We start from the raw sequence: 55360 nt of genomic DNA on the forward strand, positions 1-55360 counted from the left end.
ACCCCCCCCCCCCCCCCCCCGCCCGCCCCCCCCCCCCCCCCCCCCCCCCCCCCCCCCCCCCCCCCCCCCCCCCCCCCCCCCCCGCCTCTGCACTGAACCAGGTGTACTGAAACAGGTGTGCTGCGCTGAAATACTCGCGCGCCGAACAGTCGTTCAACGTGCTGCTTCAATCAGCAGCGCGTCAGGGCGGATCGTTCCGGATCAGACCGTTCCGGCGTGCACCAGACGATCCAGGGCCGGAACGGTCCAGGGCTGCTAGAAGCCGCCCATACCGCCCATGCCGCCCATTTCGTCGCCGCCGCCCATTGCCGGTGCAGCCTTTTCGGGCTTGTCGGCAACCACTGCTTCGGTGGTCAGGAACAGACCGGCGATGGAGGCCGCGTTCTGCAGGGCAGAGCGGGTCACCTTTACCGGGTCATTGACGCCGGCAGCCAGCAGGTCTTCGTACTCGCCGGTTGCAGCGTTCAGGCCCCAGCCTTCGGGCAGGCCGCGAACCTTGTCGACAACAACGCCCGGCTCCATGCCTGCGTTGAAGGCGATCTGCTTCAGCGGAGCATCGATGGCTACGCGCACGATGTTCGCGCCCGTTGCTTCGTCACCCTCAAGGTTGAGGTTGGCGAAGGCCTTCAGGCCGGCCTGGATGAGGGCAACGCCGCCACCGGCGACGATGCCTTCTTCAACCGCAGCCTTGGCGTTGCGGACAGCGTCCTCAATGCGGTGCTTACGCTCCTTCAGCTCAACCTCAGTGGCTGCGCCGGCCTTGATGACTGCAACGCCGCCGGCCAGCTTGGCCAGGCGTTCCTGCAGCTTCTCGCGGTCGTAATCGGAATCGGAGTTCTCGATCTCGGCACGGATCTGGTTGACGCGGCCCGCGATTTCCTCGGGGTCACCGGCGCCTTCCACGATCGTGGTCTCGTCCTTGGTGACAACGACCTTGCGAGCCTTGCCCAGCAGGTCCAGCGTGGCGTTTTCCAGCTTCAGGCCGACTTCCTCGGCGATGACCTGGCCACCGGTGAGGATGGCGATGTCTGCGAGCTGGGCCTTGCGGCGGTCGCCGAAGCCCGGAGCCTTGACGGCAACCGACTTGAACGTGCCGCGGATCTTGTTGACAACCAGCGTCGCCAGGGCTTCGCCCTCAACGTCTTCGGCGATGATCAGCAGCGGCTTGCCGGACTGCATGATCTTCTCGAGGACCGCAACGAGATCCTTGACGTTGGAGATCTTCGAGTTGACGATCAGGATGTACGGGTCTTCCAGAACCGTTTCCTGGCGCTCAGCGTCAGTCACGAAGTATCCGGAGATGTAACCCTTGTCGAAGCGCATACCTTCCGTGAGCTCAAGCTCAAGGCCGAAGGTGTTGGACTCTTCGACGGTGATGACGCCTTCCTTGCCAACCTTGTCCAGAGCTTCGGCGATCAGGTCGCCGATCTGCTGGTCACCGGCGGAGATGGAAGCCGTGGCAGCAATCTGCTCCTTGGTTTCGATTTCCTTGGCAGAGGACAGCAGCTCGGCCGTGACGGCCTCGACAGCCTTCTCGATGCCGCGCTTCAGGCTCAGCGGGTCGGCGCCGGCGGCAACGTTGCGCAGGCCTTCCTTGACCAGGGCCTGGGCCAGGACGGTTGCCGTGGTGGTGCCGTCACCGGCAACATCGTCAGTCTTCTTGGCAACTTCCTTGACCAGCTCGGCGCCGATCTTTTCGTAGGGATCGTCGAGCTCGATCTCCTTGGCGATGGAAACGCCGTCGTTCGTGATGGTGGGTGCGCCCCACTTCTTTTCGAGGACCACGTTGCGGCCGCGCGGGCCCAGCGTGACCTTCACGGCGTCGGCGAGGATGTTCAGTCCGCGCTCAAGGCCGCGGCGGGCCTCTTCGTCAAATGCAATGATCTTGGCCATAACGGCTTTCGTCCTTTCGGAACAGTCATGCTTGCTGCAGGATGTTGCATTCCAGACTGCGGTGCCCGCGACGGACGGACCTTGAGGGGCGATCTCTTTACGCTCCCGCAGGTCCTCACCTCAGTGGCTTGCTTTTTCACTCAACGCCGACCGCATTTAGCAGTCATACGGCAAGAGTGCTAAGTCAATAATTAGCACTCCCACACACTGAGTGCAAGCGATCACGGCTCATCGCTGCCGTCGTCACATTCATCAACACAGGTGCGCCGCGGGTCCGGCGCGATCTCCCGGCGCACGAAAACGGCGGCAGCCCCGGACCGGGGCCGCCGCCTCGGCTGCGGCGGTCCGCCGCTAAACGGTGCGCACGTCTTCCGCCTGCGGACCTTTCTGGCCTTCTCCAATTTCAAACTCCACGCGCTGGCCTTCTTCCAGCGTGCGGTACCCCGACGCCTGGATCGCAGACCAATGCACGAAAACATCCGTCTGGGCCTCGTCCAGCGTGATGAACCCGTACCCTTTTTCCCCGTTGAACCATTTGACGATCCCCTGCGCCATTGCGTTTCTCCAACCTTGTTTCGCTCGTTCGTTCCGCCGGATGCCGTGGCGGAACGGTCCGGCGGACAGGCGGCCTGGGTTGGGCGGATATCCTTGCCTGGTCCCGGGCCGGCGTCGCACGGCTGGCACTCACTTTAGCCAGCGTGATCCGGGCCACAAACGTGGATGCAGGATCGTTATGGAGTTTTTACGGTCGGGGGCTCTTTCGGCCGGTTACTGAAACCCGGGGCCGGGCGCGACGGTCACCAAAGTAAACTCCGGGGACTCGCGGAGGTTGGGGATGCCCAGTACCCTCGACAGCTCCTGCGCGTTCGGCAGCTGCTCGGCGTTGCCGTAGAAAATGACTGACGTTTGCAGGGGCGTTCCGCCCCAGTTGGCGACCTGTGCGGTGGTCCAGCCGTCGGCCGCAATCAGTGCCGAGACGTTGGCTCCGAGTCCCCCGATGCCGCTTGCGTTCAGCACCACCACAGGCTGGGACCGGTCCACGACGGCTGCTGGGGTCGGCGACGGCGTGGGGCTCGGCGAGGCGCTCGGCGTGGGGCTGGCAGACGGTGCGGGCTCCGCCGTTTCCGTCCCAGCGGGCCGCGATTCCGGGCTTTCCGCGGGGGTGGACGAATTCGAGGCGGGCGCCGAAGCGCCTTCACCCTGTCCGATACCCAGGCGCGGCAGGACGAAATAAGCAGCGAGTCCAAGAACCAGGGCCAGCACTCCGACGGTAATGATCAGGGCGAGACTGCCCGACCGCGAGGGGATCAGCCGTTCCCGGTGGACACCCTGCCGCGACGACGTCTCGGGAACCTTGTCAAACTCATCCCGGGGATATTTGCTCATGGTTGGGTATCTGTCCTTGGTCTCAGGTGGCGCCGGTTAGACGTCAGAGCCTGAACGACGGGCGGTACGCGCGCGCTGACGGGTGGTACGTAGTCTACGCAGTCTCTTGACCAGCATCGGGTCGTGAGCCAGAGCGTCCTCGGTATCGATCAACGCGTTGAGGACCTGGTAATAACGGGTGGCGGACATGCCGAACAGCTCGCGGATGGCCTGTTCCTTCGCCCCGGCGTATTTCCACCAGGCCCGCTCCAGCGCGAGCATCTGCTGTTCCTGTTCCCCGAGCGGACTGTCGGGGTCAACCGTGCCGTCCATTGAGAAGGCTTCGGTTGTTTCGGCCACAGGATGCTCCCAGATCGGTTGTCGGTTTCCCATCCATGCTAGTTCGGAAATAACAGCCTTGTCATTCGGGGTGGTTCCGCCGGCGTCACAACTTCCGGTCCGACGGCGTGCGAGCACCGCAGAACCGCGCCGGGCCTAGGCTGGAAGGGTGAGTTCCAATGATCCGACCCTCTTTTCGCTGCCGCCCACCCCGCCCCTCCCGGCCAATGATCCAGAGCACAACAGTCCAGGACACAACGGCCCAGGGCACGACGGCGCTGCGGCGTCGCGAGCCGGCGCCGAGGCGGCAGGACCGTTCCCCTTTGCGGCCCCGGCGCGCCTGGCCGACGTCATGGCACCGGATTGGGCTCGGGCGTTGGCTCCGGCCGCCCCGGAACTGCATCGGCTCGCCGGCCTGTTGGAGGAGGAGCGCCGCTCCGGCTCCGCCGTGCTGCCGTCCCCGGGAAACATCCTTCGGGCGTTTTCCCGCCCCCTCGCGGACGTCAAGGTCCTGCTGATCGGCCAGGACCCGTACCCGACCCCGGGCCACGCGGTTGGGCTGTCGTTCTCGGTGGACCGCGGCGTACGTCCGTTGCCGCGGAGCCTGAACAACATCTATAAGGAACTCGCGGCGGATGTGGGAATTCCCCCGAGCCCGCACGGGGACCTCAGTGCCTGGGCCGATCAGGGCGTCCTGCTGCTGAACCGGGTCCTGACGGTCCGGGCGGGCAGCGCCGGATCGCACCGCAGGCGCGGCTGGGAACAGATCACCGAGCAGGCCGTCCGCGCCGTCGTCGCCCGCCGGACCCCGGACGGCAGCCCCGCTCCGCTGGTTGCGGTGCTCTGGGGCAATGACGCCCGTTCCATCGTTCCCCTGTTGGAGGGGGTTCCCCGGATTGAATCCGCCCATCCCAGCCCGCTCTCGGCGTCGCGCGGGTTCTTCGGTTCGCGCCCCTTCAGCCGGACCAACGAGCTGCTGCTGCAGCACGGAGCGGAGCCGGTGGACTGGCGGTTGGACGCGATACGGTAGGGGAAACCCGTTGATCGAGGAGAACCGCATGCCTGACCGTTCCGTGCCCGCCGCGATGCCCGCGCAGGATGCTCCCCGGCGGTCCCGCCCGCTGCTGACCCTTGAGGTTTTGCGGCGGGAGCAGCTGACGCCGCACATGGTGCGCATCATCGCCGGTGGCCCCAACTTTGAGCGTTTTGTCGAGAACGGCTGCGCCGATGCCTACTGCAAAATCTGGTTTGGCCCGGATGGCAAGCCGCTGGACGGGAAGTCCGAGCTCGAGTCCCTGCGGCAGGATTTTCCCCGTGAGGAGTGGCCGGTGTCGCGCACCTACACGATCCGCAGCGTCAATTCAGCGGCCCGCGAGCTGGCCATCGATTTTGTGGTTCACGGCGACGAAGGCCTTGCCGGACCCTGGGCTGCCCAGGCCACAGCGGGTGAGGCCTTAACGTTCGCCGGCCCGGCCGGAGCCTTCAGCCCCGATCCCGACGCCGGATGGTACCTTTTCGCCGCTGACGAGTCCGCTCTGCCCGCCACTGCCGCCGTGCTGGAAGCCCTGCCGGCCTCCGCCGTCGGACAGGTGTTTCTGGAAGTGGGCGGTCCGGAGGACCGGCAGCCGCTGACGGCGCCCGCGGGGGTCACCGTGTCCTGGTTGTACCGCGGTGATCTGCCGGCCGGAAACACCGGCCTGCTGGCTGCAGCCGTTGCTGCCGCACCGTGGCCGAACAATGATGTGCAGGTCTTCGCGCACGGCGAGCGGGAGGCTATGAAGGCGCTGCGCGATATTTTCTTCGCCGGTCACGGGCTCGAGCGCCGGCAGGTGTCCCTGTCCGGATACTGGGCCGCCGGACGCACCGAGGATGCCTTCCAAGCAGAAAAAAAGACCCCGGTCGGCAAGATCCTCTAGATCCTGCGTTCCGGGGCCCCTCTTTCCAGCTAAGGCCGGCCCTGCTGTGTGGCCGCAGAACCGCGGCCGGTCGTTCCGCAGACTACCGGCGGCGGTTCCGGCGGTCGTTGCCGGAAAGGCTCCGCGTCAGCGGCCGGGCGAGGTTGTCTCCCATCACCACGCCGCCGGCGATTGCCAGGATCACCGTCAGCGCATTGAAGATCCCCACGGCACCGGCGGTGAAGTCGTCCGAGCCGACGCTCAGGCCGTACATGGCACGGAAAATGCTCAGCCCCGGGAAGAGGAAGAGCACCGCCGGAACCGCAACAATCAGCTGCGGCGCGCCCATCCGCAGGGCAATCATGCGGGCCAGCATGCCGATGAAGACGGCCGCCACAGCCGGCGTGAGCCGGGGCCCCAGGCCCACCAGCTCGCACAGCTCGAACACCAGGTAACCCGCGGCTCCGGTCAGGACCGTAGGCAGCACCAGATTCATCGGTGACTGCTCCACCACACAGATCGTGGCCAGCGCCACGGCCAGCAGCAGCATCGTCACCACAAACGGATACTGGGATCCGGTAACGCTGGTCACGTCCAGCCGCGGCATGCCGGCCAGGGCACCCACAACCAGCGCGACGGCGATGCCCGCGACCAGCGCGCCGAACGTCAGGAACGCGGACAGGAAACGGCCGGAGGCGGTGACCGGGAAGCCGTTGATCGCATCCTGCACTGCCGAGACCAATCGCCCGGTGGGCAGGAGCAGCAGGATGCCGCCGGCCACCACGATGCCCGGCGAAATCGGCACGTTGAAGGACCAGAAGATCATGGCGATGGCAGTGACCACGAACCCCGCGGCGGCGGTGCTGAAAAAGTCCGGCACCCGCCAGCGGCCCAGCAGGCGCTGCAGCAGGCTGACCAGGACCGTACTGAGGAAGGCCACCAGGGAAGCCAGCGGCCCGCCGCCGATAAAGCCAACGATCGCGGCGGAAAACACTCCGGTTGACGCCGTCACCCCCCACCGCGGAAACGGCTTCGTCTGGTGGGTGATTTCGTTGAGCCGGTTGGCGGCCTCGGCACGGGAAAGTCCGCCGTCGATGATGTCCGTCACGAGCTGGTGAACCAGGCCCAGACCTGCATAGTTGTTTGTCCAGGAACGGACCACCCGCATGACGGTGATGGGTGTCTGGTCCTTGGGCGAGTGGTTCAGCAGCACCGACTGGTTGGTGATGTCCACCTCGATGCTTTCCAAGCCGAAGGCTGCAGTGACTGCGATAATCGCCGTCTCCACCTCCAGGGCACCCGCACCGTACCGGAACATGGTCTCCGCCAGGCTGAGGGCGAGGTCCAGCGTCTTCCGGGCCGAGGCATCGGGACCGGCGGTGCGCACCAGGGGATTTGCGTACGGGGAACCGGCCAACCGCTCCACGATGGACATGGCCTGGGTGGGAGGAGTCTCCCCCTGGACCAGCCTGCGCAGCATCCGCCGGGCGGCTGCCGATGAACGGTCCTGCTGCCGGGCAGCGCTGCCGGCGCTGGTGTGCTGCTGACCCGGCACCGTCTTGCGGGAGCGGGGCTTCCGCGGCGGCTGGGTTGTGCCAGCGGGCTTTCCGGGTTTGCCGCTGCCAAACCCGGACCCCGGGATGCGTCCGGAGCCCAGTCCGCCCGAGGTGCCTTTGGAGGGCGTCAGCATCACCGAGGTGGTGGGGGGAGGCGGCTTGGGTTTGGTGCTCCTCAGCCCGAAGCCCCCCGGACCGGTGGGGAGCCCCATGGTGCTCTTGGAAGCCGATCCCTTCGGTGCCTTGCCGGGCGCAGCGGGACGCCGCGCCTTGGCACCCGCGGGTGCCTTTTTAACCCCTGATGCCCGGGGCTGCTGCTCTGTCCTGGGGTGCCCGGTCCTGGGCTGCCCTGCCGCGGACTCCTGCCCGGCAGACTCCTGCCCGGCGGACTCCTGCCCGGCGGACTCCTGCCCGGGACGCCGGATGACCGGTATCAGTCCCACCATCGGATCGGGGTTCTGTGCAGGCTTTTGGCGGTCTGCATCGGACGTGTTTTCCAAAGGACTCACCCTTTCGCCTCTGTTGCCTGAAATCCGTTCAGGCGCACTTGCTGTTAGTAGAACGGCTGCTGGTGCCGGCGCCAGTAAATCTGCCGCGCGACGCGTTCACCGATGGCGTTCCAGATCTTGTACCGCAGCGGGTCCAGGACCAAGTCGTAGCAGCCCACGAAGTCCGTGACGGTCTTCGAGAAGCTGGTCTTGAACAGCCCCAGCCCATGGTGGGGATGTTCCTTGTTTTTCAGCTGGTCACTCGGAGGCGTTCCGCAGAAGTCGTACTGCTCAATGCCGAAGTCTTCCTTCAGTTCGGTGATGGCCGTCCACTGAACCAGGTGCGAGTCTCCGTACTGGTTGCGGCGGGGCTTGGAGCCGCCGTCCTTGTACGTACCCTTCTTGCCGTAGGCGATGACGAAGGCACCCACCGTGGGTTCTCCGTTTTCGAAGGCAAAGTAGAACCGGCCCTGACCCGCAGCCACGAAGTTGGACCAGAAGCGGTGGTAGTACTCGTAGGAGCGCATCCGCGCCGCGGAACGGTCCTCGATATGGCTCATGAGTTTGTACATGGTGCGCATATTCTCTTCGGTGGGCTCCACCCGGCGCACGTCGGCGCCTTCACGGATTGCCCGGCGGACGGCGTTGCGGCCGCGCGAAGAGATGTTCTTCAGGACCTGCTCGATGTCCGGTGTGGTGTCCAGCAGCGCCGTGGAGTCATTGGGCTGCAGGTTGAAGGTCTTGACCAGGCCGGCGCCCTCGAACTGGGCCCGCACCTCGGCGCTGTCAACGATGTCCGGTTCCACCTTCACGGCGAACACGTTTCGCTTGGTCTCCTTGATGAACCGGCGCAGCGCATCCAGGACCTCGGGCACGTGGGACGGCTCAGCGACGTCCGGTCCCTTAATCAGGTACCAGAGGCTGCCCAGGCCGGGAACCTTCTTTTCGATCGCCAGGTTGTACGTCGTGTAGCCGCGGCCTGTGAACACCAAGTGGATGGGATTCCATCCGTGGTGGGACTTGACCTCCGCGTACGAAGCGGACTGCAGCACGTTGCCGCCGCACGGGTTGGACTGCACGTGGCTGTCCCATTTGTCTCTCTCGTCGGCGGTGGCCAGACGTGCACTAAAGTCTCGCAAAATACCTCAACTAATCATTTGATCGCTTGATCGCTTGCACCATCTGCGGCTGATCCAAAAGTGACCCCGGAAAACGCCCGGCGGCCGTCCCCAAGTCTATCCGGTGGGACGATCACTCAATGAAATCCCGGGAGCCTCGGGCGGTGTGAGTTCGCACCGAAGGCCGCGGCTAGACTAGATGCAAATTCATGAACTTTGCGCGGACAGGGAGCACCATGGGACAGCGGCTGGAACTCGGGTTGGACACCTTCGGCGACGTAACGTCGGACCCGGCCGGTGAACGGCTTCCGCAGCACCAGGTTCTGCGCAACGTCGTGGCCGAGGCGGTGTTGGCGGACTCGGTCGGCGTCGACTTCATCGGCGTCGGAGAACACCACCGGGAGGATTTCGCGGTATCGGCACCGGAGGTGGTCCTCGCCGCGATCGCCGGGCAAACCACCAGGATCCGGCTCGGGTCGGCGGTCACCGTCCTGAGCTCCGATGATCCGATCCGGGTCTTTCAGCGCTTTTCGACGCTGGATGCCGTTTCCAACGGCCGCGCCGAAGTGATCTTGGGCCGCGGCTCCTTCACTGAGTCCTTTCCGCTGTTCGGGCTGGATCTGGCCCAGTACGACGAACTCTTCGAGGAAAAGCTGGAGCTCTTCACCGAGCTGCGCCGCGAAACCCCGGTGACGTGGAGCGGCAGCACCCGGGCACCGCTGCAGAACCAGCGGGTATATCCGCCCACCGCCGGCGGGAAGCTTCCGGCGTGGATCGCCGTCGGCGGCACTCCGCAGTCCGTGGTCCGGGCCGCCCACTACGGCCTGCCCCTGATGCTGGCGATCATCGGCGGGGAACCGGCACGCTTCGCACCGTTCGTGGACCTGTACAAGCGGGCGCTGGCCCAGTTTGGCCAGCCTCTGCTCCCGGTGGGTGCCCACTCCCCCGGCTACATTGCCGCCACTGATGAGCAGGCGCTCGAGGAGGCCTGGCCGCATTTCGAGCGGATGCAGAACCGGATCGGCCGCGAGCGCGGCTGGAGCCCGACCACGCACAGCGACTACCTTGCCTCAGCCGGCCCCGAGGGCGCCCTGTTTATTGGCTCGCCCGCAACCGTCGCCGCCAAGATCGTCAGGGTGGCCCGGGAACTGGAGCTGAGCCGCTTTGACCTGAAATACAGCCTGGGCACCCTCCCTCACGAGCTGATGATGAACTGCATCCGCCTGTACGGCACCGAGGTTGCCCCGCTGGTGCGCGAACAGCTGGCCTAGCCCGGAGGCTGGCCCGGCATCAGGCCGACGCCGGAAGGAACCACCGGATGCGCGGTTCCGTCTCGGCCAGCCCGGCTGCCTGGTCGATCAGCTTCCGGTCCTCCCCCGTGGTGCGCTCCTGTTCCTGACGCAGGTACTCGCGCCAGGTGGCGACGTCGTAAATCTCGCGGAACTGGCTGGAGTCAGTCACTGAGTGCACCAGCTCCCAGTCCCGCGCTCCGGTCCGCATCCGGGAAAGGCGCACCTCGTGCATCAGGTGCACGAAGTCCGCTGCCTTGTCCGGAGCAAGCTCGTAAGCGATAAGGATGGTGACCGGGCCGGCGTCGGGCGCCGGCTCCTGCGTCGGCTCGATCCCCAGGTCCGCTTCAGCCACGCTGCGGTCCAGCCGGCCGGTGCGGGGCAGCAGCGGCAGCACCGACACGCTCACGCCCGCCGCGGCCAGGACGAGTCCCGCCGCCGCCAGCACCGGACCATAGCCGTACACGGTTGCCAGCGAGCCCCAGACGACGGCGCCCAGCGCCTGCGCACCGGTGGTCACCATGAGGTAGACGGAGAGCCCGCGGGCACGCACCCACTCCGGCAGCGTGAGCTGCATGGCGCTGTTGAGGATGGAGAAGGTGGCAATCCAGGCGATCCCCGCGAACACCAGCAGGACGGCCAGCACTGCGGCGGGAAAGGACCCGGCGGCAAATGTCCCCGCTCCGAAGACGGCAGCGGCGAGGCCCAGCATCACGCTGTCGTTGAACCGGTCCTGGACGCGGGGCAGCAGTACGACACCGACAATGGCACCTGCGCCCAGCGCCCCCAATAGCAGTCCGTATCCGGTGGACCCGAGACGGAGGTGGCCGTTTACGGCGACGGGCAGCAGCGCATAGAGCGCGCTGGCAGGCACCATGAAGAGCGCCGTCCGGAGCAGGATGCGGCGGATCCGCGGAGCCGCCCGGATGTAGCGCATGCCGGCGGCAAGGGCCTCTCCCATCCGCTCGGGATCCTCCGGCTCGGCAGGTGAGCGCCACGCATAAACGGCGGCGGCCGTGCCCAGAAAGGAAACGGCGTTGAGCCCGAAGACGAAGGACGGGCCCAGGAGGGAGACCAGCACACCGGCCACGGCGGGCCCCACCGCCCGGGCGGCATTGACCGCGACACTGCTCAGCGCCGCCGCGGCGCGGATTTCCCGGCGGGGAACCAGCGCCGGCGTGATGGCCTGCCACGCCGGCGCGCTCAGGGCCACGCCGCAGCCGATCAGGAACGTGTACAGCAGCAGCGAATCCGGATCCAGCAGGCCCAGCGCCGCTATGACGGTCAACGTGCCGGCGGCAGCGGCGGCAAAAAGGTTCGCGCCGAAAATGAGGCGCCGGCGGTTGAAGGCATCAGCGAGCACCCCTGCCACGAGGCCCAACAGCAGGGTGGGCGCCAGATTGGCGGTCTGGACCAGGGATACCACTGCCGCGTTGGAGCTGTTTTCCACCAGGTACCACTGCGCGCCGACGGTCTGCATCCAGGTGCCGATGTTGGACCCGAGGTTGGCCAGCCACAGAATGAGGAACATCCGGCGCCGCAGCGGCGCCCAGGGCGAGGCCGGGTCCATCTCGGATACCTCCGTCCTGGGATACCTCCGTCCGGACATGCCGGGCTCGGACGTTCCCGGTCAGGCCAGTCAGGCAGGTCAGGCCACCCGGGGAAAGGTTGCCCATGCCTTGCGGAACTGCTTCCGGGCTGTTTCTCCGCGCTCCTCCTCCAGGGCATGCAGCCGTCCGAAGGTGAACCCGTTCTGGCCGGGGTCCGCCGCTCCGGCTCCCAACCGGCGCAGGTACTCGCGGCTCACCACGCTGTCCTGGTGCTCGCCGAGGATCTTTTGAACGTGCTCGGCTCCGGCGATGAGCACGGTGACGTCGTCGGCACGCACCGGCTGGGCGACCTCGGCCGCGTAGCGCAGCCGTTTGGCGTCTTTGCGTGCGTCGTGCAGCGCTTGTGCCCGATGATCATCACTGCGGGCAGAACGGGCATCCCGAACCTGCTGGTGCAGGCGCTTGCGGTCGCGCTGCAGCATGCGGCCCGCCGTTACGGCGGCCGGCGCCTCTGCGGCGGCCGTGAAGTCGGGACGGGTCACCACCGCCTCGAGCTGTTCCAGCAGACGGCGGTAGCGGACGCCGTCGAGCTCGCCGGCAACCGCCGCATGCGCCGCGGCGTAATCACCCAGCAACTCTTCGTCGATGCGCTGCAGCACCGGTCCCATCACCAGCTCGGCAGGTTGCTCGTTCACCAGAGCGTGCAACCGGGCACGCAGAACCTGTGCGTCGCGGGCGGCGCCCAGAACTCCGGCCAGCCACTTGAGTTCGTTCCGCACGGTCCGCGCCGGCTCCGGGGCCAGCACCCGCTGGTAACTCGCCAGAGCCGACCGCATCCGACGGGTGCTGACCCGCATCTTGTGCACGGCGTCGGCCCGATCTGCCCGCACCCGCGGATCTTCCGCCAGCATGGCAAGAAACTGCCCGCGCAGATACGCCAGCAGCAGGAGCCCGGCGGGGCCCTCGGGCGTCAGCGGCGCGGAATTCCCGCCGGCGACTCGTCCAGCGATCTGCCGGGCGAGGGAAGCCGGTGATGGTATCGGGATGTGTGGTGTCGGCGTTTGCGCCGGGATGTCCGGCGACGATTGTTCCTGCGAGGGTTCCGGCTCACCTGCGGGGCGGCTGCGCCGCGGCGGTCGCACGGAAATTTCCGGATCCTGAGCGGTAGGCATGGCTCAGTATATGGCGGCAAAGCCGCGTCTTGGCAGGGTCTGCGCACCGGCAGCTGCCCACGGTGCGACATCCCTGTACCGGTTACCGCCGCAGCGGTAGCATCGCCGTACGGTGCCGGTGCTTGCCTCCGCTGCCGCGAATTCCTTCCGAACGCAAAGGCCGCAATGACCGACATGAGATACGTAAAGCTGGGAAGCTCGGGAGCCATTGTGTCGGCCGTCGGTCTGGGGTGCATGACGTTCGGCGACCCCGGCCGCGGAAACCACGGGTGGACACTGCCCGGACCCGAGTCACGGCCGATCCTGCGCCGCGCCCTGGACCTGGGCATCAATTTTTTCGACACCGCCAATGTGTACTCCGCCGGGGACAGCGAGGCGATCACGGGCGCGGCCCTGGTGAACTACGCCAAGCGGGAAGAGGTGGTGATCGCCACCAAGGTCCGTGGCGAAATGGCACCCGGCCCCAACGGATGGGGGCTCTCCCGCAAGCACATCCTCTGGCAGGTGGACGAAAGCCTGCGGCGCCTGGGCACTGACTACATCGACCTGTACCAGGTCCACCGGTGGGACGGCTCAACCCCGCTGGAGGAGGTCCTGGAAACACTGGACGGGCTGGTCCGGGCCGGCAAGGTCAGGTATCTGGGGGCTTCCACCATGTACGCCTGGCAGTTTGCCCGGGCGCTGACACTGCAGCATGCCAACGGCTGGTCGCCGTTTGTGACCATGCAGGCGCATTACAACCTCGTGTACCGCGAGGAGGAACGCGAGATGATTCCGCTGTGCGAAGCCACCGGCACCGGAGTGCTGGCGTATTCGCCCCTGGCCCGGGGCCGGCTGGCCCGTGGCTGGGACCGGGTGAGCCGGCGCCAGCAGCAGGACGAACTGGGCCACTCCCTCTACTCAGGCCAGGACGTGCCCAACAGTGCCATTGCCGACGCCGTCCTCCGGGTGGCCCAACGCCACGGCGTGCCGCGTGCCCAGGTGGCCCTGGCCTGGGTCCTGACCCACCCGACGGTGACGGCACCGGTGCTGGGCGCCTCCGCCGTCGACCATCTGGATGATGCCGTGGCTGCCCTGGACCTTCGGCTCTCGCCGGAGGATCTCGAGGAGCTGGAACAGGACTACACGCCCCGGCACGTGGCTGGCTTCTAGCCCTTCACGGCTCCGGCAACCAACCCGGAGGAGATGAAGCGCTGCAGGAACAGGAACAGCACCATCACCGGCAGGGCGGCCAGGACGGCACCCGCGGAGAAGACGCCCCAGGTGCGGGACTGGCTGTCTCCGACGAAGGAATAGAGGCCCACTGCCAGCGTCTGGGTGTCCGGATCATTCAGGACAATGGAGGCGATCAGGAATTCGCCGGTTGCCGTGATGAAGGACAGCAGCCCCACAATGGCGAGGATGGGGGTGACCAGCCGCAGGATGATGGTGAAGAAAATCTGGATGTGGCTGGCACCGTCGATGCGGGCCGCCTCGTCCAGGGACTTCGGCACGGTGTTGAAGAATCCGTACATCAGATAGGTGTTCACACCCAAGGCGCCGCCGAGATAGACCATGATCAGTCCGGTCTGGCTGCCCAGGCCCAGCCACGGCACGACGTCGGAGATGCCGCTGAGCAGCAGGAAGATGGCGACGACGCCGAGCATCTGCGGAAACATCTGCAGGAGCATCAGGCTCATCAGTCCGAAACGGCGGCCCGTAAAACGCATCCGGGAGAAGGAGTACGCGGCCAAGGCGCCGAGGAACACGGTGCCGGCACTGGTGATCAACCCGACGACAAGGGTGTTCACAAACCACTTGGCGAACGGTTTCTGGGGGTCCGAGAAGAGGTTCACGAAGTTGTCGAACTCGATTGTGCCGAACAGCCCGCTCGCGGAGACCAGCGTGCCAGTGGGGCTGAGCGCGGCGGAGAGCACATAGGCCAGGGGAAAGAGCGCGAAAACTCCCATGACCAGGCCCACCAGATGCCGCCAGCCCTTGTCGCGGAACCAGACGGCGAACTTCCTGCGGGGTGCCGGAGCCGTTGGGACGGTTTTGAGTGCCGGGGTCAGAGTCGAATTGCTCATGAGTTCACTTCCTCCAGCGCCTTGGTCTGCCGGAAGCTGACCGCTGAAATGACTGCCACGATGATGAAGATGATGACGGCGAGCGCACTGGCCAGCCCGTAGTCACGCCCGGACCCCTGGCCGAACGCCACCTTGTAGACCAGCGTGATCAGCAGGTCGGTGGCGCCGATGTCCATGTTGGTGTCGGAGAACCGGGGCCCGCCGCCGGTGAGCATGAAGATCACGTTGAAGTTGTTGAAGTTGAAGGCAAAGGTGGAGATCAGCAGCGGTGCGGTGGAGACCAGCAGCAGCGGCAGCTTGATCGAGCGGAAGATCCGCCACGCGGAGGCGCCGTCCATCCGGGCGGCCTCGTTGACGTCTTCCGGGAGGGACTGCAGGGCTCCGGTGCAGACCAGGAACATGTAGGGGAACCCCAGCCACGTGTTCACCAGCAGCACGCTGAACTTCGCCAGCCACGGATCGGTCAGCCACGGAATATCGGCTCCGCCGAACAGGGAGGCGTTGATGAAGCCGAATTCCTGGTTGAGCATCCCGGACCAGACCAGCCCGGCGAGGAAGGCGGGGAAGGCATACGGCAGGATCATCACGGTGCGGTAGATCTTTTTGCCGCGCAGGTTCGGATGGTTGAACGTGAGCGCAAGGAACAGGCCCAGTCCGAAGCACAGCAGCACCGATCCGAGCGCAAACGCAAAGGTCCAGAGAATAACGCTGACGAGCGGTCCGCGCAGGTCAGGATCGGTGAACGCACGCTCAAAGTTCTCGAACCCGACACCCACCTTCCAGCCCGTGGCGAGGCGTTCGCCGTCGGCCGTTATGAAGGAACCTTCACCGCCGTCGGTGTAGACGGCTCCGGACTCGGTGTCGGTGAAGGTGTCCGCTGCTTCGTCGTAGACCAGCACCGGTTTGAAGACGTACGCATTGGAGCCGTCGGCGGTCTGCAGGATGCCCTCATCGAGGTCTTCGCCGAGGGGAACCTGGATGGCGGTGATTTCCTGCTGCGCGCCGAGCAGTTCGTTGAAGGTCAGTGTGCGGTAGCCCTCGGCGCCCACGGCCTTGCCTGTGCTGCCGAGTTCGGCGCCGTCGACATCGGCCAGCGGTTCGCCGGTGGTGCCGATCTGCACGCCGCCGTCGGGATCGGTGACCAGCAGCGACAGGACATCGCCCTTTTCCACCACAGACACCTGGTAGGCGGGGGAATCCGGAATGCGCTTCTGCGCGCTCATGGAGATGGACGAGATGGCATCGTCCTTGGTGCTGTTGTGCCCGTCACCGTAGTTGGTGAACGCGATGTAGCCGCTGTAGACCACCACGAAGACCTGAAAGACGAGCAGGAACAGGACACCGGGGGCCAGATACTTGGCCGGCAGGCCGCCGCGGCGCAGGTAAATCCAGTTGATCAGCACGGTCACGGCCGTGGCTACTGCCAGGATGGTCCATTTCTCGTTCATGAACAGGGCCATCAGGACGTAAACGGCAAACGCATCCGTCAGGCCCAGAAGCAGGATTTTGGCCAGCAGGCCGGCCGTGGAGTCCGGGCTGCGCCGGGGTTTCGTTTTTGGTGCGGGAATGTCTGAGCGGACGGGGGTGTCCAGCTGATCAACCATCGGGGTTCTCCTTGAACCGGTTCGGGCCGGGACACTGCTCCTAAAACTGCAGTGTCCCGGCCCGCGTATCTTGCATCGGCTGTGCGGCCGGTGCTGTGTCCATCTCGTGCCGTACCTGTGTCGACGTCGTGTCAGGCCCCGGCTATTCCGTGTCTGACCAGACCGGCTGATACCGGACTACTTGGCGATCTTGGCTTCGATGTTGCTGACCATGGTGGCCCAGGATTCAGCGGGATCGCCCTGGCCCTTGATGAGTGCCAGCTCGGTGCCGCCCCAGTCCGCCCAAACGGCTTCCATTTCCGGAATGGCCGGCATCGGAACGCCGTTGGCTCCGATTTCGCCGAAGGCGGCGACGATCGGGTCCGCAGCTGCCTTGTCGAAGGAGGCGGTGAGGGCCGGCGGCCGTCCGCCGCCCTCGAACATGGCGTCCTGCACGGCCTCGGTGGTCAGGTAGTTCAAGGCAAATTCGGTGGCAGCGAGGGAGTTCTGGCTCTTGGAGCTGATGAAGAACCCGTTCACGCCCACAAAGGGCTGCGCGGGCTGGTCGCCGGTGGTGGGCAGCGGGTCGACGGCGACGTTGATGCCGGCTTCCTCGGCCAGCGGCACGTTCCACGGGCCGGTGAGGAAGTACGGGGAGGCTCCGGCGTTGAACTTCTCCTTGGCGATGTCCGCTGAGATGTTGGAATTCAGGATTCCGGCGCCGCTTTCGCCCCATTCCTTCAGCTTGGCGGCAAAGGCCGCGCCGTTTTCGCTGCCCAGCTCCAGCTTGGTGGCGTCGTAGCCGCCGTCCTCATCGGTGCCGAAGACCGGAACACCCATCGAGGTCTGCAGCGGGTAGAGGTGGTAGGGATCGCCCTGCTTGGGATCCATGCCCACCAGGAACGGGAATTCGGCTCCCTTGGTGGCGACGGCGTCCTGGCCGTTGGCGATGACCTCGTCCATGGTGGTTGCCGGTTCCGGAACCAGGTCCGTGTTGCGCAGCAGGCCGATGTTCTCGATGGAGTACGGAACGCCGTAGGTGCTGCCTTCATAGGTCATTGCCGAGACGGCAGATTCCTGGAAGTCGGCTGCCTTGTCGCCCAGTTCGATCGGGGCGACGACGCCGTTGAGCACAAACTTGCCCAGCCAGTCGTGCGGCCCGACGATCAGGTCCGGGCCCTTGCCGGTGGGAACCTGGGTGATGAAGTCATCGGAAACCTGCTCGAAGTCCTTCGTGACCAGCTTGATCTCGATGCCGGTGTCTTCCTTGAACTGGGCCGTGACCTCGGTCAGTGCCGGTGAACGTTCGGCATCGACCCACATTGTGAGGGTGGTGGCGCCGGCGCTGGCGAGATCGGTGGAGTCTGCGTTGTCAGCGGCGTCGCCGCCCCCACAGGCACTCAGGACAAGGGCTGCGGTGACCGAAACGGCCCCGAGAGCGAGGGCGCGGCGGCGAGGCGCCGTCGTACCCGTGGTGTGCACCTTCATTGGTGAACCTCTCCTAGTTTTTTCAATGGTGTCCGACATTCTCAGGCTGGTGCCCGAGCCTCCTGTGCTGCTGCACCGGAAGGGTCAGGAGCAGGGGAACTCTCCATCGGGGACCTAAGTATGGAGAAAGTGTAAGCGCGTACACGGTGTGCGTCCAATCACAGACTCAGATCACACTAACCTTCCCACGTCAGAGGCACATTGCCCGCTCAGCTTCCCCGGCTGGACGGAAACTACCGTCCCTGGGAAAGCCGCAACCTGCGTGCAAGCGTTTTCATTCTGAGCCGGAGATGCCCCTAGGATGGCACCCATGCTCAGCCACTTAATTTCCGGCACCGGCGCAGAGACCGGCCCGTCCCTTGTCCCTCTGCACGCAGCCTCCAGCGAACACGATCGCCAGTGGTGGCGTTCCTCGGTGATTTACCAGGTGTATCCGCGCTCGTTCCGCGATCTCAGCGGCAACGGCGTGGGCGACCTGCCCGGCATCACGGCTGAGATGTCCTCCCTGGCCGAGCTCGACATCGATGCCCTGTGGCTCTCCCCGTTCTACACCTCACCGCAGAACGACGCCGGCTACGACGTCGCTGACTACTGCGCCGTCGATCCGCTGTTCGGCACTCTTGAGGACTTTGATGCCCTCGTTGCGAAGGCCTCCGGGCACGGCATCCGGATCATTGTGGACCTCGTTCCCAACCACTGCTCCAGCGAACACGCCCTCTTCCAGGCCGCCCTTCACTCGCCGGCGGACTCGCCTGAGCGGGACATGTTCATCTTCCGTGACGGGGCCGGCGAAAACGGCGTCCTTCCGCCCAACAACTGGCAGTCGCACTTCGGCGGATCAGCCTGGACCCGGACCACCAACACCGATGGAGCGGCCGGCCAGTGGTACCTGCACCTGTTCGACTCCAGCCAGCCGGACTTCAACTGGGACAACCCGGCGGTGCGTGCGGAGTTCGAACGCGTGCTGCGCTTCTGGCTGGACCGCGGCGTCGGCGGTTTCCGCGTGGATGTTGCCCATGCCCTGGTCAAGAAGTCCGGGCTTCCCGATTGGGGCGGCCGTGCCGACGGCGGTTCCTCGGAGGGTTTCCCCGGGCACGAGGCTCCGATGTTCGGCCAGGCGGAAGTCCACGACATCTACCGGTCCTGGCGGCGGCTGCTGGATAGCTACGACGGCGACCGCGTGCTGTGCGCCGAGGCCACCATCGATCCGCTGGACCGCCTCTCGGACTGGGTCCGCCCGGATGAGATGCACCAGACCTTCAACTTTGCCTATCTGCACCACCCCTGGCACGCCGGGGCGCTGCGCCACGTCATCTCATCGTCGTTGGAAGCCTTCGACAAGGTGGGGGCGCCCACCACCTGGGTGCTTTCAAACCACGACGTCGTGCGCCATGCCACGCGCTTTGGTCTCGAGGACCAGCAGGAACGCCCGGGCGACGGTCTGGGGCCGGAGGACCCGCAGCCCAACCACGCCCTGGGACTCTCCCGGGCACGAGCTGCCACCTTGCTGATGCTGGCCCTGCCCGGCGGCGTCTACCTCTATCAGGGGGAGGAATTGGGTCTGCCGGACCACACCACCATGCCGCACGACTTCCGCCAGGATCCCACCTACCACCGCACCGGCGGCGCCCGCCTGGGACGTGACGGCTGCCGGATTCCCCTGCCCTGGTACTCCGCGGCTGACAGCTTCGGCTTCAGCAGCACCGGTTCGGCTTGGCTGCCCCAGCCTGCCGACTGGGCGTCGCTGGCCCGCGATGTCCAGCGCGAGGATCCGAACTCGACGCTGAACCTGTACCGCAGCGCGCTGGCCGTGCGTCGGGAATATGCCCTCGGTGCCGGTTCGCTGGCCTGGTGGCCCGACGTCGATCCGGACGCCGTCGTCGCCTTCCTGAACGGCACCGTCCTGACTGTGCTGAACATGGGCACCGAACCGATGTCCCTGCCCTCCGGGGAGGTTCTGGTGACCAGCGAAGCCGGTGCCGCGGCTGACGGTTTCCTGCTCCCCAACCACGCTGTCTGGCTCCGGCTAAGCTAAATGCGGAAAAGGCACCGGGCTTCCGGGTCCGGTGCTTCAGCTGGGCGCTGCTGCTGTCAGGGTGCGGCAGCCCCATAAGCCTTCTGAACAGTGCAGGTACTGAATCGCACATCTGCGTCATGCAGTTGCTGAATCGAGGACAAATCGTGGCAGGGATCAAAGAGGTGGCCGCGCGCGCCGGTGTCTCTTCAGCTACGGTCTCCCGTGCCTTCAGCGGCAACGGAAAGGTCTCCGAGGCCACCCGCCGCAAGGTTCAGGCCGCAGCCGACGAGCTGGGCTTTGTCATTTCCTACAACGCGTCGTCGCTGGCTTCCGGCCGCAGCCGCAACATTGGAATTGTCATGCCCACCGTCGGCCGCTGGTATTTCTCCCAGGTCCTCGAAGGCGCTGCCGCTGCACTCATCGATGCGGGCTATGACCTCACGCTTTACAACACCGGCGACAGCCCCGGACACCGCGAGAGTGTGCTGACCGAGATGCTGCGCCGCAAACGGCTCGACGCCGTCATAGCGGTGGCGCTGAAACTCACCGACGAGGAGCTGTCCCAACTGCACGCCGTCGGCAAGCCCATTGTCGCCATCGGCGGTCCCCTGCCGCAGACCCACACCATCCGCGTGGACGAGGCCAACATCTCGGCGCTCGCCACCGAGCACCTCATTGCTCTCGGTCATACCCGAATTGCCCACATTGGAGGTGGCGAAGAGCTCGAGCGCGATTTTCGGATGGGCAGCACCCGCCGGGACGGTTACGAACAGGCCATGGGCCGTGCCGGTCTGAAATGCGTGCACATCAACAGCCCCGACTTTTCCGTGGGCAGCGGAGTTCACGCCGCCAAGACTCTCCTGGCCGCTCCGGGCCGGCCCACTGGCATTTTTTGCGCCTCGGACGAGATCGCCATCGGCACCATCCTTGCGGCCAAGAGTCTGGGACTGCGTGTTCCGGAGGACCTGTCGGTGATCGGCATTGACGGGCATGAGCTCGGGGAGGTCTTTGGGCTGACCACCATCAGCCAGGATCCGCGGGGCCAGGGAGCTGCCGCCGTCGCCGCCGTCCTTTCCCTCCTCCAGCAGGAGCCGCTCGAAGCAGACTGGACTCAGCGTTTCTACCCCACCGAGTTCGTGGTCCGCTCCAGCACTTCGGTTCCCGCGGACCTGCACAGCTGATCCGCGGGCTGCGGCCTCCGCTCCGGGAATCAGCGGCTCCGCCGTCGTGCTGGCCGTTGCCCTCGTCTTCGCCAGCCAACCGTGCTTGACTGGAATGTCAGTTCGTCCGGCCGAAAGAACACCGCTCCCCCATGTCCCTTTTTCTCTGGATTCTGCAGATCGTTCTGGCCATCATGTTCATGGGAATTGGCGGGCAGCGGCTGACGCGCCCCGCCAGGCACTTGAGGAAACTGCCGTGGACAGACGGTTATCCGGTGGCCGCCATCCGCGCCCTTGGTGCAGTGGAGCTAACCGCGGGCCTGTTCCTGTTGCTTCCCGGATTTCTGGGCTGGACGCCCATCCTGACCACCGCCGCTGCCGCAGGCCTGGTGGTCCTCATGGCCTTGGCCGTAGCGATGCATCTGCGCCGGGGACAGCGCCAGGCCGCTGTCCTCCCGGCTATCCTTCTGGTGATGGCAGCCATAGTGGTGTGGGGCCGGCTGACTCAAATGCTGTGAGCTCGTTTTGATGAGCCCTAAGGTTGTGGAGTCCGGGAATGGGAAGCCTTGAATGGGCAGCCATGGAAGGTGAGCGCGGGAAGGTAACCACGGGAAGATGAGCGGAGCGGGATGGCGGACAAGGCAGAGACCGTAGCTGAGTTGTATGCCCTCATGCCCGATGCCTTCACGGAAGCCCGCAACCAGCGCGCAGCCGCTGCGACCAAAGGCGGGGACAAGGAATTGGGTAAAGCCCTACGCACCCTGCCGAAACCCTCTGCCGGTGCGTGGCTGGTCAACATGCTGACCCTGCATCGTCCGGAGCTGATCTCCGAGGTCCTCGAACTGGGCGCCGTCCTGCGGGAAGCGCAAACCGATATGGATCAGCAGCAGCTGCGCCAGCTCAGTGGTGAGCGCCAACGCCTGCTCCGGTCTGCCGCGCGGGAAGCCCGGAGTCTCGCCGAAGAATTGGGGCGTCCGGTCAGTGCCGCAGTGGGCGCGGAAGTGGAACAAACACTCTGGGCCGCGATGACCGATGCCGATGCTGCCGCCGCGGCAGCCAGCGGTCAGCTAGTTCGGGCGCTGGAAGCCAATGGCTGGGAGCCGGTGCAGCTGGAGGGCGCCGTTGCGGACCCCTCCTCGGTTCGGCAGCTGACTGCCGGGGGAACGCCGCGGCAACCATCCGCAACCGGAACCGGTACTCGCGGCTCTGGGGCCGGGGATGGGGAAGGTGCTGATGGTGGAGCCGGTAAAGGTTCTGCCGTGCAGGCGAGGAAGGAAAAAGCTGCGGCAGCCCGCGCGCTTCGCGCGGCGCGGACATCATTGGCGGATGCAGAGCGGGACGCAGCGCAGGCTGAGGACGCTCTGAAGGCGGCCCAAGATGAGGTCGATGCTGTTGATGACCGCCGCGACGAGCTGACAGACGAAATTGACGAACTGCGTGAGCGGATCCGAGATCTCGAGCGTGAAGTGGCTGCCGTCGACCGCCGTGCGGGCACCCTCGAACGGGCACGCGATAGTGCCCGCCGCACAGCGCGTGCGGCCCGACGGGCCGTGGAGAAAGCCCAGGCCAAGCTGGAGGGTTTGGGGTAGCTCCAGAGAGGCCGGGCTCCAGCCGCCAGCCCTGTACGGCTCCAGCCGCCAGCCCTGTCCTGCTGCAGCTGGCCCCCAGCTGGTTCCAGCTGGCCCCCAGCTGGTTCCAGCGGGTTCCAGCTGCGAGCCCTTCCGAATCTCGATGAATCAGTTCGCCCTAGAAGGGCGGCGGGTCGTCTCCGTAGTCGTCCGGATCATCTGGAGCGCTCGGGCCATCTGGAGCGCTTGGTCCGCCGGGAGCACTTGGAGCGCTTGGTCCGCCGGCATCATTGGCCCGTGATGGACCAATGCCCGCCGCCTTGCCTCCGCCATTCGCCTGACCGCTATTCGCGGTGATGTCCGGGCGCAATTGGCCGCCGTCATCGCCGCAGCATTCCCGGGACAGGCTCAGTTGCGGTTCCGTCCGGTAACACCTGCCGCCCGGCGAGGTCCACTCAATCACCCCGGGACGAGGCTGCCTGGCCTTCCAAAACCCTTCGGATTTGAACATGTGATGCCGCCGGCACAAATGCTCTAAATTGTCATGATCAGTCGGCCCGCCCTGCGCCCAGGGCTTGGTGTGGTCAATCTCGGAAATTACCGCATTGGTCCGGCACCCCGGGAAGCGGCAGGTCCCGTCCCGCACCCGCAGGACCCGTTTCAATCCGTCGGGAACTTTTCGTCTTTTTCCGACCCGCAGGATCTCCTCGGTGTCCGGATCGCGTTCCACCGGGGTCCATTTCATGGCCTCGCGGGCCATCCGCCGGGCCGTTACGGGACTGATGGGCCCGTATCCGTTCAGTTCGGCCGGCTGGTCATCGGCTCCGAAGAGGGTTTCGGCGTTGATCATCACCAGAATCTCCGTCCGAGCCCTGGGACCATGGCCAATCCGACAGGACCCGGACCCGGACCCGGACCCCTTCCCTGAACCCTTGCCGGAACCGGAACCCTTACTGCGCCCTTTGTCCGTCTTGCTCTTCGCACCCGAACCAGTGCCGCCGCTGTCTCCGCTCCTCCGGCCGCTGCCGCCTTTGCTGCCTTTGCCACGGCCGCCACCACCGTTTCTGTTGCTGCACTCGTCCCCGCACTCATGGTCATGGCCGCCGAGCAAGTCCGTGAGGATATCCGTGCGCAACTGATCCACCGTGCGCGTGTCCCCGGCGGCCTGCTCACCCCGGGCCGCAACACTGAGCTGAGTAAAAATCGCTTGGGCTTTCTCGGCAGGCAGCAACGCCGAGAGCCAGGACATCCCGTCCGGCTCCGGACGCACCCACACCGTCCGCTGCTCAAACGCCGTCGCCTGCCGCTGCACGATGGTTTCCGGATAGTACTTCTCCCGCAGCCGGTGAGCCTTCACCCGGAACTGGGTTTTGGTCTGGCCCGCCGCCATCCCCAGCAGCTCCGCTTCGAATCCGGGCAGCTCGCCCGGCACCACGCCCACGCACTGCTCCACCAAGGTCTCGACGTGCCCGTAACTGATCTGCCCGGCCTCCAACGCCTTCAGTGTGGCCGTGTTTTTGGTGCAGAGATCACCGGCCTGACTCATCAACGCCTTTCCGGTACCGGTGGGAACTCCCAGAATGGTTGCGGCTTCCTCCGCGGCGAGGCTGAACGCCATTTCCGCGTCCCGCAACCCGGTAACGGATAGCGTCTCGTCCTCGTAGACGGTCTGCAGCCGGGACAGGACCCGAGCCTGCTGCGCCTGCGCCCACCGGATCAAATGATCCAATCGCAACAAGGCCCCACCGACTTCAGCCTCGGTCAGGGACTCCACGTTCTGCAGGGCCAGCAACCCGGTAAACCCGTCCCGGTAACCGGTGTCGGACGGCCCCGGGGAATGGACGGAATTATCAGAGGAGGCAGGGGCCTGAGGACCACCGGATCCTTGAACTTCAGCTCCGTCACTGACAGCTGGATCAGTTCCGACAACGCCCGGCTCGGCAAGGAAAACCGACAGGCTGGAGTTTGCAGCCTGTCCATGTCCAGTGCCGGGAGTCCCGGTCGAAGATCCGTTCTGATCCATGACTTCAGACTTTCACCCGGCACTGACATTTCCGGGTTCAAGAAGCGCCAAAACCACCCCAAAACAGGCCAAAACAGGCCCTTTTTAGACTCTCAAATACCCCACTTTTGCGGGCAACTACTTGCTGCGAAGAGTGGATACCCGCTCGTGCAGGGGCAACTCATACATCCCAGACAAACCGGGCAGAACGGATGCCTCACCGACGTGCTTCCCCGACGGCGCCCACCGAACAGTGCCACCGAAGAGGTCCATCAGAACAGCATGGAGGAGTCGTCGAAGGAGGGATCGAATCAGCCCGCCCGGGGAGCCTTGAGCACCCCTCGGCACGCCTCCCCCGACGTGCGCTGCGGCGTGGCAGACATCCGGAAATACGTGCAACATATTCGCCCTAATTATCGGCGGACAACGGTGGTACGTTCGAAATTCGACAGACATAACTCCCTCTGGAGGAATCATGACTGATCATGTAGCGCCCGTCAGCGATTGCGCCGTCCACAGCTGCGATTTCAACCACGACGGCTGCACCGCTTACGCCATCACAGTCGGCGGCACCCCCGACCACGCGAGCTGCTCCACCTTTATCGACACGGCTGAAACCGGAGGCCTGCCCAAGGTTCTTGCATCGGTCGGAGCCTGCCTGCGGAGCGAGTGCCGGCATAACGACCACCTCATGTGCAATGCCCACGATGTCAAAGTCGGCCCCGGTTCCGAGCTGGCGGACTGCCTAACCTACCAGCCCCGCTAGGCACAATGTGTGATCCAAGCCTCAAAAACCCTGTAGCGTTGGAGGCGATTAACCGCCTCAAAGGAGAACAATGCCAGGCTTGGATACCGCTTTGACACCGCTTCGCTTCCTCGAACGCGCGGCGCAGGTCCACCCGACAAAGACAGCGGTAATAGACGGCAATCGCCGCCTGACCTACCGGGAGTTTGCGGAAGCAGTAACCCGCACCGCGCACGCCCTGCTGGCCTCAGGCCTCCAGCCGGGAGGCCGGGCCGCGTTCCTCGGCACGAACTCCGCCGAGCTGCTGATAGCCCACTACGCCGTGCCCCTGGCCGGAGGTGTCCTCGTTCCGCTGAACACCCGGTTGTCTCCGCCCGAGGTCGCCTATATCTGCAACCATTCCGGCGCCACTTTGCTGTTCGGGGATCCGGACCTGCTGCTCGGCCTGGGCTCGCCCGAACTGAACACGGTCGAGGAGATCTTTTCCGTCCCCCTCCAGGACGGCGCCGCCGACACGGTGGAGGGCACGACGTCGTACGCTGATTTCCTCGCCCGCGGCACCGACAGCCCGCTCCCCTGGGAAGTCGCGGACGAAAACACAGTCATCACGCTGAACTACACCTCCGGCACCACCGGGCGGCCCAAGGGCGTGATGTACACGCACCGCGGCGCGTACCTGAATTCGCTCGGCGAGCTGCATCACCAGGGGTTCGGCGCAGACACCGTTTATCTCTGGACCCTGCCGATGTTCCATTGCAACGGCTGGTGCACCACGTGGGCACTGACCGCAGCTTCCGGAACCCATGTCTGCCTGCGCGCGGTCCGCGGCCCGGAGATCTGGCGGTTGATCGACTCCTGCGGCGTGGACCACCTGGCCGGTGCCCCAACGGTCCTCAGCGCCATCGCCACGGCCGCGGAGGCTCATGAGTTGGCGCACCCGCTGACCATTGTGACTGCCGGGGCGCCGCCCAGCCCCACCATCATCACCAAGATCCACCAGCTCCGGGCCACGGTGGTGCATGTCTACGGGCTTACCGAGTCCTATGGTCCGTACGCGGTCTGCGAACCGCAGGCAGCTTGGGCGGAGCTCGACGGCGATGCCTTGGCCCGGAACATGGCTCGGCAGGGTGTGGGCATGCTGACCTCGGACCGGCTGCGCGTGGTCCGCGACGAGGTCGGGGCCTCCGGAGACCTGATTGATGTGGCGGACGACGGCGTGGAAATGGGCGAGATTGTCATGCGCGGAAATTCAGTGATGAAAGGCTATTACCGTGACGACGCCGGAACCGCCGATGCCTTCCGCGGCGGCTGGTTCCGCACAGGGGATCTCGGCGTCATGCACGCCGACGGTTATGTCCAGCTGCTGGACCGTTCCAAGGACGTGGTGGTCTCCGGCGGTGAGAACATCTCCACCATCGAAGTGGAACAGGCACTGGCCAGCCATCCCGCCGTCGCCGACGTGGCAGTGATCGGCGTTCCGGATGACCGCTGGGGCGAGCGGCCCAAGGCTTTCGTGGTCCTCGCACCGGGCCGGATGGTCACCGAGGAGGACCTCCTGTCCCATGTAAAGTCCCAGATCGCTTCCTACAAGGCACCGCGGTCAGTGGAGTTCATCATTGACCTGCCCAAGACATCCACCGGAAAAATCCGCAAGAATGAACTGCGGTCGCTGGAATGGGAGGGCCGGGAAGCACGCATCAACTGAGGACCGCCTGCTGGGGCGTCCTGCCGGCCGAGAGCGTTCGTCCACCCAGGATCCTCATCATCCGAGCCGCACGCAGAACAACAAACAAGGAGTTTTTATGGCAGCCGTCGTACTGGGCTGGAACCCTGCCACAGCGTTTGGCGCAGGGCCTGGACGTACGGACTACCGGATGGCGGCCTCCACCGTGCACCGCACCGGACTTTTTGGCACCAGGTGGCGTGTGGGGCGCGGACAGCGGCTGGATCCCGGAACAGACGTGTGGCTGTTCGCTCAGGGCCGGCACGGCCGAGGGCTGCTGGGACACGGCGTGGTTGCCTCCGCGCCCCAGCCCGGCGCGGCGCTGCCGGCCAGGCTGGGGCTCCTCGCGGGCATCGTCTTTGACCTGCTCCTGCCACCGGGGGATGCCCTGTCCGCGGACGAACTGCCGGCCAGCGTCCCGGAGCTGAACTGGAATGCCGTCCGCAGCACGGGCACCGTCGTGCCGCCCCAGGCCGAAGCACCGCTGCGTTCGACTTGGACCGCGTTCCTGCGCTCACGACCTGTTCCGCAGGAGTGGCTGGGAGCGGCGGACCCGACAATTCCCCTTCCGGGGAGCCTCCCCCAGGACAGCCTGCGCCAAGTCGCCGTCAACCGCTACGAACACGACCCCGACGCCGTGCGGCAGTGCGTCGCGTTCCACGGCACGTCGTGCTCAGCCTGCGGCTTGTCGATGGAACAGATCTACGGGCCACCCGGTGCCTCCTTCGTGCAGGTCCATCACATCGTTCCGCCGGCCTCCATCACCCCTGACTACACGCTGGATCCCGTGGCGGACCTGCTGCCGCTGTGTCCCAACTGTCATGCAATAGCTCACCGCGGGGTGCCTGATCCCTACACCCCGAACGAGCTGCGCCGGATGCTGGAGTCCGCCGCCGGACCGCGGCCCGACCGTAATCCGATTCCGGGCTCCGTCCCCACCGCCGAGGAGCTGCGCGCCCAAGCGGACGCGGATCGCCTTCGGGACAACCGGTAAAGGACTGAAGAGATGAACCACCAGCAAAAGCACACGGCGCCATGACAGAATCGTTAGCGCCATGACCATTCCAGCCAGCACCTCAAAATCCGTCCGCGTGGATGCCTGGTTGTGGGCCATCAGGGCCTACAAGACCAGGTCCGCCGCCACTGCCGCCTGCCGGGCCGGCCATGTCCGGCTCAACGGCAACCCGGCCAAGGCCGCCCAGCCGGTGCAGCCGGGAGACACCATCCGGGTACGCCAGCCGGGTTTCGAAAGAATTCTGGAAGTCCGCCAGCTGATCGCCAAGCGGGTTGGGGCTGAGGCAGCCTCCCACTGCTTTACCGATCACACGCCGCCGCGGCCCGTGAGCCCTGCCCTGGGCGTTCCCCTGCGGGACCGGGGCGCGGGGCGCCCCACCAAGAAGGACCGCCGCGAGATCGACAGGCTGCGCGGGGACCGCTAAGCCCCTTGGGCAGCTACGTCCTGCGCGGAGACCGCTAAGCCCCCTGGGCAGCTACGTCCTGCGCGGAGACCGCTAGGTCCCTTGGGCCGGATTCCGGCTCAGCTGGTCATCCACAAACCGCGGGGCCGCTGCGGCCACCCCGGCAGCGGCCATGGCCACCGAGAAGCCGATCAGGATGATAAGCGGCAGGGTCCAGCTTTCCGTCGCTGCGTGCAGGGCACCGATGGCAAACGGCCCAACGGCAGCCAGGAGGTAGCCCACCGGCTGGCAAAAACCGGAAAGTTCCGCCGTCACCCGCGGATCCCGGGAACGTCCCGTAATGAGGGCCAGCGCAGTCGGGAAGGCAAAACCGCCGGCACCGAGCAGCAGCGCCCACAGCCAGGGCACGGTGTCAGGGGCCAGCAGCAGACCGAGATAACCGGCTCCGGTGGCGGCGGCCAGCGCGGCGACATAAAAACGGAGACCCGGAGCCCGCGCCACGAGGGCGGGCATGATCAGGCCGCCGGGAATTCCCAGCGCGGCAATGATCGCCATCATGAAACCTGCCTGTGTCTGGCTGAGTCCGGCGTCCCGGTAGATCTGCGCCACCCAGCCAAACTGGACATAGGCGTTCATGGACTGCACGCCGAAATACACGCACAGCGCCACGGCAGTCCGCGACGAGGTCAGGCGCAGCCGGCCGCCGTCCGGCACCAATCCTGCAGTGCCGCCGTCAGACGCCAACCCTGAAGTGCCGCCGTCGGACGCCAACCCTTCGGTGCCGCCGTCAGTGCCGGTGCTTTCGGTCCGCGAACGCCGGCCGCGGAACGCGATCACGGTCCACGGCACCACGGCAACCAGTGCCGTCGCACCCCAGACCCGGAGACTGACCTGCCAGCCGTCCGGCCCGCTCGCCGCCAGCGGAGCCGCGATCAGCAGCGGCAGTGTTGCGCCGACGGCCAAGGTGGTGCCGTAGACGGAGTTCAGCAAAGCGGTCCGCGTTCCCCCGTGCCGCTTGATGAACGCGGGAACAAGAATGTTGCCCACGGCCATGCCGGCAAAAGCCAGAGCCGTCAGCAGCAGGAACGGCACGGCTGAATCCACGACCGAGCGCAGCAGCAGACCCGCAGCGACAATCGCCACGCCCGCGGCAATGGTTCCGTTGATTCCGGCCCGCCGGGCCAACGCAACGGCCAGGGCGCCGACGACGGCGAAGGTCAGCCCGGGCAGCGCCGTCAGGACTCCGGCCAGCGCGGACCCCATCCCCAGCGCGGACTGCAGTTCCGCCAGCACCGGCCCGACCGACGTCGCGCCGGCCCGCAGGTTCAGTGCGACCAGGACGACGACGGCGGCCGCGGCCCACAGTGCCAGGGGCGCCGCTGCTGCGCGGCGCCCGGCCCGCCGGTTTCTGCTTTCACTCATCTGAGCTTTCTAGCACGCGGGACGCAGATCCCGCGTGCCAGGTCAGCTCCCGGTTACACGTGCCGTCAGGCGGAGGCCGGTGTCTGGACGCGGCTGTCCCCGGTTTCCACGAACCGCTGGTGCCAGGACAGTGCCTCGTCGAGCAGGTGCGGGGTGTGCTTGCCGAAGCTCTCCCGGCAGGCCCGGTCGAAGTAGTCCTGCAGCAGGGGCTGGAAGTCCGGGTGTGCACACTTGTCGATGATGGTCCGCGCGCGCTGCTTGGGCGAGAGCCCGCGCAGGTCCGCGAGACCGCGTTCGGTGACAACCAGCATGGTGTCGTGCTCGGTGTGGTCCACGTGGCTGACCATCGGCACGATGCCCGAGATTTTGCCGCCCTTGGCAGTGCTCGGGGACAGGAAGGCGGAGAGGAACCCGTTGCGGGCAAAGTCGCCGGAGCCGCCGATCCCGTTCATCATGGCGGTGCCAGCCACATGGGTGGAGTTCACGTTGCCGTAGAGGTCCGCCTCGATCATGCCGTTCATGGCGATGCAGCCGAGCCGGCGGATCAGTTCAGGATGGTTGGAGATCTCCTGGGTGCGCAGGATGATGCGCTTGCGGTAGAACTCGATGTTGGAGTTGAACTCTTCGATTCCGGCCGGGCTCAGCGAGAAGGAGGTGGCGGAGGCCACGCGGATCACGCCGTCGCGGATCAGGTGCAGCATCCCGTCCTGGATGACTTCGGTGTAGGCGGTCAGCCCGGTATAGCCGGAGGAGGCCAGCCCGCCGAGGACGGCGTTGGCGATGTTGCCGACGCCGGACTGCAGCGGCAGCAGCTTGTCGGTCAGCCGGCCGGCCTTGATCTCGTCGCCGAAGAAATCGATCAGGTGGGCGGCGATCTGCTGGGAGGTTTCGTCCGGGGCGGCGAAGGGCGTCATCCGGTCCGGGGCATCGGTCTCGACGACGGCGATCACCTTGTCCGGGTCCAGCCGCAGGTAGGGCTCCCCGATCCGGTCATCCGGGTTGACCAGCATGATCGGCTTGCGGTGCGGCGGCAGTGCCGTTCCGTAGTAGACGTCGTGCATGCCGTCCATCTGGGCCGACTGCTGGACGTTGACCTCCAGGATGATCTTGTCCGCCTGTTCGATCCAGGTCTTGTTGTTGCCCACGGAGGAGGACGGAATGAGGGAGCCATCTTCGTTGATGCCAACGACCTCGATCACCGCCAGGTCCACGTGGCCGTAGAAGCCGAACCAGGTGTACTGGGCCACATGCCCGAGGTGGATGTCGATGTACTCGAGTTCGCCGTCGTTAATCCGCTTCCGCAGCGTCGGATCGGACTGGTACGGCAGCCGCAGTTCCATGCCGCCGGCCTTCGCGAGCACGCCGTCGAGCTCGGGAGCGGTGGAGGCGCCGGTAAGGACCTTGATCTGGAATTCCTCGCCGCGGGCATGCGCCTCTTCCATCTGCACGGCGAGAGCCTGGGGCACGGCCTTGGGATAGCCGGCTCCGGTGAAACCGCTCATCGCCACAGTCATGCCAGGTCTAATAAGCGCCGCTGCCTGCTCGGCAGACATTCTGCGCTGAAGCAGTCCTTCGTGGTGAATCCGGTCGTGCATGGTGGCCTTTCCTTAGATGGGACCAACCAACACTATCCGCTGTGTGCCACACCTCATATTCGGCGGGTCACGCCGTAGGCCGCAGCGGCGGAGCGGACAGGTAACGCTGCAGCGGCCCGCTGCCAAACATTGCCCCTTCGGCAGGCGCAGGCGCTGACGTCGAACCCATCAAATCCACGAGCTTCTCGGTATTCTCAGCAATCAAAATTGTGGCGATAATCCACTCGCAAACAATCCGCGTTCCAAGCAGCAGGAAAAGAACAAGAACAGGACCCAGGATCAGCACAATTGCGCCGGCCACGTAATTGTTCAGCAGCCCCACTATGAGCATCATCAGCCAAGCCACCGTGAGCAGCCCGGTGCACAGACCGTAATACAGCTTAATCAGGAGCGGCGCAGAAAAAGCCTTGAATGACGGATCAAGAAAATTGAGCATGCTCCCCCGGAAACATATGGTGATTAGTGTGAACCGTTCAACCTGAAATGGTGCAGTCCGGGTCCACCCTAATCGCAATTGCGCCGCGGTAATTCTCTTTGGTGAAGTGATCCGTACGGTGTGATCGCGGTTACGGCGCCTGCCGGTCGTGCTGCTGGATCTGTTCCAAGACGCTTTCCAGCTCAGTGCTCAGCGCGGCGAGGCGGGAGGTACTGGTTTCGACGGCGAGAGCGGCCACGAGTTCCGTCTGACGGTTGCGGAGCTGGGCAAGTAAAGGCGCTGAATCGTGATTTTCCATGCCTCATCCTACAAACAGGCCCGCTAAACTGCCCAAGTCGGCCGTACAACCCAAATCCGTACAACAGGAGGAACCATGCGCAACCCCACGGATGAGGCTTTGGCAGAGTGGCGCCGCTTCCGCAGCGACCGTGACCGCGAGCTGGGGCAGGAGCACGGCTGGCTGACGCTGACATCACTGCACTGGCTGACGGCGGATCCCGCGCCGGTGGAACACGTCCCGGGGCTTTGGTCCGGCTCTGAGGCGAAAGCCGTGCTGTCGGCATCTGTGGAGGACGGACTCACCCTGGCAGCCGCGGGAACTCCGGTTGACGGCACCGTCACGGCAACGCTCGCCGACGAGGAATCGCTGCTGTGGGTCCGCTTCGGCGGCAGCGACGGCGGACAGGTTGTGGTGGAGCTGGCCCGGCGGGGCGGACGCTACGCGATTCGGACCCATGATGCGGCATCGCCGGTGTTCACCGGATTCCGCGGAGTGCCCACCTTCGAGTTCCGCCCGGATCTGGTCGTCGATGCACGCTTCGACGCTTATCCCCGTCCGGTGGACGTTCCGATCCGGACCGCTTCCCCCGCCGTGGACGGAGTGCACCGGACGGTGGGTGAACTGGCTCTCCGGCTGCCCGGGGCAGAGAAGGAATACCGGCTGCAGCTGAGCGCCGACGGTCCGGACCGGCTGGAGCTCACCTTCCACGATCCGACCAACAACCAGAGCACCGCAGGTTGGCGCAAAGTCGCTTTCGCCGCACCTCAGCCGGGAACGTCAGCGGTCACTGTGGATTTCAATCGTGCGGTGAACTATCCCAGCGCGTTCACGCCGTACGGCACCTGCCCCATGCCGGTGGGCAGCAACATCATCGGGGTACCCGTCGAAGCCGGGGAAAAACTGCCCGAGGCGCCTCCGGCTGACCGATGAGCACCCCGGCCGCCCCGTTCAACTTCCGCCGGGTTCCCCTGAGCGGCGCCCTGCTGCGGACGCGGATTATTGCCGTCCTCCGGGCCGAGGATTCGAGCCGGATGAACGCAGCGGCAGACATTCTGGTGGCCAACGGCATCCGCTGCCTGGAAGTGGCAATGACCACCGAGGGAGCCCTCGACGCCGTCGAACGCCTCGCCGGACGGCTACCGGCCGGAGTCGATGTCGGGTTGGACCGTGATGACGCCCGGTGAGGCACTGCGGGCGGCCGATGCCGGCGCACGGTTTATCGTCGCCCCGCACACCGCCACCGATGTCATCCATGCTGCCCGGAACCTGGGGCTGGCCAGCTATCCCGGCGCCCTGACCCCCAGCGAAATCCAGCTCGCTTGGCGGGCGGGGGCCAGCGCGGTCACGCTGTTTCCCGCCGGCCCCCTCGGAACGGCCTATCTTGCCGCCGTCCTGGCGCCGCTTCCGCACATTGATGTGATCCCCGCCGGTTCCCTCAGCCTCGCTGAAACGGCCGGCTGGCTTGCTGCGGGTGCCACAGCCGTCGGGCTCGGCGGATCCCTCCTGGGCGATGCGCTGTCCCCGGGCGGAGACCTGGATGCCCTGGCCGAACGGACCCGGCGGGTCTGCGCGGCCGCCGAAAGCGTTCCGCGCAGGGACGCGTCGGCAGGGCAGTGAGCGTCATCGCACGCTTCCGCGAGATCATGGAAGGAACACCAACGATGTTCTCCGATCGGAAATGAGACCCCATGACACTCAAAGAGCAGCTCCAGGCAGACGTAAAGGCCCACATGAAGGCGGGCAACCGCACCGCACTGATGACGGTGCGCAACGTGCTCGGTGAGATCGAGACCCGGGAGAAGTCAGGAAAGACGCCCGTGGAGCTCGACGACGTGCAGGTCCTTGCCCTGCTGCAGAAGGAAGCGGCCAAGCGGCGCGACACCGCCGGCATCTACCTCGACGCCGGCGAGGAGGAGCGCGCCACGGCCGAGATCACTGAGGCGGAAATCATCGAGGCGTACCTGCCCGCGCCGCTGACCGCCGCTGATGTCGAGACCATCGTGGACGACGTCATTACCGAGCTGAAAGCAGCCGGCACGGAACTGTCGATGCGCCAGATGGGTGCGGTTATGAAGCCCGTGACGGCCAAAGTGGCCGGACGCTTTGACGGCAAGGCCGTCAGCGAGATCGTCCGCAGCCGCCTCGCCTGACAGCCGCGCGCCTGACCTCCTACGCCCCCGGGGCCGCCGGCTACGTCGCGGGGGCCGCGGGCTACGTCGCGGGGGCCGCGGGGGCCACCGGGGCCGCCACAAACGCGGTGGCCGTATTGGGAGCGATCTCGGTCAGGCCGGCATCCACGATCAGCGGCCCCGCACCGGCAGCAGCGGCGAGCGCCGAAAAGTCGGCCCCGGCGGCTGGCCGGACCCTGGCCCGGCAGCCGCCGTCGCACCAGCTGATCCGCTCCTCCGTGGAAAGCGTCAGATACCAGGCGAGCAGCGCGTGGGCTGCCTGGGCGCCTGCCTTGCCCGTGGACATTTCCAAGTCCGCGTTCAGGACAATCACCGGAGCGTCCGCAGTGCCGGGGGCCGGCTCGCCGTCGGGCAGCTGGGTGCCGGAAACCTGCAGCGCCCGCAGCGCCTTGGGCATCTCCTCGTAAGTTCCCGGTTCAAAGGCGACGGCCTTTGCCTGGCCGACGACGACGATCCCCGACGGCGCGTGGGCGGCCAGCTTCTCAAAGGCCTTCGGTCCGGCCCGGCGGACCGTCTTCGTGAACCGCCCAAACACCCAGTTTTCCCACGCGTCATCACTTTCCCGCCGCGCGTACGCGCTCACGCTGGCCGCTGCTGCCGCTGCCACGGCGTCAAGATGCGCGGCGGGGTCCTCCTTATCCACGAGCAGGACTATCGGCTGGACGGTGTCACTGGGTTGCATGGTTTTAGTTTTTCACGGTCCCGGCAGGCGTTTGGTCACGGCGCTCCTGCACGCGGCACCTGCCCTTCCGCCGGACGAGCCACTTATGGTCCCATTCAGGCAGGCCCCGCTCAGGCAAGGTTTGAGCCGGCGGACAAGGTTTGAGCCGGCGGACAAGCTGCCAATTCAACGGGTGAACGAAGGAGCACGGCATGGGCCAGCTGATCTATTCCGCCATCACCTCGCTGGACGGCTACGTGGCCGACGAGACCGGCAGTTTTGACTGGAGTGTTCCGGACGAGGAAGTCCACGCCTTCGTCAACGATCTGGAACGGAACTACGGCATCCACCTCTACGGACGGAGACTGTACGAGGTGTTGGTGGCGTGGGAAACCATGCCGCTTGCCGGCGAACCTGCCGTGCTGCAGGACTATGCCCGGATCTGGCAGGCCTCGGAAAAGGTGGTCTTCTCCCGGTCGCTGAGGGAGGTGGGCAGCGCCAACACCCGGTTGGAATCCGAATTCGATCCGGCCGCCGTGCTCCGCCTCAAAGCCGCTTCGGACCGGGATCTGGCGGTGGGCGGCCCAATGCTGGCCGGGCAGGCGCTCCGGGCGGGGCTGGTGAATGAGCTGCATCAGCTGCTCTCGCCCGTCGTTGTGGGCGGCGGCAAGGCCTTCCTGCCCGCAGGGCTGCGGCTGGGCCTGAAGCTGCTCGACGAGCGGCGGTTCGGCAACGGCGTGGTATTCCTCCGCTACGCGGTCCTGAACTGACGCCTGAACCGCTCCTTAACCGAGTGCTGACCGGGCGGCCGGCTGACGGGGCGGCCGGACGGGGCTAAAGGGTGACGGCGGCCGTCATCTCGTTCACAAAGGCCTCGGTCTCGGCAGCGTTGCGGAAACCGTAGGACACCTCGCGGACCGCTTCCTCCCGGTTGGCCGGAACGGCGTGGTACTTCACGGCGTCGAAATTGCCGGGTTCGGTGACCGGCTCCACCAACGGCCGGTGATTCAGGTGCGAGAACTGGCGCAGTGTCGGGTCAATCCGCCACTCTGCGGTCTCGATCCAGAAGTGGTCCCCCATCCCTGAACTCCCGCTGGCCACCCGAATATCCTCAATGCCCGCACCCGACATCAGCCAGGCCAATGTGAACGACGTCGGCGCACCCAGCCCGGATCCGTAGGGAATATGGCCCGCAGCCACCGCCGCCGACTGCTCTGCAAGGCGGGTGGCTTCCTGAAGGCTGAGTGATCGCATGCTTCCATGATCCCAGCCGGATGCACGGAGAACCTATTTGACGGTTTGACGGTGCGGAGGACCTCTTTGACGGGAGCTGCGCCCCCACGCTCATGAGCCCTGCCTCTCCGCCGCCGGCGGCGGTACCGTGGAACCATGACCGACCGCGAAACCCACCAGCGGCACAGTTCCCCTCCCCCAGGCCCCATCCCTGCCATCCCGTCCGGCAGGAAGGCCGACCCTGTCTGGTCGACCATGCGACGGGAGCACGGCCTCTACACCATTTTGGAAACCGCGCAGCGCCTCGGCTTCGGCTACGAGCCCAATCTCCGCGCCTCCCGGCTGACCGGAAAGGGCGGGATCCTGGCCGTGCGCCGCGGCCAGGAGGCCTTCCTCTATCCGGGATTCCAGTTCGACGAGCCCGGCGGCCGCATGCTCCCGGCGGTTCAGGACGTCATCCGCTTGGGCCGCCGGATGGGCTGGACGGATGAGCAAGTGGCGCTGTGGTTTTACCTCCCGAACAAGGCGCTGCGGGGCAAGCGTCCCGTCGACTTCCGCGACGATGAGGAAAAGCTGATCGGCACCGCTGAAAAGGACATGGCGGGCGTGAGCTGATTCCCGCTCCTGCTAGGCCGGCCAGCGCCCGGTCTCGAAGAGCTCGCCCAGCACTGCCGTTGCCGGAGCGGGATCCAAGCCGCGGGCAGCCAGCCAGTCGTCGTCGCCGTAGGAGGCAGCGTACCGGTCCCCGGAATCGCACATCAGGGACACGATGCTTCCGGTCCGGCCCTCGGCTTCCATCTGGGCCGCCAACTGCCACACGCCCCAAAGGTTGGTGCCGGTGGAGGGCCCGGCAAACAGGCCGGCAAGGTCGAAGAGGTGCCGGGCCGCGGCCACCGAGGCTGCGTCGGGAACCCGGATCATGTGGTCGATGACAGCCGGCACAAAGCTGGGTTCCAGGCGCGGCCGGCCGATTCCCTCGATCCGGGAGGGGCCGCCGACGGCGGGCACCCCGGGATTCTGCCACGCCGGGTAGAACACCGAGTTTTCCGGATCCACCACTGCCAGCCGGGTGGCGTGGCGATGATAGCGGATGTAGCGGCCGAGCGTTGCACTGGTGCCGCCGGTGCCGGCGCCCACGACGATCCACTCGGGCACCGGAGACTCCTCCAGGGCGAGCTGCCCGTAGATGGACTCCGCAATGTTGTTGTTCCCGCGCCAGTCGGTGGCGCGTTCCGCATAGGTGAACTGGTCCATGTAGTGGCCGCCGGTGCTGCGCGCAATCTCCTCGGCGGCCGCATAGACCTGCGACGGATCGTCAACGAAGTGGCACGACCCGTTGTACTGCTCGATCAGGGCGATTTTCTCCGCGCTCGTGGTGCGGGGCATGACGGCGATGAACGGCAGATCCAGCAGCTGCGCGAAGTAGGCCTCCGAGACCGCGGTGGAGCCGCTGGAGGCCTCCACGATGGTCATGCCGCGGGTGATCCAGCCGTTGACCAGGCCAAAGAGGAACAGGGACCGGGCGAGCCTGTGCTTGAGGCTGCCGGTGCGGTGCGTGGATTCGTCTTTGAGGTACACCTTCACCGACCAGCCGGCCGGAACCGGAATCTCAAACAGGTGGGTGTCAGCTGAACGGTTGCCTTCGGCCTCGATCCGCCGGATCGCGTCCTCTGACCAGCGGCGGCTCGGATCTTGGGAAATAGTCACCCGGTTCAGCCTACCGCGGGCCCCTGGAGGTGGACGAGCTTGTCCGGATTCCGCATCGAGTAAACGCCGCGGACCCGTTCCCCGGCCAGGCTGATCTGGAAGACAGTGGTGACGGTTCCCTCTTCCCGGAAGGCCACTGCCGGCAGCCCGTTGAGTTCCAGGAACTCCGGCACCGCACCGGCCGCGTACTTTGAGGCCAGCCCGAGCATCAGCCGGGCCACCTTCTCCGGCCCGTGCACCGGACGCAGCGCGGCGTTGGCCTTGCCGCCGCCGTCGGACAGCAGCACCACATCCGGGGCCAGCACATCCAGCAGCGCCTGAACGGAACCGGTCAGGGTGGCTTCCAGGAAGCGCCCGACGACGGCGCGGTGCTCGGCGGCGTCCGGCGCCGTGCGCGGCACTCCCGTCCGCACGCGTTCCCGTGCCCGGTGCACCAGCTGCCGCACGGCCGGCTGGCCGGCATCCAGTGCTTCGGCGATCTCCGGATAGCCGAAGCCGAAGACCTCGTGCAGGACGAAGGCGGCCCGTTCCGGTCCGCTCAGTGTCTGCAGCACCACCAGCATGGCCGTGGAAACCTCCGCGGCGGTCAGGGCTGCGGTTTCCGGATCGGAGGTGAACCCCGGCGCTCCGGCGCCGGGTCCGGTGGGGAGCGGCTCGGGCAGCCACTCCCCCGGATACTCCTCCCGCCGCCGGGCCGCCGACCGGAGGAGGTTCATTGCCTGCCGCGCAGCGATCCGCGCCAGGTAGGCCCGCGGATTCTCCACCGGGCCCGGCACCGCGCGCCACCGCAGATAGGTTTCCTGCACCACGTCCTCGGCATCGGCGACCACACCGGTGATGTCGTAGGCGATCGTGAACACCATGCCCCGGTGGGTCAGGAAATTGGCGTCGCGGGTCAGGTCCGCGCCGCCGAGTCCATCGCTGCCGCCGCGGCCTCCCGCGTTGTGCTCGGGCCCTTGAGCCATGTGTACGCTCCGCTCCGTTTGGCTTCGCTGCGGATCCAGCGCAGCGTCATCCGGCAGATAATCTCCTTCAGGACCGCCGCCGTCCTGCCGTGCAGGTGCAGGCGGAGCGGCGTGTCATCCGCGGCGACAAACTGGACCATGCCGTCGCTGCGGCCCAGACTAACGCACTGGCCGCCGAATCCGCTGTCGTGCAGGACTGCCGGCCGGCCATCCAGCGACCGAAGGATATTGGTGGCGGCGTCTGCGCCCATCGGCATCGCCGCTGCGCAGCTCATCCGCAGGTAGGCGTAACCGCTGCCGGTGATCACCGCAGCATCTCCGGCACCGTAGATCCGGTCCGCTCCGGGCACCCGCAGGGCCGGATCCACGCGCAGCCGGCCGGCGTCGTCGACCGGCAGGCCGCTGACCGCCGCAAGGTCCGGAACACCAAAACCGGCGCTCCAAAGCACGACGGCGGCATCCAGGCTCGCGCGCACGTCGCCGATTGCCGAAACGGAGGTGCCGGTGTGCAGGTCCACTGAAGCGCGGCGCAGGCTCCGCTCCAGGCCCTGCCTGGCCGGTGCCCCCAAGTGCGGGCCCGGCACACTCGAGGCGTGCAGGCTGACCCGCAGCTGAGGGTAGCCGCGGGCGATTTCAACTGCCGTCTCGATGGCCGTAAGGCCGCCGCCCACCACCGCCACGTGTTCTCCCGGTGCCAGGGCTTCCAGTTCGGTGCGCGCCGCTGTCGCGCCTTCCAGCTGTTCAATTGCGAGCGCACCTTCCGGAACCCGCGCCGCGCCCGAGCCCACCGCGTACACCAGATAGTCATACGGCAGCTGCCCGCCGCCGGCCAGCTGCACGGTCCGGTCCGCGGCATGGATACGGACTGCGGCGTCCCGAACCTGGCGGATGGCCGGATGCAGCACCGATTCGAAGGTTACGGTGGGATCCTTGCGGGTGCCGGCGGTGTATTCGTGCAGCCTGATCCGCTCCACGAAGCGTTTTCCCGGGTTTACCAGGACGACGTCGAGCCCGGGCCTTGCCGCGGCGGCCAGCCGATTCGCCGCCAGGACTCCTGCATATCCGCCGCCTGCAACAACTGCTGTGGTGCGCATGACCTTCTCCTGTTTCCTCTCGCTGCCTCCGGCTCGATGCCGGCTTGCACATAGGACACCGGGCGAACCGGATTTGTGACAGGAATTTGCAGCAGGGGTCGTTCAACAGGGGTTGTGCAGGGGTTGTTCAGCAGGAGCTGCAGTGCAGCTAGCCGACGGTGCCGGCAATCTCCCGCAGGGCACGGATGTGCGCGTCGAAGGCCTCTTGGCCGGCCGGTGTGAGTCCCACCCACGTCAGCCGCCGGGCGTCTTTGCGGTGAGCGGACGGGGCCTTTGCCAGCCGCACGTATCCGGCGTCGGACAGCGTTTTCAGGTGCTTCGACAGGGCGGCGTCCGCTATGCCCAGAGAATCCCTGAGCACCGCGAAATCCATCTGGTTGACGGCCCGCATCAGGCCGCAGATACGCAGCCGCGTCGGGGCGTGGATGATGTTGTCGAAGCGTGCCTCAGGCATGGTGCAGGCGGTTCAGTGCTGAGCGGTAGGCAACTCCGGCCAGCCACGCCACCAGTCCAAAGGCCGCCAGGCTGGTGAAGGACACGGCCCACCCCGCACCGAGGGAGACCAGGCCGAGGGAAACCGAGAACAGCGACAGGCAGACCACCAGAATAGCGACGACGGCAAGGGCAGCTCCGCCACCCATGCTTTGGAACCTGATCCCGGTCTCGCGGTTGATGAGATGAGCGATGACCAACACGGCGACGAGGGCCAGCCAGCCGGAGGTCGGCGTTTCGTAGTTTGCGCCGGGATTGGCCGTGGCCGCCTGGGCAACCCACCACGCGCCGACACCGCCGTAAGCGGCCAGCAGCACCCGGGGAATGGAGATGCCTTCCGCCAACGCGCGGCGGTCCCCCGACAGTTCGCTCAGGCGGACAGCCGCATCGTCGGCGGTAGGGATGGTACGAAAGTCGTTTTCCATACCGGAAAGGCTACAAGTGACTTTCCATCCAGTCAACAGACTTTGGTCCCGTTGTGGATCCCCGGCGGGTGGCCCGTCCGCCGCCGCCCCCGGAGGGTGAGGATCCATTACCCGCCCTGCAGCAGGCCGGCGAGGCGACCAAGTTCCGCTGATGAGTCCAGTGCCATCTTTTCGGCACTGGCCACCAGGCCCAGAAGGTTCCTGACTCCGGCGTCGTTGGAGGCATGGTGTGTTCCCGGCAGCAGCCGGGCCTGGACCCGAACGTAGTTGGTGCCGAGCAGCTGCCGCAGGTTATCCCGCATCAACTGGCCCGGCCCGCCGAAGACCATGGCGAAATCCTGTTCAAGAGCCTGGAGATCGGGAGTGTCCTGAGTCTGCTCGGCATTCAGCAGCAGACCGACGGAGGCGCCGGAGGTGCCGGTGCCCAGCGAGACCAGCAGCACGCCGTCGTCGTCCTGCGGAAGTGAAAGGCCCAGGGTGTGGGCAACCAGCGCCGGATCGTCGGCGGCCAGCCCGCCGTCCACCAGCTCACGGGCTTGCCCGGCCGGATCAATGTAGGTCACGGGAGGGAAAAACCGCGGCAGCGAGCCGGTGGCACGGGCCGCGAGTGCCATGGGCGCATCACCCAGCTGCGACTGGTCCAATCCCCCGCCGGTGAAGTGCAGCGCCTGTGTATGGGCCAGGTCGCAGGTCGTCACCGCGACGGGACGAGTGGCTTCGGAGAGCTTGGCGTTTCCCAGCACCTCAGCCAGGAATTGCTGCAGGGGCTGGGCCGAGTAGAGGGACGAGCCGCGTGGAAAATCCGCCAGGCTTGGCTTGGAGAAGTTCCGCGGAAAGATCCCCTTCGCACTCTCAAAGTTCAGGTGCCGCAGATCCCTGGCGCTGTACGGTTCACCGTCGTCGCGGGGGCAGGTCAGGGCCAGAGCGATCATTCCGCCGACCGAGGTGCCGACAATCAGGTCAAAGAGGTCTGCGGTCCTGCGCCCGGTCCGTCTCTCCAAATGCATCAGCCAAATAATCGGAATGATGCCGCGGACGCCGCCGCCGTCGATGGAAAGTATGCGCAACATGGCGGGCTCCTCAATGGATGCGGTCTGATCCCAGCGTCCGATCAACCCTGCCCGGGCGTCCCGGTACGGTCAAGGCTGGAGGCCGGCCCGCCCGTCCCCTGCAGCAGATCGGCGGGGAGCCTTAGCGCCAGTAGTGGTTGGCAGCGGCGATCGTCGCGAATTCCGTGGCCACCACTTGGGAAGCCGCTATCAAGCCGTCCGGGCTGTTTGCATAAGCGTCACGGATGATGCTCTGCACGTGTTCATCGGGCTGAATCGCAAAGGAAGTCTGAAGCGCCAGCCGAATGGCCAACTGGCGTCCTTCCTCGGGGCTCCCGCATTTGAGGGTGTTGTTCGGAACGAGCTCCATGGTGTCTGTCCTATCAGGGGAAAGCGTCGCGGTGCCGTTTGCCTCGTCTTGCCTGGTCTTGCCTCGTCGCAGGCCTTTTGCCTCATTGTGGGCACCCCCGGCTCGCGGAAACAAGGGCGGTGGGGACAGAACGGCGCCTCCCGGCCCATCCCCGCCGCCCGGCCACACCGGAAATCTGCGGGTGTTCTGCTGTGCCCTTGGACTATGGTGCTCCTGAGACCGTGTGCCGGCTGCAAATGTTCGGCATGAACGGTTTTCCGACGAGGAGGCCACATTGGATGAATACCTGATCCTGCTGCCCGACAACGAGGACGCCTGGGAGGGGCTCAGCGACGCTGAGCGGGAGGCGGTCTATGACCTGCACCGGGAATTCGCCCGCCGATTGGAAGAGGGCGGGCACACGATGACCGGAGGGGCGGAGCTTGCCCCGTCCAGGACGGCGAAGACCGTCCGGCGGGTCGCTGGCCGGCCCGTGATCAGCGAGGGCCCGCCCACCGATTCCGCCGAGCAGCTCAGCGGTTTCTATCTGGTGGAGACCGAAGACCACGACGGACTGGCGGAGGCCTGCGGACTGCTCGCCTCCCACTCCCCCGTGGAGATCCGCCCGGTCGCCCGGCACGACGCCGAGTAGCCGGCGCGACGCCGGGCAGTCCGGGCGTGGATCTTTGCACACCCGCCGTCGGGCACAAAAAAGCGCCCGACCGCGGGGGCCGGACGCTTTCTGCGCAGTTAGACCGCGGATAACACCAGAACTAGCTCAGCTTGGAAGCAACCAGAGCGGTCAGGTCCACGAGGCGGTTGGAGTAGCCCCACTCGTTGTCGTACCAGCCCACAACCTTGACCTGGTTGCCCATGACGCGGGTCAGACCGGAGTCGAAGATGCAGGAGGACGGGTCGCCAACGATGTCGGAGGAGACAATCGGGTCCTCGGTGTACGTGAGGATGCCGGCCCAGCGCGGGTCCTGCGCAGCCTTGGCGTAGACGGCGTTGATCTGCTCGACCGTTGCTTCCTTCTCCAGCGTGACCGTCAGGTCAGTGACGGAGCCGGTGGGGACGGGAACGCGGATGGCGAAGCCGTCCAGCTTGCCCTTGAGCTCCGGCAGGACCACGCCGATGGCCTTGGCGGCACCGGTGGAGGTCGGAACCATGTTCACGCCGGCAGCACGGGCACGGCGCAGGTCGCTGTGCGGGCCGTCCTGCAGGTTCTGGTCTGCCGTGTAGGCGTGCACGGTGGTCATCAGGCCCTTTTCGATGCCGAAGGCGTCGTTCAGGACCTTGGCCAGCGGGCCCAGGCAGTTGGTGGTGCAGGAAGCGTTCGAGATGATGTCGTGCTTCTCGGCGTCGTAGTCGCCGTCGTTCACGCCCATGACCACGGTGAATGCGTCGCCCTTGGCCGGTGCGGAGATCAGGACCTTCTTGGCGCCGGCGGAGATATGCTTCCGGGCGTCCTCGGCCTTGGTGAAGAAGCCGGTGGATTCGATGACAATGTCAACGTCCAGTTCGGCCCAGGGCAGGTTGGCCGGATCGCGCTCGGCGAGGACGCGGATGGTGCGGCCGCCAACGTTGAGGTTCCCGTCTTCAACGGAGACCTTCTCGCCCAGGCGCCCGGCGACGGAGTCGTACTTGAGCAGGTGTGCCAGCTGCGCGGGGTCGCCGAGGTCGTTAACGGCAACAACCTCAAAACCTTCGCCGTGCTCAAGTGCTGCTCGCAGGAAGTTGCGGCCAATGCGACCAAAACCATTAATACCGACGCGTACCGTCATGAGGGCCTCCTCAGGCTCGATAAGATTAAATTTAGAGTCTAAATTTATTACCTCCTATAATTATGCTGTTATCGCCGCCACACGTCAAAAGGGACTACCCATGGACGCCTCCACCAGCACCCCGCAACTCCTGCGCCGCACCAACCTGCGCGCAGTGCTGGAGGTGCTCCGTGCCGTCCCCTCGGCCACCGGCACCGACCTCATTTCCGCCACCGGGCTGACCCGCGCCACCGTCATTGCCGTGTGTGATGACCTGATCGCCCGGGGCTGGGCGCGGGAACGCGAATCGCCGCGGATCGGCGGACAGAAGGGCCGGCCCGCCCGCCGCTTCGAGTTCAACTCAGGTGCCGGTCATGTCCTGGGGCTCGACGTCGGCATCGCCACGGTCCGCGTCCTGGTCGCCGACCTGTCCGGCGTCGTCGTCGGCGGCACCGAAGTCCGCTTTCCCCGCCACGGCGGAGAGCCCGAAGAACGACGGCGGGTGCTCACTGCCGCGGTCGATGAGGCGCTGGCCGACGCCGGCATCGCCCCCTCCGCCGTGCTCTGCGTGGGCATGGGCATTGCCGCGCAGGTGACCGGCGACGGCGCCGTCGCACCGGGGCAGGACGTGGCTCCGATGTTCGACCTCGGACTGCAAAAGGACTTCGGCGAAGGGCGCGGCTGGCCGCTGCTGGTGGAGAACGACGCCAAGCTCGCGGCCCTGGCCGAGCGCTGGCGTGGAGTGGGCGCCGGCGAGAAGGACCTGGCGGTGATCCTGGCCGGCGAGCGCCTGGGCAGCGGCATTATCGAGGCCGGGCGGCTGCTGCACGGCGCGTCCGGCGGCACCGGAGCGATGGGTGCCCTGGAACTGGTCGCCGGAGTCGGCAACGAGGACGGCATCGCCAAGCTGGCCCGGCTGTGGGGCAGCGCGGCGCTGAAGGACGGGCACGACGGCGGGATCCGCGCCCTGGTGGGTCCGGACACCAACCGTGCCTCCGCCCGGCTCGTGTTTGAGGCCGCCGCGGCGGGCGACCCGGTCGCGGAGGAGATCCTGGACCGGATTGCCCGGCGGATGGCCCGGGTGCTGGCACTGGTGGCGTCGTTCTTTGATCCGAAGCTGATCGTCATCGGCGGTGCCGTGGCGGCATCCGCCACGGCACTGCTGCCGGTGATGACGGAGGAACTGGCCCGCTACGTCAGCGAACCGCCGCGGCTGGCCGTCTCGGACCTGGGCAAGATGCTGGTGCCCACCGGCGCGGTGCGGCTGGCCCTGGACTACGTGGAAGCGCACATGCTCGAGCTCGTGCCGGAGCTGCGCCGGTCCTGACGCGGGCGCGACCCGGGCCCGACTCGGGCCCCTGACTCTGCCCTACCTGGCTGTCATTTCAGCTCCGTGATCCGCAGCAGGTTTCCGGCCGGGTCGCGGAAGGCGCAGTCGCGCATCCCCCAGTCCTGGTCCATGGGCTCCTGCACCACCTCGGCCCCGCCGGCCTCGACGCGTGCAAACGTGGCGTCCAGATCGGCGGTGGCCAGCATCATGCCGGCGTAAACCCCCTTGGCCATCATCTCTTCAATGGTGCGGCGCTCCTCATCGGTTACCCCGGGGTCCGCCGCGGGCGGCTGCAGGACGATGGACGTGCCGGGCTGATCCGACGGTCCGACCGTGATCCAGCGCATCCCGTCGTAGCCGACGTCGTTGCGGACCTCGAATCCGAGCACATCCCGGTAAAACGCCAGCGAAGCATCCGGGTCGGTGTGCGGAAGAAAGGCAGAGTTGATTGTGATGTCCATGTCGCTCTCCTTACGGCTGCGGCTGCGGGAGCCACCTGTCTCGATTTCTTATCGGTCTGGTCGCCTGCCGGGTGACGCAGGACGGCAGCCCGGCCAGTGTGTCGGCTGCCTGCCGCCGATACGCTGCCGGCGACAGGCCCACCAATTCGGCAAACCGCGTGCTGAAGGTGCCCAGGGATCCGCAGCCGACGACGAAGCAGACCTCCGTGACTGTGAGCTCTCCCCTGCGGAGCAGCGTCATTGCACGTTCGATCCGCCGGGTCATCAGGTAGGAATACGGCGACTCCCCGTAGGCGCTGCGGAACTGGCGGCTCAGGTGGCCGGCAGACATGAACTCCGCGCGGGCAAGCGCCTCGACATCCAGCGGCCGCGCATACTCCCGGTCCATCCGGTCGCGTACCCGCCGCAGCCGGGCCAGGTCCTCCAGCCGCTGGGAGGATGCGGCAGTCTCCCTCATGGCGGTGCTCCTCTCAGCGGTCCCCCGTCTTGCCTGTGCTTCAACGCTGCGTGTGCCTCAACGCTACCGACCGCAACAGGTCCTGCGCTTCTTGATTCCTGATCGATGGTTGCCCCAGCCTGTGCTTCCCTGCCGCCATGCTGGCACACCACGCACCTGCTGGCACCCCTGTCCGAAGCATGCGCGTCCAGGGGTTCCCCACCGGCTTCCGCCGACATAACGTACCCGCGGGTTAACTCTGGGATCAGTGGTGATTCGCGTCGAGAAGCTCCAGCCACAAATAACCTTTTGGAGTCGTGCACTCGATTATGTACTGCAGCCGAGAGCATCAACTGACGATTGGGCCGTGCTGAGTCCGCGCACCGGCGGTGGCCGGGACGAGGACACCCTCCGCACTGCAGAGGGCGCACTCTATGTTGCATACGGCTGAAACGTGCCCCTTCCCGGGCGGCGCTGCGGGAGCCGATAACCTAGCCGTCTGAGCGGCTCAATTAATTGCCTAATTGCCGATATGGACGGATGGAATGGAACCCGCAACCAAGCCTTCCTCGTCTGCCCAAGGGTTCTGGAAGATCTTCCTGAGCTCGATGTCGCGCAAGGAGAAGGTGGGCTATTCCCTGTTCGCGCTGCTCCTGCTCGGAATCTTCATCATCATGCCCGCCGGGGTGCTGGCTACGCAGGAATGGAACAAGAACAGTCCTACCCAGTGGCGGGAGTGCACTGTGACCAAGGCCGAGCCGTCCTACGTCTCCGGCAGGCGAAGCGAGTCATACAGTATTCATCTCAACACGACGGACTGCGGACACGCCATGCGCCGCCGTCTGGTCGGCTCAACCGAATACTGTGACAACTGCTTGGTCGACTTTTAGGCCGGACTGGTTTCCATGGGTTTCCGCGCCGACTACATCGCCCGGGATAACGGAACCGATTCCATCACCTCCGCCTACGCACCCGAATACTTCATCGGCGGCGCCAGCAGCGTCGATCAAACGGAGTTTGCGGTAACCCGTCCCGAGGTGAATGCCAGCGGCGCACCGGCCACCGCCAGGCTGTCAGTGAAGGCCTTCCCCATGGGCGCCCCGATCCCTTTTACATTCTGGGTGCAGCTCAATGTGGGCTACGGTGGGGCGCACATGACCTACTCCGAATAGCTGCAGGCTCGACGGAAGGACAAATGAAATGGGTGTCGCAGGCTGGACATTGACCGTGTTCCTCTTGATTCTCCTGATTGCCGCGGTGGTCTTCGGGATCGTCTACGTCGCGCGAAAGGGTGTGCCGCGGCGCGTTGTCAGGCGCACGGCACGCCGCAGGGAATGAACTGACGCTCAGAGCCCCGGTTTCGGCCGGGGCTTTGTCATGTCCGGCCGGGGCCGAACTGGTGTCTCCTGACAGCTATATCAGAGGTCGGGCCCCTTCCCGGGAATCATCCGTACGCGGAGACCCCTCAGCCCGTCATCGGTTCCCGCCGGCTTCCCCAGCCCGTCCCAGGACTACTACTACGACTCCGGAATCGACCTCAATAAACCTTGATTTCTGACTCCACGTCAACGTGTTGTAAACGTGTCGTTGTTAGGAAGCCAGACAAGAAAAAACCCCTCCTGATCGGGCGTTACGCCTGATCAGGAGGGGTTTCGTGGAGCCCCCTGCCGGATTCGAACCGGCGACCCCCTGTTTACAAGACAGGTGCTCTGGCCAGCTGAGCTAAGGGGGCGGTGCCGGACAAGCCGGCTGCGCGCCGTCGTCGTACGCCGGGTCCTGCCCAAAAAAACAAAACACGGTGACTGCGCTAGTCAAGGTTAACCCAGAGCGCCCGTTCCCGCGAAACCCAAACGGGATTTCACGGAAACGGGCGCACCGGACAAAGCCGAAACAGCCTACTTGGCGGCGTCGATTGCCGTCTGGACGGCGGTTTCGAAGTCGTTGGCGTTGGTCTCGGCGCCGTTGACGTACACGGTGGGGGTTCCGCTGATCTGGTCAACACGGGCCAGGCGGTCCGCGTACTTGACGAAGGCACGGAAGCCGTTGTTCTGGATGCATTCGGAGGCATCGCCGGCACCCACGGACTCGGCCATGTCAGCCAGTTCAGCGTTCTTGATCTCGCCGTTGTCGTAGTTGGCGAAGATGGCGTTCATGAAGTCCCAGTAGGAGGCCGGGTTGGTGTCAGCCACGCACGCGGCGGCGTTGGCGCCGCGCGAGGAGTAGTTGCTGGGCGAGCTGCGGTCCAGGAAGGCAACCGTGCGGTACTCGAAGGTGACCTCGCCCGCGTCCAGCCAGGATCCGATCTTGGACTCGTAGGCCTCTTCGAACTCGGCGCAGTGCACGCAGTTCACATCCACGTAGACCACAATCGGAACCGGCTCGCCTTCAGCGGCAGCAGCGATGCCCGGCGGAACCGGAGCGTCGTCAGCAGCCTCGGCCGGCGGTTCAGGCAACGCGGCAACGTCAACGTCGAACGGCTCGGTGGGCTCCAGCTCCGTGGTGGAGGTCAGTGTGATGCCGCCGTATTCATTGGCGTTGGCCGGGGCCGGCCCTGTCTCGGCTTCCGCACCGTTGCCACTGCGCATGGAGTTAATCACGATGAGCGCCACGACAACGATGATGGCCACCACGGCTACCACCACGCCCCAGCGGATCAGGAGCTTGTTGCGCCGCTCCTTCTTTTTCTGGGCTTCACGCAGGGCACGCGCCTGTTCACGCGCAGCAACCGTACGATCGGCCTTGCTGGGCTTGGGGTTCCGCTCAGTCATAGTTCCTCATGTCTCTCTCACGCCTGCCCGTTTGGGCACGCGGCCGGCAGGCACCAGTTTAGGCCAACGATTCATGCAGCCCTTACCTCCAACGGGCGCCGCGGACACAAAGTTTCAGGCCTTGGATAGAGTGGCATAAATACAAAAGCTAACCAAGGGGTGCATATCGTGAACGCTGCTGCCGCTGATCCCGCAGAAAAAAATGCCACGGATGGGTATGGCGATTTCGATTTCATCGTAGTGTCCAACCGCCTTCCGGTGGACCGAGTGACAACCGACGACGGCGAAAGCTGGCGCCGGTCCCCCGGCGGACTGGTTACCGCGCTGGCTCCGGTCATGGCCAAGGCCGACGGCGCCTGGGTGGGATGGCACGGAGCTCCCGACGAGGAACTCGACGAGTTCGACCATGACAACATGCACCTGCTGCCGGTGCCGCTGAGCGCTTCCGAAGTCGAGCTGTACTACGAGGGCTTCTCCAACGCCACCCTCTGGCCGCTCTATCACGACGTCATTGCGCCGCCGGAGTTCCACCGTACCTGGTGGGATTCCTACCAGACCGTGAACCGCCGCTTCGCCGACGCCGCCGCGACTATGGCCGCGCAGGGCGCCACCGTGTGGGTTCAGGATTACCAGCTGCAGCTGGTCCCGCAGATGCTGCGCAAGGACCGGCCCGACCTGAAGATCGGTTTCTTCAACCACATTCCCTTCCCGCCGCTGGAGATCTTCGCGCAGCTGCCGTGGCGCCGCAACATTATTGAAGGGCTGCTCGGAGCGGACCTGATCGGGTTCCAGCGCCCCTCCGACACCAGCAACTTCCTGCGCTGCGTCCGCCGCTTTGCCGGACACACCGTCCGCCAGCAGCAGGTCCATGTGAAAACCGAGGACGGCATCTCGTACGTCTCCCGCGCCGAGTCCTTCCCCATCTCCATCGACGTGGACCAGATCACCGAACTGGCCAAGCGGGAGGACGTCATTGAGCGTTCCAAGCAGATCCGCCGGGAACTGGGCGACCCCAAAACGGTGCTGCTGGGCGTGGACCGCCTGGACTACACCAAGGGCATCAGCCACCGGCTCAAGGCCTACGGCGAACTCCTCGAAGACGGCAGGCTCACCGTCGAAGACGCATCGCTGATCCAGGTGGCCAGCCCCAGCCGCGAGCGCGTGGAGCAGTACCGGCTGCTGCGCGAAGAGGTGGAGGGCACCGTGGGCCGGATCAACGGCACCTACGACACCATGGGCAGCACCGCCATCCGCTACCTGCACCACAGCTACCCGGTGGAGGAAATGGTGGCGCTCTACCTGGCCGCCGACGTCATGCTGGTCACCGCGCTGCGCGACGGCATGAACCTGGTGGCCAAGGAATACGTCGCCGCCCGGATCAACAACACCGGCGCACTGGTGCTCAGCGAGTTTGCCGGCGCCGCCGACCAGCTGCGCCAAGCGGTCCTGGTGAACCCGCACGACATCGACGGGCTGAAGGCCTCCTTCCTCGAGGCCATCGAGATGCCCGACCGCGAGGCCCAGCGCCGGATGCGCCTGATGCGCCGGCAGGTCCTGCAGAACGACGTCGAGCGCTGGTCCAAGAACTTCCTCAACGCCCTGCAGCAGGGAGAAGTGGAGAACGCACAGTGAGCAACCTTCCGGACGGCCTTTACGAAGCGCTGCAGCAGCTGGCGGCAACCGACACGCTGCTCGTCGCGTTGGATTTCGACGGCGTGCTGGCACCGCTGGTGGAACACGCCGACGACGCGCGGCCGCTGCCCGGATCCGCCGCGGCGGTACGGGCCCTCGGCGCCCTGCCGCACACCTTCACGGCCATGATCTCCGGCCGGGCGCTGGACAGTCTGCGCCGGGCCGCCAGTCCTGCTCCGGAGACCCTGCTGATTGGCAGCCACGGCGCGGAGGCCTGGACCGGGCCCAACGCCGAACCGCTGCTGTTGACTCCGGACCAGGCCGAGCTGCTCGGCCGGGCCCGGGAGGCCGTGGAAGAGGTGGTGAACTCCCATCCCGGCACGTGGCTGGAAGCCAAGCCCGCCGGCGTCGTGCTGCACACCCGCAGCGCACCCGACAACATCGCCTCGGCCGCCACCGACGCCGCCCGGGACAGTCTCCTGGCCCTCGACGGCGTCCAGGTGACCGACGGCAAGCGGGTCCTGGAGGCCTCGGTTGTGCACACCAACAAGGGCGAGGGCATCCGTGCGCTGCGGACCCTGACCGGCGCGACGGCGGTGCTCTTTGCCGGCGACGACGTCACCGACGAAAACGGCTTCGCGGCGCTGCTGCCCGGCGATCTGGGCCTGAAAATCGGTCCCGGAGACACGCGCGCTTCCTTCCGGGTGGACTCGCCCCATGCGTTCACCACAGTGCTCGAAACACTGCTGGAAATCCGGAGTTCCGGCGCCTGAGCGAGCCGGTCACAGGGGTATGGCATACTGACCCTGTGACCGCGGCCACAACCGCTGCCACCTGTCTGCAACTTAATAGCACTTCACTACGGATCGTCGGGCACGTACCTGCCCGTGAAGGAGAAACATCATGGCAACGGTAACGTTTGACCAGGCCACACGCCTGTACCCGGGCACTGACCGCCCGGCAGTTGATAATCTCAGCCTGGAAATCGCCGACGGCGAATTCCTGGTTCTCGTGGGCCCCTCCGGCTGCGGAAAATCCACCTCCCTGCGCATGCTCGCCGGACTCGAAGACGTGAACTCCGGCCGCATCCTCATCGGAGACCGGGACGTCACCGACGTGCCGCCGAAAGACCGTGACATTGCCATGGTTTTCCAGAACTACGCCCTTTACCCGCACATGTCAGTGGCCGACAACATGGGCTTTGCCCTGAAGATCGCCGGCATCGGCAAGGAAGAGCGGATGGAACGCGTCCGCGAGGCAGCAAAGCTGCTGGACCTCGAGGACTATCTGGACCGCAAGCCGAAGGCCCTCTCCGGCGGCCAGCGCCAGCGCGTCGCCATGGGCCGGGCCATCGTGCGGAACCCTCAGGTGTTCCTGATGGATGAGCCCCTCTCCAACCTGGACGCCAAGCTGCGCGTGCAGACCCGCACCCAAATCGCGTCGCTGACACGCCGCCTTGGCGTCACCACCGTCTACGTCACCCACGACCAGGTCGAGGCCATGACCATGGGCGACCGCGTGGCAGTGCTCAAGGACGGCATCCTGCAGCAGGTGGATACCCCGCGCAACCTCTATGACCACCCGAACAATGTCTTCGTGGCCGGCTTCATCGGCTCCCCCGCCATGAACCTGCTGGAGCTGCCGGTGGTGGACGGCGGCGTCGCATTCGGCGGCGCGGTCTATCCGGTGGCGAGTTCCGTCCTCGGTGCCGCCGCCGGCAACACGGTCACGGTTGGCGTGCGTCCCGAGGACCTGGAGATCGTGGATTCCTCCGGTTCGGGCCTGAAGGTGGAGGTCGACGTCGTTGAGGAACTCGGCGCCGACGCCTACGTTTACGGGCACACCACTCTGGACGGCACGGATCGGGACATGGTGGTCCGCGTCGACGGACGCCGCCCCCCGCTGAAGGGCGACACCCTGTATGTCCGCCCGCAGCCGGGCCATGTGCACCTGTTCGACACCGCCAACGGTGAGCGCCTGGCCGACCAGGCCTGATCCCGCCGGTTGACCTGCGGTGCCCCTCCACCTGAACTAGACTCGTGGATGGGGCCACCGCACTGCTGTTTAACTTCCAACAGCTCGATAAAGGGCACGTGCTTATGACCGAACCTGCAGGCGCAAACTGGCGCGACGAGCCAACTGACTATAACCAGCCGGGCAAACTGCCGCGCCCGCATGCCTCCACACCGGAAGCAGCCCTCGGCTCCCTGAACATTACCGCCGCTTCCATGGACCCGGCCCTGCTGGATCTGCCCTGGCACCTGCCGCTGGAGGACTGGCCCAAGGACAACTTGGCCGCACTTCCCCGGGGAATTTCCCGCCACGTCGTCCGTTTTGCCCGGATGGGCGACTCGCTCATCGCGATCAAGGAAACCAGCGAACACGTGGCCCGGCAGGAATACCACATGCTGAGGAAGCTGCGCCGGCTCAACGTTCCCTCGGTCGCCCCGGTGGCCGTCATTACCGGGCGCTATGACATACACGGCGAGGAGCTGCAGCCGGTCCTCGTGACCAAACACCTTCGCTTTTCACTGCCCTACCGCGCCGTCTTTTCGCAGACCCTGCGCGAGGTCACCCTCACCCGACTGATCGATGCCCAGGCCCTGCTGCTGGTGCGCCTGCACCTGGCGGGGTTCTATTGGGGCGATGTGTCGCTGTCGAACACCCTGTTCCGCCGCGACGCCGGCGCCTTTGCCGCCTATCTGGTGGACGCGGAAACCGGCGAACTCTATCCGGAGCTTTCCCGGGGCCAGCGCGAGTACGATCTGGAGATTGCCCGGGTCAACATCGCCGGTGAGCTGATGGACCTTGCCGAGGGCGGCCTGATAGAGGAGACCGTGGATCCGCTGGCCACCAGCGAACGGATCATGGACAGCTACCGGAACCTGTGGGCTGAGCTGACGGAAAAGGAATCCTTCGAACTCGGCCAACGCTGGCGCGTCAACGCCCGCATCCGCCGGCTGAACGACCTGGGGTTCGACGTCGACGAACTCACCATCAAGAGCACAGCCGACGGCACCCACGTCCAGCTGCAGCCCAAGGTGGTCGACGCCGGCCACCACCAGCGCCGCCTGCTGGGCCTGACCGGCCTCGATGCGCAGGAGAACCAGGCCCGCCGCCTGCTGAACGACATGGACTCCTACCGCGCCGACAACAATCCGGATCTCGATGAGGAGCTCAGTGCGCATCTCTGGGTGACCCAGGTGTTCGAGCCGATCGTTAAATCAGTGCCGCGCGAGCTGGGCAGCAAGCTGGAACAGGCCGAAGTGGTGCACGAGGTGCTCGAGCACCGCTGGTACATGTCGGAAAAGCAAAACCGAAACGTTCCCATGGCCGAAGCCGTGCAGTCGTACATGGACACCGTGCTCCGGCACCGCCGGGACGAGGCGGCAATCCTGCTGACCGCAGACACCCGGACCATGAACATCCTCGAATCCGGCGGCACGCCCGACCAGGAATGACAGTGCTAATGACCCGGAATTGGGCCCCAGCGGTCTAGCGCCACCGGTTCAGCGCGCGGTTCAGCGCGCGCAGCCGGTCGGGCGCAGCTGGTCCCACTATTGTGCCCAATGTCACGAACCGTTCGGGAAAAGCCTCCGGCGGCAGTTCGTTAACGAAGATGAGCAACGATCATCCGAGACAGGAGGACGCGACCGGCCTATGTCCACACCAGCTGTTTCCCGCACACCGGGATCCGCCCTTAGAACCATCCCCGTCCATATGCCCCCGCCCGGGCGCGAATGGTGGCGGTCTTCGGTTATTTACCAGATCTATCCCCGGTCGTTCCGAGATCTGCGCGGCGACGGAGTCGGTGATCTGCCGGGCATTACCAAAGAGATTCCGGCCCTGGCGGAGATGGCGATTGACGCCGTCTGGCTGTCGCCGTTTTACCGGTCTCCGCAGAAGGACGCCGGCTACGACGTGGCGGACTACTGTTCTGTGGACCCGATTTTCGGCACCCTGGACGACTTTGACGCGTTGGTAGCCCGGGCCGCCGAATATGGAATCCGGGTCATCGTGGATCTGGTCCCGAATCACTGCTCCGACCAGCATCACCTCTTCCAGGCGGCACTGGCGGCAGATCCCGGGTCGCCGGAACGCGACATGTTTATTTTCCGCGACGGCCGCGGCCCCCAGGGCGAGCTCCCGCCGAACAACTGGCAGTCACACTTCGGCGGCCCGGCTTGGACCCGGACCACCAACCCGGACGGCACCCCGGGACAGTGGTACCTGCATCTTTTTGATTCCTCCCAGCCCGACTTCAACTGGGACAATCCGGCAGTGCGGACCGAATTCGAACGGATTCTGCGCTTCTGGCTCGACCGCGGCGTGGGGGGCTTCCGGGTGGACGTGGCGCACGCGCTGATCAAGAAGTCAGGTCTGCCGGACTGGGGCGGCGCTGCGGACGGCGCATCGTCCGAGGGTTTTCCTGGCTCGGCGGCTCCCATGTTCGGCCAGGCAGGCATCCACGATATTTTCCGGTCCTGGCGGAAGCTCCTGGACGAGTACGACGGCGACCGCGTGCTCTGCGCCGAAGCCAACGTTGATCCGGTGGAACGGATCACCGACTGGGTCCGCTCCGATGAAATGCAGCAGGCCTTCAACTTCGCGTACCTGAACCACCCGTGGGATCCGGCG

56 protein-coding genes and 1 tRNA gene (1 of these 57 cut by a window edge) are annotated in these 55360 nt (G+C 66.0%); 27 read left to right on the forward strand and 30 right to left on the reverse strand.

From position 1 onward, the window contains the following. Window positions 1–255 precede the first annotated feature (255 nt). From groL to QNO00_RS16385, 4 genes are all read right to left on the reverse strand, one after another. The gene (gene groL / locus QNO00_RS16370) at window positions 256–1893 is read right to left on the reverse strand and encodes a chaperonin GroEL (protein WP_229968467.1); all 1638 of its coding nucleotides are present in this window, start codon (window positions 1891–1893) and stop codon (window positions 256–258) included. 351 nt (window positions 1894–2244) lie between these two features. Beyond that, entirely contained in the window at window positions 2245–2448 is a 204-nt protein-coding gene (locus tag QNO00_RS16375; RefSeq protein ID WP_229968465.1) for a cold-shock protein, read from the reverse strand. A gap of 213 nt (window positions 2449–2661) precedes the next feature. Beyond that, complete coding sequence (locus tag QNO00_RS16380) at window positions 2662–3279, reverse strand: LytR C-terminal domain-containing protein (RefSeq protein WP_284025278.1); 618 nt, start codon at window positions 3277–3279, stop codon at window positions 2662–2664. A gap of 36 nt (window positions 3280–3315) precedes the next feature. Beyond that, window positions 3316–3591, reverse strand: a complete 276-nt coding sequence (locus QNO00_RS16385) for a DUF3263 domain-containing protein (RefSeq protein WP_229968476.1) — start codon at window positions 3589–3591, stop codon at window positions 3316–3318. Between the two features lie 346 nt (window positions 3592–3937). On the opposite strand from QNO00_RS16385, the gene QNO00_RS16390 reads away from it, so the two are divergent. Together QNO00_RS16390 and QNO00_RS16395 are read left to right on the forward strand one after the other, a co-directional pair. After that, a complete protein-coding gene (locus tag QNO00_RS16390; protein WP_284025312.1) occupies window positions 3938–4627 on the forward strand; it encodes a uracil-DNA glycosylase in 690 nt (229 codons plus the stop codon). A 28-nt stretch (window positions 4628–4655) separates the two neighbouring features. Then, complete coding sequence (locus QNO00_RS16395) at window positions 4656–5513, forward strand: siderophore-interacting protein (protein ID WP_229968461.1); 858 nt, start codon at window positions 4656–4658, stop codon at window positions 5511–5513. A gap of 82 nt (window positions 5514–5595) precedes the next feature. On the opposite strand, the gene QNO00_RS16400 is transcribed toward QNO00_RS16395, so the two are convergent. Continuing rightward, window positions 5596–7557, reverse strand: coding sequence for a threonine/serine exporter family protein (locus tag QNO00_RS16400; protein ID WP_349643499.1), 1962 nt, complete (start codon window positions 7555–7557; stop codon window positions 5596–5598). Between the two features lie 44 nt (window positions 7558–7601). Beyond that, window positions 7602–8675: a lipid II:glycine glycyltransferase FemX gene (locus QNO00_RS16405; protein WP_229968459.1), complete on the reverse strand. Its 1074-nt coding sequence runs from the start codon at window positions 8673–8675 to the stop codon at window positions 7602–7604. A gap of 215 nt (window positions 8676–8890) precedes the next feature. Here QNO00_RS16405 and QNO00_RS16410 point away from each other — a divergent pair, with 215 nt between their 5' ends. After that, window positions 8891–9925 carry an LLM class flavin-dependent oxidoreductase gene (locus QNO00_RS16410; RefSeq protein ID WP_284025313.1) on the forward strand — a complete coding sequence of 345 codons (1035 nt, stop codon included), beginning with the start codon at window positions 8891–8893 and terminating at the stop codon, window positions 9923–9925. Window positions 9926–9944: 19 nt separating this feature from the next. Here QNO00_RS16410 and QNO00_RS16415 read toward each other — a convergent pair whose 3' ends face one another. Further along, a complete protein-coding gene (locus QNO00_RS16415) occupies window positions 9945–11513 on the reverse strand; it encodes an MFS transporter (protein ID WP_284025279.1) in 1569 nt (522 codons plus the stop codon). A gap of 78 nt (window positions 11514–11591) precedes the next feature. Further along, window positions 11592–12665, reverse strand: a complete 1074-nt coding sequence (locus QNO00_RS16420; protein WP_284025280.1) for a CHAD domain-containing protein — start codon at window positions 12663–12665, stop codon at window positions 11592–11594. Window positions 12666–12839: 174 nt separating this feature from the next. Here QNO00_RS16420 and QNO00_RS16425 point away from each other — a divergent pair, with 174 nt between their 5' ends. After that, window positions 12840–13817 (forward strand): aldo/keto reductase, encoded by a 978-nt coding sequence (locus QNO00_RS16425; protein WP_284025281.1) that lies wholly within the window; start codon window positions 12840–12842, stop codon window positions 13815–13817. On the opposite strand, the gene QNO00_RS16430 is transcribed toward QNO00_RS16425, so the two are convergent. From QNO00_RS16430 to QNO00_RS16440, 3 genes are all read right to left on the reverse strand, one after another. After that, the gene (locus QNO00_RS16430; RefSeq protein ID WP_229968451.1) at window positions 13814–14731 is read right to left on the reverse strand and encodes a sugar ABC transporter permease; all 918 of its coding nucleotides are present in this window, start codon (window positions 14729–14731) and stop codon (window positions 13814–13816) included. The genes QNO00_RS16425 and QNO00_RS16430 overlap by 4 nt on opposite strands. Next, window positions 14728–16335, reverse strand: coding sequence for an ABC transporter permease subunit (locus QNO00_RS16435; protein WP_284025282.1), 1608 nt, complete (start codon window positions 16333–16335; stop codon window positions 14728–14730). The genes QNO00_RS16430 and QNO00_RS16435 overlap by 4 nt, the downstream gene beginning before the upstream one ends. A 177-nt stretch (window positions 16336–16512) precedes the next feature. After that, window positions 16513–17802 carry a sugar ABC transporter substrate-binding protein gene (locus QNO00_RS16440; protein WP_229968447.1) on the reverse strand — a complete coding sequence of 430 codons (1290 nt, stop codon included), beginning with the start codon at window positions 17800–17802 and terminating at the stop codon, window positions 16513–16515. Between the two features lie 310 nt (window positions 17803–18112). Here QNO00_RS16440 and QNO00_RS16445 point away from each other — a divergent pair, with 310 nt between their 5' ends. From QNO00_RS16445 to QNO00_RS16460, 4 genes are all read left to right on the forward strand, one after another. Continuing rightward, window positions 18113–19837 (forward strand): glycoside hydrolase family 13 protein, encoded by a 1725-nt coding sequence (locus tag QNO00_RS16445; RefSeq protein ID WP_284025283.1) that lies wholly within the window; start codon window positions 18113–18115, stop codon window positions 19835–19837. A 146-nt stretch (window positions 19838–19983) separates the two neighbouring features. After that, window positions 19984–21000 carry a LacI family DNA-binding transcriptional regulator gene (locus QNO00_RS16450; RefSeq protein WP_229968443.1) on the forward strand — a complete coding sequence of 339 codons (1017 nt, stop codon included), beginning with the start codon at window positions 19984–19986 and terminating at the stop codon, window positions 20998–21000. A gap of 131 nt (window positions 21001–21131) precedes the next feature. Then, window positions 21132–21497, forward strand: coding sequence for a DoxX family protein (locus QNO00_RS16455; RefSeq protein WP_284025284.1), 366 nt, complete (start codon window positions 21132–21134; stop codon window positions 21495–21497). A gap of 153 nt (window positions 21498–21650) precedes the next feature. Further along, window positions 21651–22568, forward strand: a complete 918-nt coding sequence (locus QNO00_RS16460) for a hypothetical protein (RefSeq protein ID WP_284025285.1) — start codon at window positions 21651–21653, stop codon at window positions 22566–22568. 157 nt (window positions 22569–22725) lie between these two features. Here QNO00_RS16460 and QNO00_RS16465 read toward each other — a convergent pair whose 3' ends face one another. Then, complete coding sequence (locus QNO00_RS16465; RefSeq protein WP_284025286.1) at window positions 22726–24276, reverse strand: HNH endonuclease signature motif containing protein; 1551 nt, start codon at window positions 24274–24276, stop codon at window positions 22726–22728. Between the two features lie 748 nt (window positions 24277–25024). Between QNO00_RS16465 and QNO00_RS16470 the strand changes: the two genes are divergently transcribed. The 4 genes from QNO00_RS16470 to QNO00_RS16485 all read left to right on the forward strand — a co-directional run bounded on the left by QNO00_RS16470 (window position 25025) and on the right by QNO00_RS16485 (window position 28456). Beyond that, entirely contained in the window at window positions 25025–25315 is a 291-nt protein-coding gene (locus QNO00_RS16470) for a DUF1540 domain-containing protein (RefSeq protein WP_229968436.1), read from the forward strand. Between the two features lie 70 nt (window positions 25316–25385). After that, window positions 25386–26999 carry an AMP-binding protein gene (locus QNO00_RS16475; RefSeq protein WP_284025287.1) on the forward strand — a complete coding sequence of 538 codons (1614 nt, stop codon included), beginning with the start codon at window positions 25386–25388 and terminating at the stop codon, window positions 26997–26999. Window positions 27000–27096: 97 nt separating this feature from the next. Continuing rightward, window positions 27097–28011 (forward strand): HNH endonuclease, encoded by a 915-nt coding sequence (locus tag QNO00_RS16480; protein WP_229968432.1) that lies wholly within the window; start codon window positions 27097–27099, stop codon window positions 28009–28011. Window positions 28012–28072: 61 nt separating this feature from the next. After that, window positions 28073–28456 carry an RNA-binding S4 domain-containing protein gene (locus tag QNO00_RS16485; RefSeq protein ID WP_284025288.1) on the forward strand — a complete coding sequence of 128 codons (384 nt, stop codon included), beginning with the start codon at window positions 28073–28075 and terminating at the stop codon, window positions 28454–28456. Window positions 28457–28528: 72 nt separating this feature from the next. Here the strand turns inward: QNO00_RS16485 and QNO00_RS16490 are convergent, their stop codons facing one another. The 4 genes from QNO00_RS16490 to QNO00_RS16505 all read right to left on the reverse strand — a co-directional run bounded on the left by QNO00_RS16490 (window position 28529) and on the right by QNO00_RS16505 (window position 32186). Beyond that, complete coding sequence (locus QNO00_RS16490) at window positions 28529–29857, reverse strand: MFS transporter (RefSeq protein ID WP_284025289.1); 1329 nt, start codon at window positions 29855–29857, stop codon at window positions 28529–28531. Between the two features lie 65 nt (window positions 29858–29922). After that, complete coding sequence (gene scpC, locus QNO00_RS16495) at window positions 29923–31452, reverse strand: succinyl-CoA:acetate CoA-transferase ScpC (protein ID WP_229968426.1); 1530 nt, start codon at window positions 31450–31452, stop codon at window positions 29923–29925. A gap of 67 nt (window positions 31453–31519) precedes the next feature. Next, window positions 31520–31888: a DUF4282 domain-containing protein gene (locus QNO00_RS16500; RefSeq protein ID WP_284025290.1), complete on the reverse strand. Its 369-nt coding sequence runs from the start codon at window positions 31886–31888 to the stop codon at window positions 31520–31522. 130 nt (window positions 31889–32018) lie between these two features. Continuing rightward, the gene (locus QNO00_RS16505; protein ID WP_229968423.1) at window positions 32019–32186 is read right to left on the reverse strand and encodes a hypothetical protein; all 168 of its coding nucleotides are present in this window, start codon (window positions 32184–32186) and stop codon (window positions 32019–32021) included. Window positions 32187–32261: 75 nt separating this feature from the next. Between QNO00_RS16505 and QNO00_RS16510 the strand changes: the two genes are divergently transcribed. From QNO00_RS16510 to QNO00_RS16525, 4 genes are all read left to right on the forward strand, one after another. Beyond that, complete coding sequence (locus tag QNO00_RS16510; protein WP_284025291.1) at window positions 32262–33098, forward strand: DUF1684 domain-containing protein; 837 nt, start codon at window positions 32262–32264, stop codon at window positions 33096–33098. Beyond that, on the forward strand, window positions 33095–33352 hold the full coding sequence (locus QNO00_RS16515; RefSeq protein ID WP_284025292.1) for a hypothetical protein: 258 nt from the start codon (window positions 33095–33097) through the stop codon (window positions 33350–33352). The genes QNO00_RS16510 and QNO00_RS16515 overlap by 4 nt, the downstream gene beginning before the upstream one ends. Continuing rightward, on the forward strand, window positions 33339–33785 hold the full coding sequence (locus QNO00_RS16520; protein WP_284025314.1) for a bifunctional 4-hydroxy-2-oxoglutarate aldolase/2-dehydro-3-deoxy-phosphogluconate aldolase: 447 nt from the start codon (window positions 33339–33341) through the stop codon (window positions 33783–33785). The genes QNO00_RS16515 and QNO00_RS16520 overlap by 14 nt, the downstream gene beginning before the upstream one ends. A gap of 71 nt (window positions 33786–33856) precedes the next feature. Continuing rightward, window positions 33857–34318, forward strand: a complete 462-nt coding sequence (locus QNO00_RS16525) for a GatB/YqeY domain-containing protein (protein WP_284025293.1) — start codon at window positions 33857–33859, stop codon at window positions 34316–34318. 61 nt (window positions 34319–34379) lie between these two features. Here the strand turns inward: QNO00_RS16525 and QNO00_RS16530 are convergent, their stop codons facing one another. Continuing rightward, window positions 34380–35039 carry an aminoacyl-tRNA hydrolase gene (locus tag QNO00_RS16530; protein WP_284025294.1) on the reverse strand — a complete coding sequence of 220 codons (660 nt, stop codon included), beginning with the start codon at window positions 35037–35039 and terminating at the stop codon, window positions 34380–34382. 191 nt (window positions 35040–35230) lie between these two features. Between QNO00_RS16530 and QNO00_RS16535 the strand changes: the two genes are divergently transcribed. Beyond that, complete coding sequence (locus QNO00_RS16535; protein ID WP_284025295.1) at window positions 35231–35788, forward strand: dihydrofolate reductase family protein; 558 nt, start codon at window positions 35231–35233, stop codon at window positions 35786–35788. A gap of 64 nt (window positions 35789–35852) precedes the next feature. On the opposite strand, the gene QNO00_RS16540 is transcribed toward QNO00_RS16535, so the two are convergent. Beyond that, window positions 35853–36272 (reverse strand): hypothetical protein, encoded by a 420-nt coding sequence (locus QNO00_RS16540; protein WP_284025296.1) that lies wholly within the window; start codon window positions 36270–36272, stop codon window positions 35853–35855. A 135-nt stretch (window positions 36273–36407) separates the two neighbouring features. Here QNO00_RS16540 and QNO00_RS16545 point away from each other — a divergent pair, with 135 nt between their 5' ends. After that, window positions 36408–36866 (forward strand): hypothetical protein, encoded by a 459-nt coding sequence (locus tag QNO00_RS16545; RefSeq protein WP_284025297.1) that lies wholly within the window; start codon window positions 36408–36410, stop codon window positions 36864–36866. A 12-nt stretch (window positions 36867–36878) separates the two neighbouring features. Here the strand turns inward: QNO00_RS16545 and QNO00_RS16550 are convergent, their stop codons facing one another. The 7 genes from QNO00_RS16550 to QNO00_RS16580 all read right to left on the reverse strand — a co-directional run bounded on the left by QNO00_RS16550 (window position 36879) and on the right by QNO00_RS16580 (window position 42353). Beyond that, window positions 36879–37958, reverse strand: coding sequence for a PLP-dependent cysteine synthase family protein (locus QNO00_RS16550; protein ID WP_284025298.1), 1080 nt, complete (start codon window positions 37956–37958; stop codon window positions 36879–36881). A 5-nt stretch (window positions 37959–37963) separates the two neighbouring features. Then, window positions 37964–38923 carry an RNA polymerase sigma factor SigJ gene (sigJ, locus tag QNO00_RS16555; RefSeq protein ID WP_229968389.1) on the reverse strand — a complete coding sequence of 320 codons (960 nt, stop codon included), beginning with the start codon at window positions 38921–38923 and terminating at the stop codon, window positions 37964–37966. Next, window positions 38854–40017 carry an NAD(P)/FAD-dependent oxidoreductase gene (locus QNO00_RS16560; RefSeq protein WP_284025299.1) on the reverse strand — a complete coding sequence of 388 codons (1164 nt, stop codon included), beginning with the start codon at window positions 40015–40017 and terminating at the stop codon, window positions 38854–38856. Before QNO00_RS16560 ends, sigJ begins: the two co-directional genes overlap by 70 nt. Before the next feature lie 148 nt (window positions 40018–40165). Then, on the reverse strand, window positions 40166–40471 hold the full coding sequence (locus QNO00_RS16565) for a transcriptional regulator (protein WP_229968386.1): 306 nt from the start codon (window positions 40469–40471) through the stop codon (window positions 40166–40168). Further along, window positions 40464–40934 carry a hypothetical protein gene (locus QNO00_RS16570; RefSeq protein ID WP_284025300.1) on the reverse strand — a complete coding sequence of 157 codons (471 nt, stop codon included), beginning with the start codon at window positions 40932–40934 and terminating at the stop codon, window positions 40464–40466. Before QNO00_RS16570 ends, QNO00_RS16565 begins: the two co-directional genes overlap by 8 nt. Window positions 40935–41041: 107 nt before the next feature. After that, on the reverse strand, window positions 41042–42004 hold the full coding sequence (locus QNO00_RS16575; RefSeq protein WP_284025301.1) for a patatin-like phospholipase family protein: 963 nt from the start codon (window positions 42002–42004) through the stop codon (window positions 41042–41044). Between the two features lie 121 nt (window positions 42005–42125). Beyond that, the gene (locus tag QNO00_RS16580) at window positions 42126–42353 is read right to left on the reverse strand and encodes a hexameric tyrosine-coordinated heme protein (RefSeq protein ID WP_229968380.1); all 228 of its coding nucleotides are present in this window, start codon (window positions 42351–42353) and stop codon (window positions 42126–42128) included. 274 nt (window positions 42354–42627) lie between these two features. On the opposite strand from QNO00_RS16580, the gene QNO00_RS16585 reads away from it, so the two are divergent. Next, window positions 42628–42984: a YciI family protein gene (locus QNO00_RS16585; RefSeq protein WP_284025302.1), complete on the forward strand. Its 357-nt coding sequence runs from the start codon at window positions 42628–42630 to the stop codon at window positions 42982–42984. 121 nt (window positions 42985–43105) lie between these two features. On the opposite strand, the gene gap is transcribed toward QNO00_RS16585, so the two are convergent. After that, window positions 43106–44116, reverse strand: a complete 1011-nt coding sequence (gene gap, locus QNO00_RS16590; protein WP_284025303.1) for a type I glyceraldehyde-3-phosphate dehydrogenase — start codon at window positions 44114–44116, stop codon at window positions 43106–43108. Between the two features lie 100 nt (window positions 44117–44216). Here gap and QNO00_RS16595 point away from each other — a divergent pair, with 100 nt between their 5' ends. Next, entirely contained in the window at window positions 44217–45422 is a 1206-nt protein-coding gene (locus QNO00_RS16595; RefSeq protein ID WP_229968374.1) for an ROK family protein, read from the forward strand. Between the two features lie 53 nt (window positions 45423–45475). On the opposite strand, the gene QNO00_RS16600 is transcribed toward QNO00_RS16595, so the two are convergent. Continuing rightward, on the reverse strand, window positions 45476–45886 hold the full coding sequence (locus tag QNO00_RS16600; RefSeq protein WP_229968372.1) for a VOC family protein: 411 nt from the start codon (window positions 45884–45886) through the stop codon (window positions 45476–45478). A 10-nt stretch (window positions 45887–45896) separates the two neighbouring features. Beyond that, window positions 45897–46343, reverse strand: coding sequence for a helix-turn-helix transcriptional regulator (locus QNO00_RS16605; RefSeq protein WP_284025304.1), 447 nt, complete (start codon window positions 46341–46343; stop codon window positions 45897–45899). 524 nt (window positions 46344–46867) lie between these two features. Here QNO00_RS16605 and QNO00_RS16610 point away from each other — a divergent pair. Continuing rightward, window positions 46868–47212 carry a hypothetical protein gene (locus QNO00_RS16610; RefSeq protein WP_284025306.1) on the forward strand — a complete coding sequence of 115 codons (345 nt, stop codon included), beginning with the start codon at window positions 46868–46870 and terminating at the stop codon, window positions 47210–47212. A gap of 15 nt (window positions 47213–47227) precedes the next feature. Beyond that, complete coding sequence (locus QNO00_RS16615; protein WP_284025307.1) at window positions 47228–47494, forward strand: hypothetical protein; 267 nt, start codon at window positions 47228–47230, stop codon at window positions 47492–47494. Between the two features lie 483 nt (window positions 47495–47977). On the opposite strand, the gene QNO00_RS16620 is transcribed toward QNO00_RS16615, so the two are convergent. Next, a tRNA-Thr gene (locus tag QNO00_RS16620) sits at window positions 47978–48054 on the reverse strand. A gap of 163 nt (window positions 48055–48217) precedes the next feature. Next, the gene (locus QNO00_RS16625; RefSeq protein ID WP_229968365.1) at window positions 48218–49090 is read right to left on the reverse strand and encodes a DsbA family protein; all 873 of its coding nucleotides are present in this window, start codon (window positions 49088–49090) and stop codon (window positions 48218–48220) included. Window positions 49091–49258: 168 nt separating this feature from the next. On the opposite strand from QNO00_RS16625, the gene QNO00_RS16630 reads away from it, so the two are divergent. From QNO00_RS16630 to QNO00_RS16650, 5 genes are all read left to right on the forward strand, one after another. After that, a complete protein-coding gene (locus tag QNO00_RS16630) occupies window positions 49259–50722 on the forward strand; it encodes an alpha,alpha-trehalose-phosphate synthase (UDP-forming) (RefSeq protein ID WP_229968363.1) in 1464 nt (487 codons plus the stop codon). Further along, window positions 50719–51495 carry a trehalose-phosphatase gene (gene otsB / locus QNO00_RS16635; RefSeq protein WP_284025308.1) on the forward strand — a complete coding sequence of 259 codons (777 nt, stop codon included), beginning with the start codon at window positions 50719–50721 and terminating at the stop codon, window positions 51493–51495. Before QNO00_RS16630 ends, otsB begins: the two co-directional genes overlap by 4 nt. A gap of 130 nt (window positions 51496–51625) precedes the next feature. After that, window positions 51626–52717, forward strand: a complete 1092-nt coding sequence (locus QNO00_RS16640) for an ABC transporter ATP-binding protein (RefSeq protein WP_229968359.1) — start codon at window positions 51626–51628, stop codon at window positions 52715–52717. 104 nt (window positions 52718–52821) lie between these two features. Continuing rightward, a complete protein-coding gene (locus QNO00_RS16645; protein WP_284025310.1) occupies window positions 52822–54183 on the forward strand; it encodes a DUF4032 domain-containing protein in 1362 nt (453 codons plus the stop codon). 199 nt (window positions 54184–54382) lie between these two features. Continuing rightward, on the forward strand, window positions 54383–55360 hold the 5' portion of the coding sequence (locus tag QNO00_RS16650; protein ID WP_502863504.1) for a glycoside hydrolase family 13 protein. 738 nt of this gene lie beyond the right edge of the window; 978 of the gene's 1716 nt are visible here — the first part of the coding sequence; it begins with the start codon at window positions 54383–54385; its stop codon lies off the right edge, out of view.

It is taken from the genome of Arthrobacter sp. zg-Y1219 (assembly GCF_030125545.1).
Taxonomy (GTDB): domain Bacteria; phylum Actinomycetota; class Actinomycetes; order Actinomycetales; family Micrococcaceae; genus Arthrobacter_B.

Coding starts and splice junctions, on each gene's coding strand:
- groL (WP_229968467.1), bottom strand. CDS start 1,893: ATGGCCAAGATCATTGCATTTGACGAAGAGGCCCGCCGCGGCCTTGAG.
- QNO00_RS16375 (WP_229968465.1), bottom strand. CDS start 2,448: ATGGCGCAGGGGATCGTCAAATGGTTCAACGGGGAAAAAGGGTACGGG.
- QNO00_RS16380 (WP_284025278.1), bottom strand. CDS start 3,279: ATGAGCAAATATCCCCGGGATGAGTTTGACAAGGTTCCCGAGACGTCG.
- QNO00_RS16385 (WP_229968476.1), bottom strand. CDS start 3,591: ATGGACGGCACGGTTGACCCCGACAGTCCGCTCGGGGAACAGGAACAG.
- QNO00_RS16395 (WP_229968461.1), top strand. CDS start 4,656: ATGCCTGACCGTTCCGTGCCCGCCGCGATGCCCGCGCAGGATGCTCCC.
- QNO00_RS16410 (WP_284025313.1), top strand. CDS start 8,891: ATGGGACAGCGGCTGGAACTCGGGTTGGACACCTTCGGCGACGTAACG.
- QNO00_RS16415 (WP_284025279.1), bottom strand. CDS start 11,513: ATGGACCCGGCCTCGCCCTGGGCGCCGCTGCGGCGCCGGATGTTCCTC.
- QNO00_RS16420 (WP_284025280.1), bottom strand. CDS start 12,665: ATGCCTACCGCTCAGGATCCGGAAATTTCCGTGCGACCGCCGCGGCGC.
- QNO00_RS16425 (WP_284025281.1), top strand. CDS start 12,840: ATGAGATACGTAAAGCTGGGAAGCTCGGGAGCCATTGTGTCGGCCGTC.
- QNO00_RS16430 (WP_229968451.1), bottom strand. CDS start 14,731: ATGAGCAATTCGACTCTGACCCCGGCACTCAAAACCGTCCCAACGGCT.
- QNO00_RS16435 (WP_284025282.1), bottom strand. CDS start 16,335: ATGGTTGATCAGCTGGACACCCCCGTCCGCTCAGACATTCCCGCACCA.
- QNO00_RS16440 (WP_229968447.1), bottom strand. CDS start 17,802: ATGAAGGTGCACACCACGGGTACGACGGCGCCTCGCCGCCGCGCCCTC.
- QNO00_RS16445 (WP_284025283.1), top strand. CDS start 18,113: ATGCTCAGCCACTTAATTTCCGGCACCGGCGCAGAGACCGGCCCGTCC.
- QNO00_RS16455 (WP_284025284.1), top strand. CDS start 21,132: ATGTCCCTTTTTCTCTGGATTCTGCAGATCGTTCTGGCCATCATGTTC.
- QNO00_RS16460 (WP_284025285.1), top strand. CDS start 21,651: ATGCCCGATGCCTTCACGGAAGCCCGCAACCAGCGCGCAGCCGCTGCG.
- QNO00_RS16470 (WP_229968436.1), top strand. CDS start 25,025: ATGACTGATCATGTAGCGCCCGTCAGCGATTGCGCCGTCCACAGCTGC.
- QNO00_RS16475 (WP_284025287.1), top strand. CDS start 25,386: ATGCCAGGCTTGGATACCGCTTTGACACCGCTTCGCTTCCTCGAACGC.
- QNO00_RS16480 (WP_229968432.1), top strand. CDS start 27,097: ATGGCAGCCGTCGTACTGGGCTGGAACCCTGCCACAGCGTTTGGCGCA.
- QNO00_RS16485 (WP_284025288.1), top strand. CDS start 28,073: ATGACCATTCCAGCCAGCACCTCAAAATCCGTCCGCGTGGATGCCTGG.
- QNO00_RS16490 (WP_284025289.1), bottom strand. CDS start 29,857: ATGAGTGAAAGCAGAAACCGGCGGGCCGGGCGCCGCGCAGCAGCGGCG.
- scpC (WP_229968426.1), bottom strand. CDS start 31,452: ATGCACGACCGGATTCACCACGAAGGACTGCTTCAGCGCAGAATGTCT.
- QNO00_RS16500 (WP_284025290.1), bottom strand. CDS start 31,888: ATGCTCAATTTTCTTGATCCGTCATTCAAGGCTTTTTCTGCGCCGCTC.
- QNO00_RS16505 (WP_229968423.1), bottom strand. CDS start 32,186: ATGGAAAATCACGATTCAGCGCCTTTACTTGCCCAGCTCCGCAACCGT.
- QNO00_RS16510 (WP_284025291.1), top strand. CDS start 32,262: ATGCGCAACCCCACGGATGAGGCTTTGGCAGAGTGGCGCCGCTTCCGC.
- QNO00_RS16515 (WP_284025292.1), top strand. CDS start 33,095: ATGAGCACCCCGGCCGCCCCGTTCAACTTCCGCCGGGTTCCCCTGAGC.
- QNO00_RS16520 (WP_284025314.1), top strand. CDS start 33,339: ATGACGCCCGGTGAGGCACTGCGGGCGGCCGATGCCGGCGCACGGTTT.
- QNO00_RS16525 (WP_284025293.1), top strand. CDS start 33,857: ATGACACTCAAAGAGCAGCTCCAGGCAGACGTAAAGGCCCACATGAAG.
- QNO00_RS16530 (WP_284025294.1), bottom strand. CDS start 35,039: ATGCAACCCAGTGACACCGTCCAGCCGATAGTCCTGCTCGTGGATAAG.
- QNO00_RS16535 (WP_284025295.1), top strand. CDS start 35,231: ATGGGCCAGCTGATCTATTCCGCCATCACCTCGCTGGACGGCTACGTG.
- QNO00_RS16540 (WP_284025296.1), bottom strand. CDS start 36,272: ATGCGATCACTCAGCCTTCAGGAAGCCACCCGCCTTGCAGAGCAGTCG.
- QNO00_RS16545 (WP_284025297.1), top strand. CDS start 36,408: ATGACCGACCGCGAAACCCACCAGCGGCACAGTTCCCCTCCCCCAGGC.
- sigJ (WP_229968389.1), bottom strand. CDS start 38,923: ATGGCTCAAGGGCCCGAGCACAACGCGGGAGGCCGCGGCGGCAGCGAT.
- QNO00_RS16560 (WP_284025299.1), bottom strand. CDS start 40,017: ATGCGCACCACAGCAGTTGTTGCAGGCGGCGGATATGCAGGAGTCCTG.
- QNO00_RS16565 (WP_229968386.1), bottom strand. CDS start 40,471: ATGCCTGAGGCACGCTTCGACAACATCATCCACGCCCCGACGCGGCTG.
- QNO00_RS16570 (WP_284025300.1), bottom strand. CDS start 40,934: ATGGAAAACGACTTTCGTACCATCCCTACCGCCGACGATGCGGCTGTC.
- QNO00_RS16575 (WP_284025301.1), bottom strand. CDS start 42,004: ATGTTGCGCATACTTTCCATCGACGGCGGCGGCGTCCGCGGCATCATT.
- QNO00_RS16580 (WP_229968380.1), bottom strand. CDS start 42,353: ATGGAGCTCGTTCCGAACAACACCCTCAAATGCGGGAGCCCCGAGGAA.
- gap (WP_284025303.1), bottom strand. CDS start 44,116: ATGACGGTACGCGTCGGTATTAATGGTTTTGGTCGCATTGGCCGCAAC.
- QNO00_RS16595 (WP_229968374.1), top strand. CDS start 44,217: ATGGACGCCTCCACCAGCACCCCGCAACTCCTGCGCCGCACCAACCTG.
- QNO00_RS16600 (WP_229968372.1), bottom strand. CDS start 45,886: ATGGACATCACAATCAACTCTGCCTTTCTTCCGCACACCGACCCGGAT.
- QNO00_RS16605 (WP_284025304.1), bottom strand. CDS start 46,343: ATGAGGGAGACTGCCGCATCCTCCCAGCGGCTGGAGGACCTGGCCCGG.
- QNO00_RS16610 (WP_284025306.1), top strand. CDS start 46,868: ATGGAACCCGCAACCAAGCCTTCCTCGTCTGCCCAAGGGTTCTGGAAG.
- QNO00_RS16615 (WP_284025307.1), top strand. CDS start 47,228: ATGGGTTTCCGCGCCGACTACATCGCCCGGGATAACGGAACCGATTCC.
- QNO00_RS16625 (WP_229968365.1), bottom strand. CDS start 49,090: ATGACTGAGCGGAACCCCAAGCCCAGCAAGGCCGATCGTACGGTTGCT.
- QNO00_RS16640 (WP_229968359.1), top strand. CDS start 51,626: ATGGCAACGGTAACGTTTGACCAGGCCACACGCCTGTACCCGGGCACT.
- QNO00_RS16645 (WP_284025310.1), top strand. CDS start 52,822: ATGACCGAACCTGCAGGCGCAAACTGGCGCGACGAGCCAACTGACTAT.